The 57671-nt window shown below is 58.5% G+C and carries 47 protein-coding genes, 3 tRNA genes, 3 rRNA genes and 1 pseudogene (2 of these 54 only partly in view); 28 read left to right on the top strand and 26 right to left on the bottom strand.

The annotated features are described in order from the left end of the window. The 10 genes from panD to dksA all read right to left on the bottom strand — a co-directional run. Window positions 1–255, bottom strand: partial view of an aspartate 1-decarboxylase gene (panD, locus tag ACGJAX_RS01885; protein ID WP_008153310.1) — the 5' portion only. Its footprint begins 126 nt before the window's first position; only the first 255 of its 381 coding nucleotides appear in the window; the start codon lies at window positions 253–255; its stop codon lies beyond the left edge, outside the window. Between the two features lie 133 nt (window positions 256–388). Beyond that, a complete protein-coding gene (gene panC, locus ACGJAX_RS01880) occupies window positions 389–1249 on the bottom strand; it encodes a pantoate--beta-alanine ligase (protein ID WP_247254704.1) in 861 nt (286 codons plus the stop codon). Next, window positions 1246–2046 carry a 3-methyl-2-oxobutanoate hydroxymethyltransferase gene (gene panB, locus ACGJAX_RS01875; protein ID WP_247254705.1) on the bottom strand — a complete coding sequence of 267 codons (801 nt, stop codon included), beginning with the start codon at window positions 2044–2046 and terminating at the stop codon, window positions 1246–1248. Before panB ends, panC begins: the two co-directional genes overlap by 4 nt. Window positions 2047–2344: 298 nt before the next feature. Then, window positions 2345–2830, bottom strand: coding sequence for a 2-amino-4-hydroxy-6-hydroxymethyldihydropteridine diphosphokinase (gene folK / locus ACGJAX_RS01870; protein WP_090325203.1), 486 nt, complete (start codon window positions 2828–2830; stop codon window positions 2345–2347). A gap of 3 nt (window positions 2831–2833) precedes the next feature. Further along, on the bottom strand, window positions 2834–4234 hold the full coding sequence (locus tag ACGJAX_RS01865) for a polynucleotide adenylyltransferase PcnB (RefSeq protein WP_162493940.1): 1401 nt from the start codon (window positions 4232–4234) through the stop codon (window positions 2834–2836). Between the two features lie 709 nt (window positions 4235–4943). Continuing rightward, a complete protein-coding gene (locus tag ACGJAX_RS01860; RefSeq protein ID WP_090325198.1) occupies window positions 4944–6380 on the bottom strand; it encodes a sigma-54 dependent transcriptional regulator in 1437 nt (478 codons plus the stop codon). 22 nt (window positions 6381–6402) lie between these two features. Then, a complete protein-coding gene (locus tag ACGJAX_RS01855; protein WP_162493939.1) occupies window positions 6403–9357 on the bottom strand; it encodes a sensor histidine kinase in 2955 nt (984 codons plus the stop codon). Next, window positions 9341–9517, bottom strand: a complete 177-nt coding sequence (locus ACGJAX_RS01850) for a hypothetical protein (RefSeq protein WP_003176118.1) — start codon at window positions 9515–9517, stop codon at window positions 9341–9343. The genes ACGJAX_RS01855 and ACGJAX_RS01850 overlap by 17 nt, the downstream gene beginning before the upstream one ends. Before the next feature lie 77 nt (window positions 9518–9594). Beyond that, entirely contained in the window at window positions 9595–10491 is an 897-nt protein-coding gene (gluQRS, locus tag ACGJAX_RS01845) for a tRNA glutamyl-Q(34) synthetase GluQRS (protein WP_390957287.1), read from the bottom strand. A gap of 192 nt (window positions 10492–10683) precedes the next feature. After that, the gene (gene dksA, locus ACGJAX_RS01840) at window positions 10684–11127 is read right to left on the bottom strand and encodes an RNA polymerase-binding protein DksA (protein ID WP_390957286.1); all 444 of its coding nucleotides are present in this window, start codon (window positions 11125–11127) and stop codon (window positions 10684–10686) included. A gap of 334 nt (window positions 11128–11461) precedes the next feature. Here dksA and ACGJAX_RS01835 point away from each other — a divergent pair, with 334 nt between their 5' ends. Both ACGJAX_RS01835 and sfsA read left to right on the top strand, forming a co-directional pair. Further along, a complete protein-coding gene (locus ACGJAX_RS01835; protein ID WP_390957285.1) occupies window positions 11462–12634 on the top strand; it encodes a pyridoxal phosphate-dependent aminotransferase in 1173 nt (390 codons plus the stop codon). Continuing rightward, a complete protein-coding gene (sfsA, locus tag ACGJAX_RS01830; RefSeq protein ID WP_390957284.1) occupies window positions 12634–13353 on the top strand; it encodes a DNA/RNA nuclease SfsA in 720 nt (239 codons plus the stop codon). The genes ACGJAX_RS01835 and sfsA overlap by 1 nt, the downstream gene beginning before the upstream one ends. Here sfsA and ACGJAX_RS01825 read toward each other — a convergent pair. The 5 genes from ACGJAX_RS01825 to ACGJAX_RS01805 all read right to left on the bottom strand — a co-directional run bounded on the left by ACGJAX_RS01825 (window position 13343) and on the right by ACGJAX_RS01805 (window position 17323). Further along, complete coding sequence (locus ACGJAX_RS01825; RefSeq protein WP_390957283.1) at window positions 13343–13660, bottom strand: Rieske 2Fe-2S domain-containing protein; 318 nt, start codon at window positions 13658–13660, stop codon at window positions 13343–13345. The two genes, sfsA and ACGJAX_RS01825, sit on opposite strands and share 11 nt — an antisense overlap. A gap of 338 nt (window positions 13661–13998) precedes the next feature. Next, on the bottom strand, window positions 13999–14799 hold the full coding sequence (locus ACGJAX_RS01820; RefSeq protein WP_390957282.1) for a cyclic nucleotide-binding domain-containing protein: 801 nt from the start codon (window positions 14797–14799) through the stop codon (window positions 13999–14001). 15 nt (window positions 14800–14814) lie between these two features. Further along, entirely contained in the window at window positions 14815–15087 is a 273-nt protein-coding gene (locus ACGJAX_RS01815) for a TfoX/Sxy family protein (protein ID WP_003228231.1), read from the bottom strand. A gap of 243 nt (window positions 15088–15330) precedes the next feature. Further along, window positions 15331–15675, bottom strand: a complete 345-nt coding sequence (locus tag ACGJAX_RS01810) for a pentapeptide repeat-containing protein (RefSeq protein WP_090325191.1) — start codon at window positions 15673–15675, stop codon at window positions 15331–15333. 91 nt (window positions 15676–15766) lie between these two features. Beyond that, entirely contained in the window at window positions 15767–17323 is a 1557-nt protein-coding gene (locus ACGJAX_RS01805; RefSeq protein ID WP_390957281.1) for an AAA family ATPase, read from the bottom strand. 115 nt (window positions 17324–17438) lie between these two features. Between ACGJAX_RS01805 and mrcB the strand changes: the two genes are divergently transcribed. From mrcB to ACGJAX_RS01720, 17 genes are all read left to right on the top strand, one after another. Beyond that, entirely contained in the window at window positions 17439–19763 is a 2325-nt protein-coding gene (gene mrcB / locus ACGJAX_RS01800; protein ID WP_390957280.1) for a penicillin-binding protein 1B, read from the top strand. Between the two features lie 16 nt (window positions 19764–19779). Then, window positions 19780–20514, top strand: coding sequence for a tetratricopeptide repeat protein (locus ACGJAX_RS01795; RefSeq protein WP_390957279.1), 735 nt, complete (start codon window positions 19780–19782; stop codon window positions 20512–20514). Further along, window positions 20514–20849: a YqcC family protein gene (locus ACGJAX_RS01790; RefSeq protein WP_090325182.1), complete on the top strand. Its 336-nt coding sequence runs from the start codon at window positions 20514–20516 to the stop codon at window positions 20847–20849. The genes ACGJAX_RS01795 and ACGJAX_RS01790 overlap by 1 nt, the downstream gene beginning before the upstream one ends. A 458-nt stretch (window positions 20850–21307) precedes the next feature. Continuing rightward, window positions 21308–23032: an acetolactate synthase 3 large subunit gene (locus tag ACGJAX_RS01785; protein ID WP_090327543.1), complete on the top strand. Its 1725-nt coding sequence runs from the start codon at window positions 21308–21310 to the stop codon at window positions 23030–23032. Window positions 23033–23034: 2 nt separating this feature from the next. Then, window positions 23035–23526, top strand: coding sequence for an acetolactate synthase small subunit (gene ilvN, locus ACGJAX_RS01780; protein ID WP_003205610.1), 492 nt, complete (start codon window positions 23035–23037; stop codon window positions 23524–23526). A 48-nt stretch (window positions 23527–23574) separates the two neighbouring features. Then, complete coding sequence (ilvC, locus tag ACGJAX_RS01775) at window positions 23575–24591, top strand: ketol-acid reductoisomerase (protein ID WP_003228216.1); 1017 nt, start codon at window positions 23575–23577, stop codon at window positions 24589–24591. A 145-nt stretch (window positions 24592–24736) separates the two neighbouring features. After that, window positions 24737–25594: a CDP-diacylglycerol--serine O-phosphatidyltransferase gene (gene pssA / locus ACGJAX_RS01770; RefSeq protein ID WP_390957278.1), complete on the top strand. Its 858-nt coding sequence runs from the start codon at window positions 24737–24739 to the stop codon at window positions 25592–25594. A gap of 63 nt (window positions 25595–25657) precedes the next feature. Continuing rightward, window positions 25658–26671: a protein-methionine-sulfoxide reductase catalytic subunit MsrP gene (gene msrP, locus ACGJAX_RS01765; RefSeq protein ID WP_390957277.1), complete on the top strand. Its 1014-nt coding sequence runs from the start codon at window positions 25658–25660 to the stop codon at window positions 26669–26671. Then, window positions 26671–27291 (top strand): protein-methionine-sulfoxide reductase heme-binding subunit MsrQ, encoded by a 621-nt coding sequence (gene msrQ, locus ACGJAX_RS01760; RefSeq protein WP_390957276.1) that lies wholly within the window; start codon window positions 26671–26673, stop codon window positions 27289–27291. Before msrP ends, msrQ begins: the two co-directional genes overlap by 1 nt. 485 nt (window positions 27292–27776) lie before the next feature. Beyond that, window positions 27777–29313: ribosomal RNA gene (locus ACGJAX_RS01755) — 16S ribosomal RNA — on the top strand. An 80-nt stretch (window positions 29314–29393) separates the two neighbouring features. Then, window positions 29394–29470: transfer RNA gene (locus ACGJAX_RS01750), tRNA-Ile, on the top strand. Window positions 29471–29500: 30 nt separating this feature from the next. Continuing rightward, window positions 29501–29576 (top strand) — tRNA-Ala (locus ACGJAX_RS01745). Between the two features lie 245 nt (window positions 29577–29821). Next, window positions 29822–32710, top strand: a 23S ribosomal RNA gene (locus ACGJAX_RS01740). Window positions 32711–32847: 137 nt separating this feature from the next. Then, a 5S ribosomal RNA gene (rrf, locus tag ACGJAX_RS01735) occupies window positions 32848–32963 on the top strand. Together the 16S, 23S and 5S rRNA genes with 2 tRNA genes alongside form the textbook arrangement of a ribosomal RNA operon. A 150-nt stretch (window positions 32964–33113) precedes the next feature. Beyond that, window positions 33114–33773, top strand: coding sequence for a paraquat-inducible protein A (locus ACGJAX_RS01730; RefSeq protein ID WP_390957275.1), 660 nt, complete (start codon window positions 33114–33116; stop codon window positions 33771–33773). Next, entirely contained in the window at window positions 33760–34383 is a 624-nt protein-coding gene (locus ACGJAX_RS01725) for a paraquat-inducible protein A (protein WP_090325178.1), read from the top strand. The genes ACGJAX_RS01730 and ACGJAX_RS01725 overlap by 14 nt, the downstream gene beginning before the upstream one ends. Next, window positions 34376–36679 carry an intermembrane transport protein PqiB gene (locus ACGJAX_RS01720; RefSeq protein ID WP_247256303.1) on the top strand — a complete coding sequence of 768 codons (2304 nt, stop codon included), beginning with the start codon at window positions 34376–34378 and terminating at the stop codon, window positions 36677–36679. Before ACGJAX_RS01725 ends, ACGJAX_RS01720 begins: the two co-directional genes overlap by 8 nt. A gap of 161 nt (window positions 36680–36840) precedes the next feature. On the opposite strand, the gene mksF is transcribed toward ACGJAX_RS01720, so the two are convergent. From mksF to mksB, 3 genes are read right to left on the bottom strand one after another with little or no spacing between them, the layout of a single operon-like run. Next, complete coding sequence (gene mksF / locus ACGJAX_RS01715) at window positions 36841–39681, bottom strand: Mks condensin complex protein MksF (RefSeq protein ID WP_390957274.1); 2841 nt, start codon at window positions 39679–39681, stop codon at window positions 36841–36843. After that, entirely contained in the window at window positions 39678–40379 is a 702-nt protein-coding gene (mksE, locus tag ACGJAX_RS01710) for an Mks condensin complex protein MksE (protein WP_090325174.1), read from the bottom strand. The genes mksF and mksE overlap by 4 nt, the downstream gene beginning before the upstream one ends. Then, window positions 40369–41664 carry an Mks condensin complex protein MksB gene (gene mksB / locus ACGJAX_RS01705; protein WP_248916515.1) on the bottom strand — a complete coding sequence of 432 codons (1296 nt, stop codon included), beginning with the start codon at window positions 41662–41664 and terminating at the stop codon, window positions 40369–40371. Before mksB ends, mksE begins: the two co-directional genes overlap by 11 nt. Before the next feature lie 206 nt (window positions 41665–41870). Here mksB and ACGJAX_RS01700 point away from each other — a divergent pair, with 206 nt between their 5' ends. Both ACGJAX_RS01700 and rimI read left to right on the top strand, forming a co-directional pair. Beyond that, the gene (locus ACGJAX_RS01700; protein WP_390959786.1) at window positions 41871–42623 is read left to right on the top strand and encodes an energy transducer TonB; all 753 of its coding nucleotides are present in this window, start codon (window positions 41871–41873) and stop codon (window positions 42621–42623) included. Then, a complete protein-coding gene (gene rimI, locus ACGJAX_RS01695) occupies window positions 42616–43068 on the top strand; it encodes a ribosomal protein S18-alanine N-acetyltransferase (protein WP_007981794.1) in 453 nt (150 codons plus the stop codon). The genes ACGJAX_RS01700 and rimI overlap by 8 nt, the downstream gene beginning before the upstream one ends. A gap of 68 nt (window positions 43069–43136) precedes the next feature. On the opposite strand, the gene ACGJAX_RS01690 is transcribed toward rimI, so the two are convergent. After that, window positions 43137–43541: a serine kinase/phosphatase gene (locus tag ACGJAX_RS01690; protein ID WP_390957273.1), complete on the bottom strand. Its 405-nt coding sequence runs from the start codon at window positions 43539–43541 to the stop codon at window positions 43137–43139. A 168-nt stretch (window positions 43542–43709) separates the two neighbouring features. Between ACGJAX_RS01690 and can the strand changes: the two genes are divergently transcribed. After that, window positions 43710–44354, top strand: coding sequence for a carbonate dehydratase (gene can / locus ACGJAX_RS01685; RefSeq protein WP_090325166.1), 645 nt, complete (start codon window positions 43710–43712; stop codon window positions 44352–44354). 5 nt (window positions 44355–44359) lie between these two features. Here can and ACGJAX_RS01680 read toward each other — a convergent pair whose 3' ends face one another. The 4 genes from ACGJAX_RS01680 to ACGJAX_RS01665 form a co-directional block, all read right to left on the bottom strand. Next, window positions 44360–44884 carry an SET domain-containing protein-lysine N-methyltransferase gene (locus tag ACGJAX_RS01680; protein ID WP_390957272.1) on the bottom strand — a complete coding sequence of 175 codons (525 nt, stop codon included), beginning with the start codon at window positions 44882–44884 and terminating at the stop codon, window positions 44360–44362. 152 nt (window positions 44885–45036) lie between these two features. After that, window positions 45037–46209 carry a hypothetical protein gene (locus ACGJAX_RS01675; protein WP_247256308.1) on the bottom strand — a complete coding sequence of 391 codons (1173 nt, stop codon included), beginning with the start codon at window positions 46207–46209 and terminating at the stop codon, window positions 45037–45039. Window positions 46210–46337: 128 nt separating this feature from the next. Next, window positions 46338–47756, bottom strand: coding sequence for a short-chain fatty acid transporter (locus ACGJAX_RS01670; RefSeq protein WP_090325162.1), 1419 nt, complete (start codon window positions 47754–47756; stop codon window positions 46338–46340). A gap of 12 nt (window positions 47757–47768) precedes the next feature. After that, window positions 47769–47960 (bottom strand): hypothetical protein, encoded by a 192-nt coding sequence (locus ACGJAX_RS01665; RefSeq protein WP_390957271.1) that lies wholly within the window; start codon window positions 47958–47960, stop codon window positions 47769–47771. On the opposite strand from ACGJAX_RS01665, the gene ACGJAX_RS01660 reads away from it, so the two are divergent. The 5 genes and pseudogenes from ACGJAX_RS01660 to ddlA all read left to right on the top strand — a co-directional run bounded on the left by ACGJAX_RS01660 (window position 47959) and on the right by ddlA (window position 52609). Continuing rightward, window positions 47959–49272, top strand: a complete 1314-nt coding sequence (locus ACGJAX_RS01660; protein ID WP_247256310.1) for an MFS transporter — start codon at window positions 47959–47961, stop codon at window positions 49270–49272. The two genes, ACGJAX_RS01665 and ACGJAX_RS01660, sit on opposite strands and share 2 nt — an antisense overlap. A 130-nt stretch (window positions 49273–49402) precedes the next feature. Continuing rightward, window positions 49403–50131: pseudogene (locus ACGJAX_RS01655) on the top strand (PAS domain-containing protein); the annotation flags it as partial. A 9-nt stretch (window positions 50132–50140) separates the two neighbouring features. Beyond that, the gene (locus tag ACGJAX_RS01650) at window positions 50141–50719 is read left to right on the top strand and encodes a methyl-accepting chemotaxis protein (protein ID WP_390959784.1); all 579 of its coding nucleotides are present in this window, start codon (window positions 50141–50143) and stop codon (window positions 50717–50719) included. A gap of 148 nt (window positions 50720–50867) precedes the next feature. After that, entirely contained in the window at window positions 50868–51467 is a 600-nt protein-coding gene (locus ACGJAX_RS01645) for a flavin reductase (RefSeq protein ID WP_390957270.1), read from the top strand. 47 nt (window positions 51468–51514) lie between these two features. Continuing rightward, complete coding sequence (ddlA, locus tag ACGJAX_RS01640) at window positions 51515–52609, top strand: D-alanine--D-alanine ligase (RefSeq protein WP_390957269.1); 1095 nt, start codon at window positions 51515–51517, stop codon at window positions 52607–52609. A gap of 79 nt (window positions 52610–52688) precedes the next feature. Here the strand turns inward: ddlA and ggt are convergent, their stop codons facing one another. Next, window positions 52689–54521 (bottom strand): gamma-glutamyltransferase, encoded by a 1833-nt coding sequence (ggt, locus tag ACGJAX_RS01635; protein WP_390957268.1) that lies wholly within the window; start codon window positions 54519–54521, stop codon window positions 52689–52691. A 166-nt stretch (window positions 54522–54687) separates the two neighbouring features. Here ggt and ACGJAX_RS01630 point away from each other — a divergent pair, with 166 nt between their 5' ends. Further along, window positions 54688–55791, top strand: a complete 1104-nt coding sequence (locus ACGJAX_RS01630; RefSeq protein ID WP_390957267.1) for a DUF2817 domain-containing protein — start codon at window positions 54688–54690, stop codon at window positions 55789–55791. Window positions 55792–55968: 177 nt separating this feature from the next. Here ACGJAX_RS01630 and ACGJAX_RS01625 read toward each other — a convergent pair. Continuing rightward, window positions 55969–56045, bottom strand: a tRNA-Met gene (locus ACGJAX_RS01625). A gap of 116 nt (window positions 56046–56161) precedes the next feature. Continuing rightward, window positions 56162–57671: the 3' portion of a methyl-accepting chemotaxis protein gene (locus tag ACGJAX_RS01620; RefSeq protein ID WP_390957266.1), read on the bottom strand. 548 nt of this gene lie beyond the right edge of the window; the window shows 1510 of its 2058 coding nt (coding positions 549–2058); its start codon lies off the right edge, out of view; it ends in the stop codon at window positions 56162–56164.

The raw sequence follows: 57671 nt of genomic DNA, 5'->3' as shown, positions 1-57671 counted from the left end.
CACACGATCGCCGACCTTGGCCTTGTGCGCGGCGGCACCGTTGACCGAGATCATGCGCGACCCTTCTTCGCCACGAATGGCGTAGGTGGTGAAGCGCTCGCCGTTGTCGATGTTGTAAATCTGGATCTGTTCGTACTCACGAATGCCGGACAGGTCCAGCCATTCACCATCGATGGCGCAAGAGCCTTCGTAGTCGAGTACTGCGTGGGTGACTTCGGCGCGATGCAGCTTGGCTTTGAGCATGATGGCGTGCATGAGTGTTTCCCGGGTCGGATCGAACGGCGGGCAGTTTGCCTGATGGCGTTGGGGGCGGCAATACGGTGAGCAAAGTCACGGCCAGCCCTTGCAGGAGCCGAGCAAGCTCGGCTCCTGCAAGGTTTTGCAGTTCTTAAGCTGGCGTATCGAGATTCAGGTGCAGGTTATCGATCAACCGCGTCGTGCCCAGGAAGGCCGCCACCAGAATCACCAGGTCCCGATCCTCGGGCGTTGCCGGACGCAATGTCAGCGCATGGCGGATTTCCAGGTAATCCGGACGCAGGCCGGCGGCTTCGAGCTGCTGCAGTTTTGCCTGGATCAGGGCCGGGTAGTCGCGCTCACCCTGCTTGATCGACTCGGCGATCTCGCTCAGCGTGCGGTACACCACCGGCGCAACGGCCCGTTGTTCTTCACTGAGGAAACCGTTGCGCGACGACAGCGCCAGGCCGTCGGCCGCTCGAACGGTCGGCTCGCCAATGATCTGGATCGGCATGTTCAGGTCGTGGACCAGCGCACGAATCACCGCCAGTTGCTGGAAGTCTTTCTGGCCGAAGATCGCCAGGTCAGGCTGGACCATGTTGAACAGTTTGCTGACCACCGTCGCCACGCCCTCGAAATGCCCCGGACGGCTGGCGCCGCACAAGCCTTCGGACAGTTGCGGGACGCTGACACGGGTCTGGCCGGCCATGCCGTCGGGGTACATCTCCTCGACGGTAGGTGCAAACAGCAAATGACAACCGGCCTGGAGCAGTTTTTCCTGATCGGCCGCGAGGGTGCGCGGGTACTTGTCGAGGTCTTCGCCGGCGCCGAACTGCAATGGGTTGACGAAAATGCTCGCTACCACGAAATCTGCCCGTTGCGAGGCTTTGGTAATCAGTGCGATATGACCGCTGTGCAGGTTGCCCATGGTCGGCACAAAAGCGATGCGCTTGCCTTCGCTGCGGGCGCGAGCCACGGCGGCTCGCAGTTCGCGTACGGTTTTTACGGTGTTCATGCAGAGAATCCGTGTTCGATGCCAGGGAAGGTTGCGGCTTTGACTTCAGTGACGTAGGCACTCAAGGCTGCGTGGATGCTTTCCTGGCCAGCCATGAAATTCTTCACGAATTTGGGTACGCGGCCGGTCATGGACAGGCCCAGCATGTCGTGCAAGACCAGTACCTGACCGTCGGTACCATGGCCGGCGCCAATACCGATCACCGGAATTTTTACCGCCTGGGTGATTTCTTCCGCCAGTTCGCTGGGAACGCATTCGAGCAGCAGCATTGCCGCGCCAGCCTGTTCCAGCGAGATCGCATCGGCACGCATCTGCCGTGCCTGGTTTTCGTTGCGGCCCTGGACTTTGTAACCGCCGAGGATATTGACCGATTGCGGCGTCAGCCCCATGTGCGCGCATACCGGGATGCCGCGTTCGGCGAGCAGGCGAATCGAATCCGCCAGCCACAACGCGCCTTCGACCTTGATCATGTGCGCGCCAGCCTGCATCAGCAGCGCGCTGTTGGCCATGGCCTGTTCGGTGGTGGCATAGGCCATGAACGGCAGGTCGGCGAGGATTAGCGCATCGGTGTTACCGCGCTTGACCGCAGCCACGTGATAAGCCATTTCTGCGGTGGTGACCGGCAGGGTGCTGTCGTGGCCCTGCAAAACCATGCCGAGGGAGTCGCCCACCAGCAAAACTTCAACGCCAGCCTGATTGCAGGCGTGGGCGAAGGTCGCGTCATAGCAGGTCAGCATGGTGATTTTTTCACCTTTTTGCTTAAGACCTTGCAGCGTGGTCAGGGTGATGGCTGGCATGAAAAGTTCCTCATTCAGGCGCTGTGGAAACTACTGCGAGTAACGCGCGTGATTCTTCGTTAAATACAGGCGCACGTTCTTTTGTCGTGCTTGTAAGGCCTGGATTGCGCCCTTCAACGCCGTGTTGACGGCAACGGGACGCCTATAGTCGTGAGGAGAACTCGGGAAGTCAATTGGGTGTGTTACCGCATTGTTACGTCTGGGGTGTTACCGGGGTAACTGATGCGATTCAGCAAATTCTGTAGGACCGATACCAGACCAATGTGGGAACGGGCTCGCGCCCACTAGGGTATTTCGGTCAATTCGGGGACAGGCGTTCCAGGCCGACGAACGGGCAGGCGGCGAGCAATCCGCTGAGGTCGCGACCATCGGCCAAACGCAGATCGGCTGGCGCCAACTCCGCCAGCGGATACAGGACAAAGGCCCGTTCCTGCAGGTGATAGTGCGGCACCTTGAGGCGGGGTTCATCGATCAGTCGATCGCCGAACAGCACGATATCGAGATCCAGAGTGCGCGGTCCCCAGCGTTCAAGGCGCTCGCGGCCCTGTTCGTTCTCGATGGCTTGCAATGCATCCAGCAGATCCAGCGGCGCCAAATCAGTGTCGAGGGCGGCGACGGCGTTGGTGTAGCGCGGCTGGCCAGGGAGCAGCGAATCGCTTTGATAAAACCCCGAGACACCGACCAGCTCCGATTGCGGCAGCCGTGCCAGCGCAGCGACGGCGCTGCGCAACTGTTCGGCGGGGGCCGCCAGATTGCTGCCCATGCCGATGTAGATGCGTTCCATGGATTATTCGCCCGTGGTGCTCGAAGCGCCTGCAGCGCGCTTGCGTTTGGAGCCGCCACTGCGGCGACGCTTGCGCGGTGCGCCGGTGCCTTCGTCCTTGCCGCTGAGGTCACGGATCATGTCGCGACGTTCGCTTTCATTGGCGTCCTGATAATCCGTCCACCATTCGCCCAGGCCATCGGTCTGCTCGCCCGCGCTTTCGCGCAACAGCAGGAAGTCGTAACCGGCACGGAACCGCGGGTTGTCCAGCAGCAGGTCGGCGCGTTTGCCGCTGCGCCGTGGCAGGCGCTCCTGCATGTCCCAGATTTCGCGGATCGGCATGGTGAAGCGTTTTGGAATGGCGATGCGCTGGCATTGTTCGGCGATCAACTCGTGAGCCGCTTCCTGCATCGCCGGAATGGGCGGCATGCCACGTTCCTGCAGGCGCAGTACCCGTGCCGGCAACGCAGGCCAAAGCAGCGCTGCAAACAGGAAGGCCGGAGTTACCGGTTTGTTCTGCTTGATGCGCAGGTCGGTATTGATCAGCGCTTCGCTGATCAGGGTGTGGGTGTAGGTCGGGTTGTATTCGAGCGCTTCGGCACTGGCCGGGAACAGCGGGTCGAACAGTTGCAGGTCGACCAGCATCTCGAAGGTGTCCGCGGCATGACCGGAGAGGAACAGCTTGAGCACTTCTTCGAACAGGCGGGCTGAAGGGATTTCACGCAGCATCGGTGCCAGATCGCGAATTGGCAGCGCGCTGTGCTTTTCGATGCCGAAATTCAGCTTGGCGGCGAAACGCACGGCCCGCAGCATGCGCACCGGGTCTTCCTGGTAGCGTTGCTTCGGATCGCCGATCAGACGGATCAGGTGATTGCGGATGTCGTGCACGCCGTTGGCGTAGTCGAGGATGCGCTCGCTGACCGGATCGTAATACAGGGCGTTGATGGTGAAGTCGCGGCGTTGTGCGTCTTCTTCCAGGGTGCCATAGACGTTATCGCGCAGGATGCGCCCGCTCTCGTTGCGGGAGGACTGGTTACTGTCTTCCTCTTCATCGTTTTGCGGGTGATTGGCGCGGAAAGTCGCGACTTCGATGATTTCTCGGCCGAAGTGGATATGCACCAGTTTGAACCGGCGACCGATGATCCGCGCGTTGCGAAATTCGGCCCGTACCTGTTCGGGGGTGGCACTGGTGGCGACGTCGAAGTCTTTCGGCGTGATGCCGAGCAGCATGTCGCGCACACAACCGCCGACCAGGTACGCCTGGTAGCCGGCGCCCTGCAGGCGTTCGACGATATTCACCGCATAACGGCTGAATTGAGCCTTTTGCAGCGAGTGTTGGCCGCTGTTGAGCACTTCAGGCGTGCTGCGGATGTGTTGCGTACGACGCAGGGGAGTACGGAATGACTGGAACAGCTTCTTCAGCATGGGATGCACTGTTTGAAGGAATGTTCGGCCAAAAACAAAGAATGACCGCATGATGGGCGGGGATTCTAGCATTTAGTCGGGGGATGGTGTAGGAAGCTGCGAAAGCGCTTGAAGGAGATGTCGTAGTCTGGCTTGAAGCCAGAAACTACAAGGGGAGCCGAAGCTCCCCAAGAAGTAGTTGCATGCTCTGTTTTTGTTATTGGTTTCGGGCTTTTTGTTTTTGTTAAGTGCCCTCGCCATGAAGTCTTCCTTCATGACCCTCCCAATCGGGAGCCAAGAGCAAACGGATTGCTTTGGTCGCTGTGTTGCAGTGATCTTACGATCCAACCAGTACAGGCTCTGCCTTAAGACAGTTTTTTGTTGTTCTCGGCCTGGTCGTGGGGCAAGCCCCAAATACAACGCCTCTCCAAAAGAATCAGTTAGCTGCGCCTCTCGCCGTCTTGTTTTTATTGTGCGTGAGTCGATTCGTCTTATTTTTATTGTCTTGTGCATTGCTTGTTATTGTTCTTGTACCAAACATATAGCAGGGTGCGTGCCAACTTTTGCAAACCCCAGCAAAACAAGGGCTTGGCCGTACTGATGGGGTTTGTGGAGACCAAAAAAAGCCGGGGCTTCGTTACCGTAAGCCCCGGCTTCTGTTACGTGAAAAACCTGAGGTAACAGTTTTTTCACAAAATCATGTGTTACCTGCACATGAGACAGGTGGGGTTCAGCTTTCGCTGGCTACCCCGGTCTTGCGCCGTGGGATGCCCAGGCGCTGACGACGCTCCCACAGGCATTTGCGGCTGACCCCGAGTTTGCGGGCCAGCTCTGTTTCGGTCATGTGGTCCTGGTGTTCGAGGACGAAGTGCTGGAAGTAGTCTTCCAGGGACAGGTCTTCGGTCGGCTCGTGACTGTTGTTGGCCGCCGTGTTGCCTTGTTGCGGTGCCAGGCCGATGAATTCGTCGTCTTCGAGATCGCTCAACTCAATGTCGATGCCCAGCAGCTCGGCGGAAATCTCCGGGCTTTCGCACAGGATGACGGCGCGCTCGACGGCGTTTTCCAGCTCACGAACGTTGCCCGGCCACGAGTAGTGGCGAATGGCTTGCTCGGCATCCGGGGCAAACTTCAGGTCGGTGCGGTTGATCCGCGCGCTCTGCCGCGCCAGAAACGCATTGGCGATTTCGTTGACGTCGGCACCGCGCTCGCGCAGGGCCGGCAGTTTCAGGGCGATCACGTGGAGGCGGTAATACAGGTCTTCACGGAACTGACCGATCTTCGCCAGGCTCTTGAGATCGCGGTGAGTCGCGGCGATCAGGCGCACATCGACTTTCTGCGACTGTACCGAGCCCACCCGGCGAATTTCACCTTCCTGCAATACGCGCAGCAGGCGGGCCTGGGCTTCAAGCGGCAGTTCGCCGATTTCGTCGAGGAACAGGGTGCCGCCGTCCGCTGCTTCCACCAGGCCGGCACGCCCGGCGCTTGCACCGGTAAACGCGCCTTTTTCGTGGCCGAACAGTTCGGATTCGATCAGGCTTTCCGGAATGGCTGCACAGTTCACCGAGATCATCGGCGCCTTGGCGCGTTTGGACAGGTTGTGCAGGGCGCGCGCCACCAGCTCTTTACCGGTGCCGGACTCACCCTGGATCAGGACATTGGAATCGGTAGGCGCCACTTTGCGGATCTTGCCATACAGATCCTGCATCGGCGGGCACGAACCGATGATGCCTATTTCGCCGTTGCTGTTGTCGATACCCGGTTTCGCCGCGCCGTTGGCGACTTTGCCGGCAACCGGCTCACCGCTGGTCTGTGTCGATTGGCGGTCACGCAGGATACGCGCGACGGCCTGGAGCATTTCGTCGTGATCGAAAGGCTTGGCGATGTAGTCCACCGCGCCCATCTTCATCGAGTCGACCGCCGAGCGCAGGCTGGCGTAGCTGGTCATGATCAGCACCGGAGTGCCTTGGCCGAGTTTGATCAGTTCGGTGCCAGGAGCGCCTGGCAAGCGCAGGTCACTGACGATCAGGTCGAACGTGGGAATGGTGAAGCGTTCTTGTGCTTCCTGCACTGAACCGGCTTCGCTGACCTGGTACTGGTTACGTTCCAGCAGGCGGCGCAAGGCGGAGCGGATGATGGTTTCGTCTTCGACGATCAAAATGTGCGGCATTGATTCGATACTCTCGACGGTCTCAGTTCACAGCGGACGTCGCTTCGACATGACGCGGTAATGTCACCCGGATACGGGTGCCGCGTTGGCTCTGAACATCAGCCGGGCTGTCGATGGTGATTTGTCCATAATGCTCTTCAACGATGGAATAGACCAGTGCAAGGCCCAGACCGGTACCTTCACCAGGGTCCTTGGTGGTGAAGAAGGGTTCGAACAATCGGTCCATGATGCTCGATGGTATTCCGCTGCCTTCGTCTTCCACGATCAGGTCGACCGTGTGTTCGCCGGCTTCGCTTTTGACGCGCACCGCGCTGCCCGGGGGCGAGGCATCGCGTGCGTTTGAGAGCAGGTTGATCAATACCTGGGCCAGCCGCTGCGGGTCGCCTTCGACCCAGTGGTCCGGATCGCACAGGTTGTAGAACTGCACTTCGAAATTGCGTCGGTTCAGGGCCAGCAGGCCGATGGCGTCCTGGGCGACTTCGGCCAGACAGACGGGTTCGTCGCTGTGCTGATGGCTGCCGGCATGGGCGAAGCTCATCAACGACTGCACGATGCGCGACACGCGTTTGGTCTGTTCGAGGATCTGACCACTGATCTCCTTGAGTTCGCCGTCTTCCTCGCGCTCTTCGCGCAGATTCTGCGCCAGGCAGGCGATACCGGTGATCGGGTTGCCGATTTCATGGGCCACGCCAGCCGCGAGACGACCGATGCTGGCCAGACGCTCCGAATGCACCAGTTTGTCTTCGAGCATCTGGGTTTCGGTGAGGTCTTCCACCAGCAGCACCAGGCCGCTGTTACCGGGCGCGAGGGGCTCGTCGATCGCCGCTTTGTGCAGGTTCAGCCAGCGGGTTTGGCCGTCGAGGGCCAAATGCTGCTTGTGCAAGTGTTCGTCCGGCACGTTGATAAAACCTTGCAGCAATTCTCTCCATGGATCGGCAATGGTACCCAGGCGCGAACCGACCACACGTTGCGCGGCGATCCCGGTCAATTCCTCCATGGCTTTGTTCCACATGAGGATTTCCTGGTCCTTGGCCAGGGAGCACACGCCCATCGGCAATTCCTGCAGGGTCTGGCGGTGATAGCGACGCAGGGCGTCGAGCTCGGCGGCCAGGCCGGTCAGGCGGGAGTGGTAGTCCTCGAGACGGCTTTCGATGAAGTGGATGTCTTCGGTGACGTAGTTTTCACCGCCAGCCTTGTAAGGCAGGAACGTTTCGACCATGTCCTGGGCCACGCTCGGGCCCATCAGGCCCGAGAGGTTGGCTTCGATCCGGTCACGCAAGCGGCGCAAGGCATAAGGCCGTCGCTCGTCGAATGGCAGATAGAGGTCGCGCAGGGCTTGCTCGACCTCCTTCTGCGCGGCCTTGGCGCCCAAGGGCTTGGCCAGTTGCGTGGCGAATTCCTGGGGGGAGGCAGCGTGCAGTTCACGGCGTTGCGGGCGACGCACGTTGTCCACGGCGCAGGCCTCGGCAGCGCTGGCTTCTTCGGTGCTGGCGTTGGTGAACAGCGAGATGAGGGTGAACATCAGTACGTTGGCCGCCAGCGAGGCGATTGCGGCCATGTGCCAGCTGGTATCGTCCAGCACATAGATCATGTTCAGCAGCGGAATGTAGAAGCCCTGCAGGTTGCCGACCAGCGGCAACAGCATGGTCACCAGCCAGACCAGAATCCCCGCCAGCAACCCGGCGATGAAACCGCGGCGGTTGGCGGTCGGCCAGTACAGGACCGACAGTACGCCTGGCAGGAACTGCAAGGTGGCCACAAAGGCGACGATGCCAAGGTTGGCCAGGTCCTGTTCGGCGCCCAGCAGCAGGTAGAAGCCATAGCCGGCCATGATGATCGCGACGATCAGCGCCCGGCGCGTCCACTTCAGCCAGCGGTAGATATTGCCTTCGGCCGGTGGCTGATACAGCGGCAGTACCAGGTGGTTCAGCGCCATCCCTGATAGCGCCAGGGTGGTCACGATGATCAGGCCGCTGGCGGCAGACAACCCACCGACATACGCCAGCAACGCCAGGGCCTTGCTGTTGGCGGCGATGCCGATACCCAGCGTGAAGTATTCCGGGTTGGTGGTGGCACCGAGTTTCAGGCCCGCCCACAGAATCAGCGGTACGGCCAGGCTCATCAGCAACAGGAACAGCGGCAGCCCCCAACTGGCACTGACCAGCGAGCGCGGATTGAGGTTTTCGGTGAAGGTCATGTGGTACATGTGCGGCATCACGATCGCCGAAGCGAAGAACACCAGCAGCAGCGTACGCCATGGGCCTTCCTGCAGCGGTGTGTGCAGGGCCGCGAGGGCGGTCTGATTTTGCAGCAGCCACAGTTCGAGCTGTTGCGGGCCGTCGAATACGCCGTAAAGCGCATACAGGCCGACGCCACCGATGGCGATCAGCTTGATCACCGATTCGAAGGCAATCGCGAACACCAGGCCTTCATGTTTCTCGCGAGTGGCAATGTGCCGGGAGCCGAAGAAAATCGTGAACAGCGTGATCAGGGCGCAAAAGCTCAGTGCCACGCGATGCTGAACCGGTTCGCGGGTGAGGATACCGATGGAGTCGGCCACCGCCTGAATCTGCAACGCCAGCAATGGCAGCACGCCGATCAGCATGAAAATCGTGGTCAGCGCACCGGCCCAGGTGCTGCGGAAGCGAAACGCGAACAGGTCCGCCAGGGACGACAGCTGATAGGTGCGGGTGATCTTCAGGATCGGATACAGCAACACCGGCGCCAGCAGAAACGCCCCGGACACCCCGAGATAGCTGGACAGGAATCCATATCCGTACTGATAGGCCAGGCCCACGGTGCCGTAAAACGCCCAGGCACTGGCGTACACGCCCAGCGACAGGGTGTAGGTGAGCGGGTGGCGAATGATCGCCCGCGGGATCATGCCTCGTTCGCTGATCCAGGCCACGCCGAACAGCACCGCCAGGTACGCGGCGCTGATCAGGATCATCTGGGTCAGGCTAAAGCTCATCGGCATCTTTTTGGCTCTGCAGGATGAAGGTCACGACGATCAGAATCAGCCAGAGCAAATAAGGGCGGTACCAGGCGCCAGTGGCGTCGATCCACCAATCCATGATGGCCGGGGAAAACAGATAAATCCCCACTACCAGGAGCAGGACCAAGCGATAGATGTACATCCCGGCCTCTCTTTTTTATGCGCGTGCCCGAAAACGTGCGGCGATGGTAACGGATGGGGGCGCCACTGCAAGCAAGATCACTGTAGCTGTGCCTCGGGCAAGCTTAGTGTGCGCGGGATCAGCAGGGCATCCCAGTGGGTGATGCCCCAGTTCAGCACTTCCCGTGGCGTGGCATAAGCCAGTTCGTTGCCGGGGTTCTGCCCGAGTGCACGCAAGGCGCGTAGCAACAAGGGCGTGGCCTGATCGGTCGTGAGCGGTGGCGAGCGATAGGATTTGCCCAGTTTGTTGCCATCGGGCTGGGTGATCAGCGGGATGTGCAGGTAACGCGGTTGCCGCAGGCCAAGCAACTCCTGCAGATACAGCTGGCGCGGGGTGGAGTCGAGCAGGTCGGCGCCCCGCACGATATCAGTGATGCCTTGCCAGGCATCGTCCAGCACTACGGCCAGTTGATAAGCGTAAAGCCCGTCGCGGCGGCGGATCACGAAGTCACCGACGTCCCGGCCCAGGTGTTGGTGAAATGCTCCCTGCACCCGGTCGATGAAGTGGTAGTCCAGTTCAGGGACGCGTATCCGGATCGCCGCATCTTCAGTGCCATGCCCGGCATTACGACACAGTCCAGGATAAATGCCGTGATACGGTTCCAGTTGCTTGCGCGAGCAGGTGCAGGCGTAAGCCAGACCTTGATTGAACAGGCGATTGAGCACTTCGGCGTAGGCGTCGTGACGGTCGCTCTGGCGGACCATCTCGCCGTCCCACTCAAACCCGTAACTCTCCAGGGCCTTGAGGATCGCCGCCTGAGCCCCGGGCTCTTCACGGGGAGGATCGAGGTCTTCCATGCGCATCAGCCAGCGGCCCCCGACCGAGCGTGCATCGAGGTACGAGGCCAGCGCGGCGACCAGTGAACCGAAATGCAAATGGCCACTGGGCGTGGGGGCAAAGCGCCCGATGTAGGTGGGGGAGGTGATGACGGTCATATGGGCGATGTTATTTGGTCGGGAGAGGTGCATATCAAGCTGCAGGAGCGAGCTTGCTCGCGAAAAAACGTCTGCACACCGCGAGTCGTCAAGCGGCGCGCATTATCGTTGTCGTCCATTGCGAGCAAGCTCGCTCCTGTACAGAAACAAAAACGGAGCGTTCGCACGCTCCGTTTTTCGTTCAAGTCGCAATTACTTGCCGACTTGCTTTTCCTTGATTTCCGCCAGGGTCTTGCAGTCGACACACATGTCGGCGGTAGGGCGGGCTTCCAGTCGCTTGACGCCAATTTCGACGCCACATTTTTCGCACCAGCCGTATTCTTCGTCTTCGATCAACTGAAGCGTCTTGTCGATCTTCTTGATCAACTTGCGCTCACGATCGCGGGCTCGAAGTTCGAGAGCGAACTCTTCTTCCTGGCTGGCACGGTCTGCCGGGTCAGGGAAGTTGGCCGCTTCGTCCTTCATGTGGTCCACAGTCTTGTCGACACCTTCCATCAGCTCTTTTTTCCACTGATTCAGAACCTTGGTGAAGTGCTTGCGCATGGGCTCGCCCATGTACTCTTCGCCAGCTTTCTGAACATAGGGCTCGAAGCCGCTGATCGTCTGATTCGCTTGTTGCTTTGCTTGGGTGGACATGAAATAGACCGCCTCTACTCTTGTAATCCATCTGCGCAGGATTGCTCCATCACCGGCACCCGCCGGCCCTGCGGCTGCAAGCGGGCGAACTTACCAGATCAAATCAGGCCGCGCTACTCCCGGATGTCGAGCCTGCGGCCCGTGGGGCTTGCAAATACTGGCAAAGCGCTGTCTGGTGGCTCTGGAACGCTGCTCAATTAATGATTTTAGTCAAACCTGGGATACTCGTTTGAGTCGTTTTCGACCAAGGTTGTATGGGGTCTGACCGCTTTAGGTTCTCGCTCGTTCCTGCGCTTGGGTAGAATCGATTTTTTTCCCCGTTGAAGGAAGGCCAATGGCTCAGTCCTACAGTGCCCGCAGTCGCGCGATCGAACCTTTCCATGTCATGGCGTTGCTGGCGCGAGCCAATGAATTGCAAGCGGCCGGTCATGATGTGATTCACCTTGAAATCGGCGAGCCGGACTTCACCACCGCCGAGCCGATCATTCGCGCCGGCCAGGCCGCGCTGACAGCGGGCAAGACCCGTTATACCGCCGCGCGGGGCATTCCCGAATTGCGTGAGGCCATTTCAGGTTTTTACCAGCAGCGTTATGGCCTGAATATCGACTCGCGGCGGATTCTCATCACCCCCGGCGGCTCCGGCGCGCTGTTGCTGGCCAGCGCCCTGCTGGTCGATCCGGGCAAGCATTGGCTGCTGGCGGACCCGGGTTATCCGTGCAACCGGCATTTCCTGCGCCTGGTGGAAGGCGCCGCGCAGCTTGTCCCTGTAGGTCCTGAGGTGCGTTATCAACTGACTCCGGGCCTGGTCGAGCGGCATTGGGATCACGACAGCGTGGGGGCATTGGTCGCGTCGCCGGCCAACCCGACCGGGACGATCCTGACCCGCGACGAACTGGCCGCACTGTCGACTTCGATCAAGGAACGGCATGGTCATCTGGTGGTGGATGAGATTTACCATGGTCTGACGTATGGCACCGATGCAGCCAGTGTGCTGGAAGTCGACGATAGCGCCTTTGTGCTTAATAGTTTTTCGAAATATTTCGGCATGACCGGTTGGCGCCTTGGCTGGCTGGTGGCGCCTGATGCAGCGGTCGGCGAGTTGGAAAAACTTGCCCAGAATCTCTACATCAGCGCACCGAGCATGGCGCAACACGCTGCGCTGGCCTGCTTCGAGCCGGCAACCATCGCGATTCTGGAAGAGCGCCGTGCCGAATTCGGTCGTCGTCGGGATTTCCTGCTGCCTGCCTTGAGGGAATTAGGTTTCGGAATTGCCGTGGAGCCGGAAGGGGCCTTCTACTTGTACGCCGATATCAGCAAGTTCGGCGGTGATGCCTTCTCGTTCTGTCGACATTTCCTGGAGACCGAACATGTGGCGTTTACGCCGGGGCTGGATTTCGGTCGCTATCAAGCCGGGCATCATGTGCGCTTTGCCTATACCCAAAGCCTGGAACGCTTGCACGAAGCGGTCGAGCGGATCGGTCGCGGTTTGCGGAGCTGGCAAGGCTGATGCGTTTTCATCCGCCCCTCGAAGAAGGTCGACTGATTCGTCGATACAAGCGTTTTCTCGCCGATATCGAGACCGTTCGCGGCGAGTTGCTGACCATTCACTGTCCCAATACCGGTTCTATGCTCAATTGCCAGGTTGAAGGCGGTCAGGTCTGGTTCAGTCGCTCCAATGACCCCAGGCGCAAGTTGCCGGGCACATGGGAAATTGGCGAAACCCCGCACGGGCGTCAGTTTTGTGTGAATACAGCGCGGGCCAACGGGCTGATCGAAGAGGCGCTTCGCGCCGGAGTCATTGCTGAACTGGATGGCTTTACCGAGCTTAAGCGCGAAGTGGCCTACGGCCAGGAAAGCAGTCGGATCGACTTTCGCCTTGATTACCCAAGTGGGCCGGCTTACGTGGAAGTCAAAAGTGTCACCTTGGGCTTCGAGGGCTCATCGGTTGCAGCGTTTCCCGATGCGGTGACGCAGCGCGGGGCCAAGCATTTGCGCGAATTGGCTCATCTGGCTCGGGACGGAATCCGGGCGGTGCAGTTGTACTGCGTGAACCTGACCGGTATCGATGCCGTGCGCCCGGCCGAAGAGATCGATTCGGCTTACGCCGCGGCGTTGCGTGAGGCCGTGGCGTGTGGGGTCGAGGTGCTGGCTTACGGTGTGCGATTGACTCACGAGGAAATGGTGGTCGAGCGGCGTCTTGAGGTTTTGCTCGGCATTAAAGGCTGATCCAGATGCCTTGTGCGTTCTCGCGGCAATTCACGCGGGTCAGGGATTGTCCGGCGCAAGGGCCGGCCACGCATTCGCCGTCCTCGATCAGAAACAGGGCGCCGTGAGTGGCGCACTGGATCAAGCTGTTGCTGGGGTCGAGAAACTGGTCTGGGGTCCATTCCAGTCCAACACCACGGTGCGGGCAGCGATTGATATAGACGTAGACCTGACCGCTGCGGCGCACGGCAAAGAGCTTTTGGCCGTCGATTTCGAACCCGCGACTGCAGGCGTCGGCCAGTTCGGTGCCGGCACAAAGATATTTCATGTCCATCCTCGGTTTTCGTCGTTCGTGTGCAGATATGCCCAAGCCGACGTTCAAAAATGAAAGCAACGGGTCAAGCGATGCATGTCGGTGTCGGAAGCGGTGGCCCGATGCCTAGGATACCGGGTGGTTGCTGCTTTCTCCCAGGCAAAAAAAGACCCGGCATGAGCCGGGTCAAATAACCGTGATTAGCCTGATGAGGAGATAATCCGAGAGTCCGAACCAAGGGCTTTTCAGAATATCGACCAGTCTCGCGACCAGTTGCGGTAATAATATCGATTCTCATTATCAAGTCAACTGGTCATTTCTGATTGGTTTGAGTTCCGCCAATCATTTGAGCCTTAATTTGTCGTTTTCTGTGCAGTCAACTGTGTCACCTGCTTGTTAAGCAGGTCGATTCGTCGGGCCATGCTTTCGATCAGGCTCCCGGCGATTTTTGGATTGCTCTGGGCCAGGCTCATAAACTGATCCTTGGGGATGCGCATGATGGTGCTCGGCTCACTGCTGACAATGCTGGCGTTGCGTCTTTCGCCGGTGAATACCGCCATGGCACCGAAAATTTCATCTTTAGGCACATCGCCGACTTTCTGTCCGTCGACAAACGCCTCGGCATGCCCCTCAATGATGACAAAGACATGGTCCGCCTCGTCGCCTTGCCGGATAAGCACTTCGCCACCGGATACCCGTTGAAAGCCGTTGGTGCTGCGAAACTCCGGCTGTTTCAGGCGGGCTATGGCGTCTGACAGCAAGGCGGTCTGCCCCGCCATGTACTGCAAGAACAGTTCCGAGCGCTGAGGGTCGGCATAGATGTGCCGGAAAACCGCTGATCGCTGGTAGGGCGTCAGTGTCAGCGGGTTATCACTGCGCAAACGACAGCGCGGCAATTCCATATCCTGGCGCAGGCCGATCAGGTCGCCTTCGTGCAGATAGAACAGGGCGCGATTGTCGACGCATCCATGTAACAGCCCGTTTTGCAAAATGAACAGTTGATCGCCGGGTAATGCGGCGCCAAGGTCTTCGACAACGGAAAATGCCAACGATGGGCCGCAAGGGGCCAAGCCTTCGAGTAGTCGAGCGGGAATATTCTGCAGTCGGTTGATCAGTGCGTCGGCGTATGCCGGTTGTTCCCCAAGTAGGTACATGGCGAGCAGACTCGTTCAGTTCTTGTGGCGTGACGAGATAGCTTCCAGCTGTTTGTTCAAGGCGTCCTTGCGTTCGGCGGGAATGTCGTTCCAGTGTACGTCCATCAAGGCGCCTTCAATCGCGTACAACAACACCTTCGACGCACGGAATCCGCGCGTACGCACGGCCCGGTAAGCGTCCACCGCCCCCAGGCGACGCAAGTCCGAAGCGCTGTGGATGCCCACGGCATGCAGCCACTGCGCCGACGTCTTGCCAAGATTCTTCAGGTGTTGCAGTTCATCATTCATCAAGCCTCCTTGCGATGGCCGAATGGTGCGTGGGCAAGCTTCTGAGGAGTGTAGCCATCAGTAGGAAAAGCGTTATGGTTTGGTCGATTTCGACGTAAACGCTTCTAAGCGGCAGATATCTGCAAGGGCAGGAACTTCAGTGAGTCCAGCGGGAAAAGGGGCGGAACAGGCAGGAATTTCGGTTAATTAGTCCGCAGTCCAGCGCAAAGCGGGGGCGCCGGACTTGTCAGTTTACGCAGGCGATCAGCGAGTGCGGTAGCGCAGGCGAGTCCCGAAATTCATCGACATCAGAATCTCGTCAGCACTCAGCTCTGGCGGAAAGTAGGCGCCGGAGATCTGTGCATGAGCCAGGCTCGCACCTTCAAGCGAAGCGTTACGAAAGTCGATGCCGCGCAGGTCGGCGGAGCGGAAATAGGCATCGGTAAAGTCGACGCCGTCGGCGTTCAACTCACGCAGGTCGAGGCCACGGAAGTCACCACCCACCATATCGATAGGTCCATCCTTTGGGCGTTCTTTGTTGAAGCCGATGATGTCGTCTTTGTGCAGCAGGGCATAAAGCGGGGTGTCGAGAAGCTTCGGCTGGCTCATGGCATGTCACCTGTTGGTTTTATGACGCCAGTATAGTGCCACTATTTGGCAGCCGTGAAGCCTGTGATGGCTTCACGGCTGAATTACTTTCTTACAGCCCCGGCAGGCGTTGGCGAATCTGTGCGACAACGGTGTCCAGGGTCCCGCTTTCATTGGTCTGGATACGTTTGCTGCAGAGGATTTCCGCAGGAGTCAGTGCTTCGCGACTGGCTTGTTGGGCTTCGATCACGGCCAGAGTGGCGTCAGACGGGTCGTTTTTATCTGCCTGGCGCAGGGCCAGCCAGCTTTCGATCACGGCCTGTGGTGCGTTGCAGTCGAGAATCAGGAAAGGCGTGCCAGTGGCTTCGGCGACTTTCGCTGCGCTGTCGCGTTGAGCACGCTTGAGGTACGTGGCATCGATCACTACCGGAAAGCCTGCGTGCAGGATCACATTGGCGATTTCATGCAGGCGGTTATAGGTCGCTGCGCTTGCGTCGGCACTATAAATGCCGGCCTGCAGGTCGTTCGGTACGGTCTGTTCGCCGAACAGGCGTTTGCGTTCTACATCCGAACGCAAGCGAATCGCCCCCAGCGCTTCCACCAGGCGCATGGCCACATGGCTTTTGCCGACGGCGGAAACGCCGTGGGTGATGGCCATGAAGCGCGAAGGAATGGTGCTGTAGCTTTCCGCCAGGTTGGCGTAGTTACGGTACTGACGCAGGGTGGTAGCGCGCTGTACCGCAGTGGCGTCGGCCGGCATGCTGAACAGGGCAACCTTGGCGCGAACCAGTGCACGGTATGCTTTATAGAAGTTCAGCAGCTCCAGGCCCTGGTAGTCACCTGTCAGCTCCAGGTATTGGCTGATAAAACGCCGTGCCAGGCTCTTCAGGCCCCGGTCCTCAAGGTCCATCGCCAGGAAACCGGTGTCGGCATACACGTCAGTGAAGCGGAACGGTTCATTGAATTCGATGCAGTCAAAGATCACGACGTTGCCGTCGATCACGGTGGCGTTACCCAGGTGGATATCACCGTGGCATTCACGGATGAACCCGTCGGCCTTGCGCTGGGCAAACAGCGGCTTGAGGCGTTCGAAGCTGGTTTCAGCCCAGGCTTGCAAAGCTTCCAGTTGCAGGAGGTCGGTCTTGTCGCTGAGGAATGGGCGAATTTGTTCGAAGTTTTGCCGCACCGGTGCCATGACGCTGTCTGGTGTACCCGCTTCATGTTCGGCGGGGACCTTCGGTGAGCTGAGGTGGAACCCGGCGATTTGCGCAGCCATCGCGTCGATGTGTGCCGGTGTCAGCTCGCCATTGGCTTGCAGGGTGCTGAGCAACTGGCTTTGCGGGAACTGACGCATTTTCAGGGCGTATTCGATGACCGGGCCATCGCCACCCAGTTGCGGGGCCTCGGCGCTGCCGGTGATCGGCAGCACTTCAAGGTACAGATCATGGGTCAGGCGCTGGTTGAGGCGCAGCTCTTCGCCGCAGAAATGCTTGCGGGCCTCAAGGCTGGTGAAGTCGAGAAAGCCGAAATTCACCGGTTTCTTCACTTTATAGGCATAAGGGCCGGTGAGCAGTACCCAGGAAATGTGGGTCTCGATAAGCTGGAACCCCTCTACAGGATGCGGATAGAGGGCCGGGTTTTGCAGGGCGGCGATCAGGGACTGGCTCACAGGCGATCCTTCAGAGTCTGGAAAAATACAGGCCGTCATTATGGCGGCTGGCCAGCCTAACGCAATGTCGGAGGGCTCCTGTTGAGTATGAATAAAGTGCGTATAATCCGCCGCCATGACTCGTACCCGATCTCCCCGTACCCCTAAAAAACCACCCTCCAGAGGCCTGCGCCCCTGGCTGGGCTGGGCCCTTAAACTCAGCCTGGTCGGCCTTGTGGTCCTGGCCGGATTCGCGGTTTACCTCGATGCCATCGTGCAGGAGAAGTTCTCCGGCAAGCGCTGGACCATTCCGGCCAAGGTATACGCGCGTCCACTCGAGCTGTTCGTCGGACAAAAGCTGAGTCGGGATGACTTCCTCACCGAGCTCGATGCCTTGGGGTATCGTCGTGAAAGTGTGGCCAATGGCCCGGGCGCGGCCTCGGTCAACGGCAATACCGTCGATCTGAATACCCGCGGCTTCCAGTTCTATGAGGGCATGGAGCAGCCGCAACCGGTACGTGTGCGTTTTTCCGGCGATTACGTCGCCGAATTGTCATCGACCAACGGTGCGAAATTGTCGGTGGTGCGTCTTGAGCCATTGCTGATTGGCGGCTTGTACCCGAAAAACCTTGAAGACCGGATCCTGATCAAGATCGACCAGGTTCCACCGTACTTGCTCGACACCCTGGTGGCCGTTGAGGACCGGGACTACTATCACCACTTTGGTGTGTCGCCGAAGTCGATCGCTCGTGCGATCTGGGTCAACGGCTCTTCCGGGCGCATGCGCCAGGGCGGCAGTACCCTGACGCAACAATTGGTCAAGAACTTCTACCTGACCAACGAGCGCAGCCTGAGCCGAAAGCTGACTGAAGCCATGATGGCGATGCTGCTTGAGTTGCATTACGACAAGCGTGAAATCCTCGAAGCATACCTGAACGAGGTGTTCATCGGTCAGGACGGCCAGCGTGCCGTGCATGGCTTCGGTCTGGCGAGCCAGTTCTTCTTCAGTCAGCCGTTGTCAGAACTCAAATTGCACCAGGTGGCGTTGCTGGTGGGCATGGTCAAGGGGCCGTCGTCCTACAATCCGCGCCGCTACCCGGAACGTGCCCTTGAGCGTCGCAACCTGGTGCTCGATGTCCTGCAGGAGCAGGGCGTTGCCACGGCCGAACAAGTTGAAGCCGCGAAGAAGATGCCGTTGGGCGTGACCAAGCGTGGCAGCCTCGCGGACAGCTCATTCCCCGGTTTCCTTGATCTGGTCAAGCGTCAGCTGCGTGAAGACTATCGCGACGAAGACTTGACTGAAGAAGGTCTGCGCATCTTCACCAGCTTCGACCCGATCCTGCAGATGAAAGCCGAAGCATCGGTCAATGACACCTTCAAGCGCCTGGCCGGGCGCAAGGGTTCCGATGATGTGGAGGCGGCCATGGTCGTCACCAACCCTGAAACCGGCGAAGTCCAGGCCATGATTGGCAGTCGCCAGGCCAGTTTTGCCGGTTTCAACCGTGCTCTGGATGCGGTGCGCCCTGTCGGCTCGTTGATCAAGCCGGCGGTTTATCTGACGGCGCTGGAAAAACCGAGCCAGTACACCTTGACCAGTTGGCTGTCGGACGAATCCTTCTCGGTCAAAGGTGCGGACGGTCAGGTCTGGAAACCGCAGAACTATGATCGTCGTTCCCACGGTACGGTTTTCCTTTATCAGGGCCTGGCGCATTCCTACAACTTGTCGACCGCACGTCTCGGCTTGGCGGTGGGGGTGCCGAATGTACTGAAGACATTGGGGCGCCTGGGTATCAGTCGCGAATTCCCGGCATTCCCGTCGATGTTGCTGGGTGCAGGCGGCATGACGCCGATCGAAGTCGCGACCATGTACCAGACGCTGGCCAACGGAGGCTTCAATACGCCGATGCGCGGGATTCGCAGTGTTCTGACTGCCGAAGGCGAGCCGCTCAAGCGATATCCGTTCCAGATTCAGCAGCGTTTCGACCCGGGTTCCATTTACCTGATCCAGAGCGCCATGCAGCGTGTCATGCGTGAAGGCACCGGCAGCTCTGTCTACAACGTGTTGCCGAAAACCCTGACCCTCGCAGGCAAGACCGGCACCAGTAACGATTCGCGGGACAGTTGGTTTGCCGGTTTCAGCCAGGACTTGCTAGCAGTGGTGTGGTTGGGGCGCGATGACAACGGCAAGACGCCATTCACCGGTGCTACCGGTGCCTTGCAGGTCTGGACCAGCTTCATGCGCAAGGCCGATCCGCTGCCACTGGACATGCCGCAGCCGGATAACGTCGTACAAGCCTGGGTCGATTCGCGCACGGGACAAGGCTCTGATGCCAACTGCCCAGGCGCTGTACAGATGCCGTATATTCGCGGCAGCGAACCGCCTCCCGGCGCTGCTTGCGGTGGCGAAAGCCCCACTACCGGCGAAACGGTGATGGATTGGGTCAAGGGCTGGATGAATTAAGCAAAGAGGGTATCAAGTGAACAAGTGGTTGATTCCAGCGGTTGCCGCCGTGGCTTTGCTCAGCGGTTGCTCCACCGTACAACGTGGCTCGATTCCGGTAGAGGACTCTGGCACCGCCGTTTCCAACAGCGAGCGAATCTCGACCAATGGCGGTTTCCGTCAGACGACGGTGAAACGCCCTGTGCAAACCCGTCCTCAGGAAATTCCGCAAGGCGATACCGGTGTTGTCGTGATGGTGCCAGGTGGCGGTGCAACGACGTCAACGCCGATCAGCACTACACCGATTACGCCAGGCCCGATTACGCCGGGGCCGATTGATGCCGCGCCGGTTCAGTCCGCGCCGATCAATCAGGGCAGTTACAGCATGCCGCCGACGCCGAGCGGGATTCCTTCGGCCAGCTCCGGTGGTTTGTCTGCCGATGAGCAACTGGACGGTCCGGTTCTGGCCCTGTTGACGACTGCGCAGCAGCAACAGTCCAGCGGTGATCTCAATGGTGCCTCGTCGAGTCTTGAACGCGCCCAGCGTGTTGCGCCGCGGGAGCCGCAAGTGCTTTATCGTCTGGCGCAAGTGCGCATGGCTCAAGGTGACGCGCCGCAGGCTGAGCAATTTGCCCGTCGTGGCCTGACCTTCGCCAATGGTCGCCCGGCACTGCAGGCAAACCTGTGGGAACTGATCGCCCAGGCCCGTGAGAAACAAGGTGACTCCGCGGGTGCCGCACTGGCGCGTCAGAAGGCCAAGGTAGCGTCGTGATGGACGAGCGTTTTCTTAAAATCGCCGATCAGTTACTGCTGATCGAGCGTGAGTTGCGGATTCAGGGCTGGTGGGACGATGTGCCGCCATCCCAGGAAGCACTTTCCAGCGTCGAGCCGTTCTCGGTCGATACGCTGGATTTCGAGCAGTGGCTGCAATGGATCTTCCTGCCGCGCATGAAAATGATTCTGGAGCAGGGGCTGCCCTTGCCGAACGCTTCGGGGATTCAGGAGATGGCCGAAATGGTCTTCGCTTCCCGTAATGTCCAGGGCAAGGACCGGCAGTTGCAGGCATTGCTCAAAGAGTTCGATTTGCTGATCACCGCTTCTCGCTGATTCCGATCCCTTTTAGCAGTCGGGTTTGCTCTCGTTGAGGGCAAGCCTGGTTCCTGCATGTCGGCTGGCAGCCTCGGGTTGCGCAATTGAAACTAACGCACGTGCAGTTTCACGGTTTTTTCTTGCTTTCTCATGTGCTTAGTTCAATAAAGCACATAGACGACTTGACTTGCAGGGGACGAAACAGAAGAATCCAAAGTCCGCTGTAGAGGGACTGCCAGAAGCAGACCCACTCGGTAGATCATGAGGCGCACATCCGCGCCGACCTGTTACACCCGCAACGCGTTACCTCGCGCTGGGTGGGAAAGGCCCGCAACACTTGGGACGATCCCAATACTTGCTCAGTCAGTGCTGACGTAGTCGGCGACCACCGTCGCTCATGCTCTGCTGGGAAGTAAACCTATTAAGACCCGTCCCATATATGTGGGCGGTATTCTGGCGTTTTAGAGGTGAACAACGTGGAGCTTTTATCTGGCGGTGAAATGATCGTCCGCTTTTTGCGTGACGAGGGCGTCAAATATATCTATGGGTACCCGGGTGGTGCCGCACTGCATATCTACGATGCATTGTTTAAAGAACCTTCCGTTCAACATATCCTCGTGCGCCATGAGCAGGCAGCCACTCACATGGCTGATGGCTATGCGCGTGCCACCGGCAAGGCTGGCGTTGTACTGGTGACCTCCGGTCCTGGCGCAACCAACGTCATTACCGGTATTGCCACGGCATACATGGACTCCATTCCGATGGTGATTCTGACCGCTCAGGTGCCAAGCACCATGGTCGGCACCGATGCATTCCAGGAAACCGACATGATCGGTATCTCCCGGCCGATCGTGAAACACAGCTTCATGATCAAGCATCCATCGGAAATTCCGGAAGTCATGAAGAAGGCCTTCTACCTGGCGCAATCCGGTCGTCCGGGCCCGGTAGTGGTCGATATCCCTAAAGACATGACCAACCCGGCCGAGAAGTTCGAATACGTCTTCCCGAAAAAAGCCAAGCTGCGTTCCTACAGCCCGGCAGTGCGTGGTCATTCGGGCCAGATCCGCAAAGCCGTGGAAATGCTGTTGGCAGCCAAGCGGCCGATCATCTATGCCGGTGGTGGCGTCATCATGGGTAACGGCTCCGCGCCGTTGACTGAGCTGGCGCAACTGCTGAACGCACCGGTGACCAATACCTTGATGGGCCTGGGTGCCTATCCGGGTAACGACCGTCAGTTCCTCGGCATGCTCGGCATGCACGGCAGCTACACCGCCAACCTGGCGATGCACCATGCTGATGTGATCCTTGCCGTCGGCGCGCGTTTCGACGATCGCGTCATCAACGGCGCGTCGAAGTTTTGCCCGAACGCCAAGATCATTCACATCGACATCGACCCGGCTTCGATCTCCAAGACCATCAAGGCCGATGTTCCTATCGTTGGTCCGGTGGAAAGCGTACTGACCGAAATGGTCGCTACCTTCAAGGAAATCGGCGAGACCCCGAACAAGGAAGCGGTCGCTACCTGGTGGAAGCAGGTTGAAGAGTGGCGTGGTGATCGCGACATGTTCCCTTACAACAAGGGCGATGGCAGCATCATCAAGCCGCAGACTGTGATCGAAACCCTGAGCGAAGTGACCCATGGCGATGCCTATGTGTCCTCCGATGTGGGTCAGCATCAGATGTACGCGGCCCAGTACTACCGCTTCAACAAGCCGAATCGCTGGATCAACTCCGGCGGCCTGGGCACGATGGGCTTCGGTTTGCCTGCGGCGATGGGTGTGAAACTGAACTTCCCGGATGCTGATGTCGCCTGTGTGACCGGTGAAGGCAGCATCCAGATGAACATTCAGGAGCTCTCGACCTGTCTGCAGCATGGCCTGCCACTGAAGATCATCCTGCTGAACAATGGAGTGCTGGGCATGGTCCGCCAATGGCAGGACATGAGCTACGGCGCACGTCATTCGCATTCCTACATGGAATCGTTGCCGGACTTCGTCAAGTTGGCTGAAGCCTACGGTCACGTTGGAATGCGCATCACGGACTTGAAGGATTTGAAGCCGATGATGGAAGAAGCGTTTGCCATGAAGGATCGCCTGGTGTTCCTTGATATCAAGGTAGATGCCAACGAGCACGTCTACCCGATGCAGATCAAAGACGGCTCCATGCGCGATATGTGGCTGAGCAAGACGGAGCGTACTTAATCATGCGGCACATTATTTCCTTGCTTCTGGAAAACGAACCCGGCGCTTTGTCTCGCGTAGTCGGCCTGTTCTCGCAGCGCAACTACAACATCGAAAGCCTGACCGTGGCGCCAACCGAGGACCCGACCCTGTCGCGTCTGACGCTGACCACTGTCGGCCACGATGAGATCATCGAGCAGATCACCAAGAACCTGAACAAACTGATCGAAGTGGTAAAACTGGTCGACCTGTCGGAAAGTGCTCACATCGAGCGCGAACTGATGCTGGTCAAGGTCAAGGCCACCGGTGCCCAGCGTGCCGAGATCAAGCGCACTACCGATATTTACCGTGGACAGATCGTCGATGTCAGCGCCAGCGTGTATACCGTTCAATTGACCGGTACCAGCGACAAGCTCGACAGCTTCATTCAGTCCATCGGCACCGCCTCGATCCTGGAAACTGTACGCAGTGGCGTCACCGGGATTGCGCGCGGCGACAAAGTACTCAGCATCTAAACCAAATTAGCGAATGGCCTGAACGGCCTGGATATATAGGGGAAATTCATGAAAGTTTTCTACGATAAAGACTGCGACCTGTCGATCATCCAGGGCAAGAAAGTTGCCATTATCGGTTACGGTTCCCAAGGCCACGCTCAAGCGTGCAACCTGAAAGACTCCGGCGTTGACGTTACCGTTGGTCTGCGTAAAGGTTCGGCCACCGTTGCCAAAGCCGAAGCTCACGGCCTGAAAGTGACCGACGTTGCCTCCGCTGTTGCGGCGGCCGACCTGGTTATGATCCTGACCCCGGACGAGTTCCAGTCTTCCCTGTACAAGAACGAAATCGAGCCGAACATCAAGAAAGGCGCCACCCTGGCCTTCTCCCACGGCTTCGCGATCCACTACAACCAGGTTGTGCCACGTGCTGACCTCGACGTGATCATGATCGCGCCGAAGGCGCCGGGCCACACCGTACGTTCCGAGTTCGTGAAGGGCGGCGGTATCCCTGACCTGATCGCTATCTACCAGGACGCGTCGGGCAACGCCAAAAACGTTGCTCTGTCTTACGCTGCAGGCGTTGGTGGTGGTCGTACCGGCATCATCGAAACCACCTTCAAGGACGAGACCGAAACCGACCTGTTCGGCGAACAAGCCGTTCTGTGCGGCGGTACCGTTGAACTGGTCAAGGCTGGATTCGAAACGCTGGTTGAAGCTGGTTACGCGCCAGAAATGGCCTACTTCGAATGCCTCCACGAACTGAAGCTGATCGTTGACCTCATGTACGAAGGCGGTATCGCCAACATGAACTATTCGATCTCCAACAACGCCGAATACGGCGAGTACGTGACCGGCCCGGAAGTTATCAACGCCGAATCCCGTCAGGCCATGCGCAACGCCCTGAAACGTATTCAGGACGGCGAATACGCCAAGATGTTCATCAGCGAAGGTGCTACCGGCTATCCTTCGATGACCGCCAAGCGTCGCAACAACGCCGCTCACGGTATCGAAATCATCGGCGAGCAACTGCGCTCAATGATGCCGTGGATCGGTGCCAACAAAATCGTCGACAAAGCTAAAAACTAAGTCACGCCCTTGTACGAAAAACGCGGCCCAGGCCGCGTTTTTTCGTTTGGCGGGCCTGTTCTGGTATAAAGCTGCATCGTTTGCGATGCGAACCGTTACCGCAGACGTCTGTCGAAACTTTCCACCCCGTTGCAAGGTATTGTCCATGAGCGAACGTCCCGAAGAGCCAAACCAGGCTTCTGACGCCGAAAGCCTGCTGCCCATCGATGAGCATGTTGAAGAAGGGCATGACGCTGAAGGCCGTAAAGTCCGGCATCGTGGTATCTATCTTCTGCCGAATCTGTTCACCACTGCGAATCTGTTCGCAGGGTTTTACTCCATCATCAACTCCATGAGTGCCCAGAGCGCCCTGAGTGCGGGTGATTCGATTAGTGCGAGCAAATATTTTGCTTTTGCAGCCATCGCGATTTTCGTCGCCATGGTGCTCGACGGTCTCGACGGCCGTGTTGCGCGCATGACCAATACCCAGAGTGCCTTCGGGGCCGAGTACGACTCGCTATCGGACATGGTTGCCTTCGGTGTGGCGCCGGCTTTACTGGCATTTGGTTGGGCGCTGGGCGACATGGGCAAGGTCGGCTGGATGGTTGCCTTCATCTATGTAGCAGGCGCGGCGTTGCGTCTGGCGCGTTTCAATACCCAGGTCGGCACCGCCGATAAGCGCTATTTCATCGGTCTGGCCAGTCCGGCTGCCGCTGGCGTGGTGGCGGGGATTGTCTGGGCGTTCAGCGACTACGGTATCCAGGGCTCCAAGATGTCCTTCCTGGTGGCGTTAATGGTCGCGGCTGCGGGCATGCTGATGGTCAGCAATATCAAGTACAACAGCTTCAAGGAGCTGGACCTGAAGGGGCGGGTGCCTTTCGTGGCAATCCTGGCTGTGGTGTTGGTATTTGCCGTGGTGTTCAGTGATCCACCGCGCATCCTGCTGCTGGTTTTCCTCGCTTACGCCGCTTCCGGTCCGGTTCAGTACTTGTTACATCTTCGTCGGCGCAAAAGCGTCGAGTGATGTAATTTCCCTCATACTCCGCAGTCTGTTGGTGCATCTGTTCTCCAATGCTGCGGAGTAGCCATGCTGATCAAAATCTCCAAAGCGTCTGACTGCCATGAGTCGGACGTCACGCCTGAATCCCTTTATCTCTCTCGACGCCATGTATTGGGGGCTGCCGTTGGCGGTTTGGCCCTGAGCGGACTGCCTCGCTGGGCTGGTGCCGATGAGGCGGTGCGCTATGAAGATGTCGAACCTGGCAAGGCTCCTTCCTGGTTCAGCGAAAAACTACCTTCCATCCGTTGGGGGGCGGTCATCGTAAAGAATGAGGCGATCACGCCCTTCAAGGATGCCACCCATTACAACAACTTCTATGAGTTTGGTGCCGACAAAGGTGATCCGGCAGCCAATGCCGGCGCGTTAAAGACTGAGCCCTGGACTGTGGTGGTGGATGGTGAAGTGGGCAAGCCGGGGCGCTATGCACTGGAAGACTTGATGCGGCCTTACCAGTTGGAAGAACGAATCTACCGCCTTCGCTGTGTGGAAGCCTGGTCGATGGTCATTCCATGGATCGGCTTCCCCATCTCGGCGTTGCTCAAACAGGTAGAGCCAACATCAAAAGCCAAATTCATTCGCTTCGAAACTCTGCAGGATCCCAAGAGCATGCCAGGGCAGCGATCCGGATTTGCGTTGATCGAATGGCCCTATGTAGAAGGACTTCGCTTGGATGAGGCGATGAACCCGTTAGCGATTCTGGCGGTTGGGATGTACGGGCGTGAATTGCCGAGTCAGAACGGTGCGCCGTTGCGTCTGGTAGTGCCCTGGAAATACGGTTTCAAAAGCATCAAGTCGATTGTGCGGATCAGTCTGGTCGGTGAGCAGCCCAAGACGACCTGGCAGAGTATTGCTCCCGACGAATATGGCTTCTATGCGAACGTGAATCCTTCGGTTGACCATCCGCGCTGGACACAGGCTCGTGAGCGGCGCTTGCCGAGTGGTCTTTTCAAACCCAACGTGCGTGATACGCAAATGTTCAATGGCTACGCTGATGAAGTGGCGTCTCTATATAGCGGGCTCGATTTGAGGAAGAACTACTGATGCGGTATCCGCTTTGGCGTCTCGGCGTCTTTGTTGCCGCATTGGTGTGGCCCCTGTTCTGGTTGTATCAAGCCTGGACTGATGTGCTTGGCCCGGACCCGGGAAAAGTGCTGGTCGACCGTTTGGGCTTGGGGGCTCTTGTTCTTCTGCTCATTACATTAAGCATGACGCCTCTGCAGAAGTTCACCGGTTGGGCGGGATGGATTGCGGTCAGGCGACAACTGGGTTTGTGGTGTTTTGTTTATGTAGTCCTGCATTTGAGTGCTTATCTGGCATTCATCCTCGGATTTGATTGGTCGCAGTTGGGCGTCGAATTACGCAAGCGTCCATACATTATTGTCGGAGCGCTGGGATTTCTGTGCTTGTTGGTATTGGCAATGACTTCCAATCGATACACTCAGCGGCGTCTGGGGGCGCGCTGGAAGAAATTGCATCGCCTGGTTTATGCGGTTCTTATGTTTGGATTGCTTCATATGCTCTGGATAGTGCGCGCTGATCTGAAGGAGTGGGCTATTTATGCTGCAATGGGTGCGTTGCTATTAGTGTTGCGGCTACCGCCCGTAACCCGGCGAATCCCACGGTTTATGATAAAAAAGGCCTCTTCTGCCAAAAAAGCGTAATCAGTGCTTGACGGCAGATTCTGGAAGCCTATAATTCGCCCCACTTCCGGCGCAGTCGAAACGGAAAACTCCTTGATAAACAATGAGTTACGCAGTTTTCGGCAGCAGGTTGCTTCAGGTCATCGAAGTACGAAGGAAGTTGAAAAAGAGGTGTTGACAGCAGCGAGTAACGCTGTAGAATTCGCCTCCCGCTGACGAGAGATCGAAAGCGCAAGTGGTTGAAGTTGTTAAGGATTCCTTGAAAACTTCTGAAAATAATCACTTGACAGCAAATGAGGCTGCTGTAGAATGCGCGCCTCGGTTGAGACAAGGCTCTTAACCAACCGCTCTTTAACAACTGAATCAAGCAATTCGTGTGGGTGCTTGTGGAGTCAGACTGCTAGTCAACAGATTATCAGCATCACAAGTTACTCCGCGAGAAATCAAAGATGTAACCAACGATTGCTGAGCCAAGTTTAGGGTTTTCTCAAAACCCAAAGATGTTTGAACTGAAGAGTTTGATCATGGCTCAGATTGAACGCTGGCGGCAGGCCTAACACATGCAAGTCGAGCGGATGAAGAGAGCTTGCTCTCTGATTCAGCGGCGGACGGGTGAGTAATGCCTAGGAATCTGCCTGGTAGTGGGGGACAACGTTTCGAAAGGAACGCTAATACCGCATACGTCCTACGGGAGAAAGCAGGGGACCTTCGGGCCTTGCGCTATCAGATGAGCCTAGGTCGGATTAGCTAGTTGGTGAGGTAATGGCTCACCAAGGCGACGATCCGTAACTGGTCTGAGAGGATGATCAGTCACACTGGAACTGAGACACGGTCCAGACTCCTACGGGAGGCAGCAGTGGGGAATATTGGACAATGGGCGAAAGCCTGATCCAGCCATGCCGCGTGTGTGAAGAAGGTCTTCGGATTGTAAAGCACTTTAAGTTGGGAGGAAGGGTTGTAGATTAATACTCTGCAATTTTGACGTTACCGACAGAATAAGCACCGGCTAACTCTGTGCCAGCAGCCGCGGTAATACAGAGGGTGCAAGCGTTAATCGGAATTACTGGGCGTAAAGCGCGCGTAGGTGGTTTGTTAAGTTGGATGTGAAAGCCCCGGGCTCAACCTGGGAACTGCATTCAAAACTGACAAGCTAGAGTATGGTAGAGGGTGGTGGAATTTCCTGTGTAGCGGTGAAATGCGTAGATATAGGAAGGAACACCAGTGGCGAAGGCGACCACCTGGACTGATACTGACACTGAGGTGCGAAAGCGTGGGGAGCAAACAGGATTAGATACCCTGGTAGTCCACGCCGTAAACGATGTCAACTAGCCGTTGGGAGCCTTGAGCTCTTAGTGGCGCAGCTAACGCATTAAGTTGACCGCCTGGGGAGTACGGCCGCAAGGTTAAAACTCAAATGAATTGACGGGGGCCCGCACAAGCGGTGGAGCATGTGGTTTAATTCGAAGCAACGCGAAGAACCTTACCAGGCCTTGACATCCAATGAACTTTCCAGAGATGGATTGGTGCCTTCGGGAACATTGAGACAGGTGCTGCATGGCTGTCGTCAGCTCGTGTCGTGAGATGTTGGGTTAAGTCCCGTAACGAGCGCAACCCTTGTCCTTAGTTACCAGCACGTCATGGTGGGCACTCTAAGGAGACTGCCGGTGACAAACCGGAGGAAGGTGGGGATGACGTCAAGTCATCATGGCCCTTACGGCCTGGGCTACACACGTGCTACAATGGTCGGTACAGAGGGTTGCCAAGCCGCGAGGTGGAGCTAATCCCATAAAACCGATCGTAGTCCGGATCGCAGTCTGCAACTCGACTGCGTGAAGTCGGAATCGCTAGTAATCGCGAATCAGAATGTCGCGGTGAATACGTTCCCGGGCCTTGTACACACCGCCCGTCACACCATGGGAGTGGGTTGCACCAGAAGTAGCTAGTCTAACCTTCGGGAGGACGGTTACCACGGTGTGATTCATGACTGGGGTGAAGTCGTAACAAGGTAGCCGTAGGGGAACCTGCGGCTGGATCACCTCCTTAATCGACGACTCAGCTGCTCCATAAGTTCCCACACGAATTGCTTGATTCATTGAAGAAGACGATAGAAGCAGCCCGAAATTGGGTCTGTAGCTCAGTTGGTTAGAGCGCACCCCTGATAAGGGTGAGGTCGGCAGTTCGAATCTGCCCAGACCCACCAATTTTGTGTGGGAAACGCCTGTAGAAATACGGGGCCATAGCTCAGCTGGGAGAGCGCCTGCCTTGCACGCAGGAGGTCAGCGGTTCGATCCCGCTTGGCTCCACCACTACTGCTTCTGAAGTTTGAAAGCTTAGAAATGAGCATTCCATCGAGCCGATGGTGAATGTTGATTTCTAGTCTTTGACTAGATCGTTCTTTAAAAATTTGGGTATGTGATAGAAAGATAGACTGAACGTTACTTTCACTGGTAACGGATCAGGCTAAGGTAAAATTTGTGAGTTGCTCTTTGAGCAATGCGAATTTTCGGCGAATGTCGTCTTCACAGTATAACCAGATTGCTTGGGGTTATATGGTCAAGTGAAGAAGCGCATACGGTGGATGCCTTGGCAGTCAGAGGCGATGAAAGACGTGGTAGCCTGCGAAAAGCTTCGGGGAGTCGGCAAACAGACTTTGATCCGGAGATGTCTGAATGGGGGAACCCAGCCATCATAAGATGGTTATCTTAAGCTGAATACATAGGCTTAAGAGGCGAACCAGGGGAACTGAAACATCTAAGTACCCTGAGGAAAAGAAATCAACCGAGATTCCCTTAGTAGTGGCGAGCGAACGGGGACTAGCCCTTAAGTGGCTTTGAGATTAGCGGAACGCTCTGGAAAGTGCGGCCATAGTGGGTGATAGCCCTGTACGCGAAAATCTCTTAGTCATGAAATCGAGTAGGACGGAGCACGAGAAACTTTGTCTGAATATGGGGGGACCATCCTCCAAGGCTAAATACTACTGACTGACCGATAGTGAACTAGTACCGTGAGGGAAAGGCGAAAAGAACCCCGGAGAGGGGAGTGAAATAGATCCTGAAACCGTATGCGTACAAGCAGTGGGAGCAGACTTTGTTCTGTGACTGCGTACCTTTTGTATAATGGGTCAGCGACTTATTTTCAGTGGCGAGCTTAACCGAATAGGGGAGGCGTAGCGAAAGCGAGTCTTAATAGGGCGTCTAGTCGCTGGGAATAGACCCGAAACCGGGCGATCTATCCATGGGCAGGTTGAAGGTTAGGTAACACTGACTGGAGGACCGAACCGACTACCGTTGAAAAGTTAGCGGATGACCTGTGGATCGGAGTGAAAGGCTAATCAAGCTCGGAGATAGCTGGTTCTCCTCGAAAGCTATTTAGGTAGCGCCTCATGTATCACTGTAGGGGTAGAGCACTGTTTCGGCTAGGGGTCATCCCGACTTACCAAACCGATGCAAACTCCGAATACCTACAAGTGCCGAGCATGGGAGACACACGGCGGGTGCTAACGTCCGTCGTGAAAAGGGAAACAACCCAGACCGTCAGCTAAGGTCCCAAAGTTATGGTTAAGTGGGAAACGATGTGGGAAGGCTTAGACAGCTAGGAGGTTGGCTTAGAAGCAGCCACCCTTTAAAGAAAGCGTAATAGCTCACTAGTCGAGTCGGCCTGCGCGGAAGATGTAACGGGGCTCAAACCATACACCGAAGCTACGGGTATCACTTAGGTGATGCGGTAGAGGAGCGTTCTGTAAGCCTGTGAAGGTGAGTTGAGAAGCTTGCTGGAGGTATCAGAAGTGCGAATGCTGACATGAGTAACGACAATGGGTGTGAAAAACACCCACGCCGAAAGACCAAGGTTTCCTGCGCAACGTTAATCGACGCAGGGTTAGTCGGTCCCTAAGGCGAGGCTGAAAAGCGTAGTCGATGGAAAACAGGTTAATATTCCTGTACTTCTGGTTATTGCGATGGAGGGACGGAGAAGGCTAGGCCAGCTTGGCGTTGGTTGTCCAAGTTTAAGGTGGTAGGCTGGAATCTTAGGTAAATCCGGGATTCTAAGGCCGAGAGCTGATGACGAGTGTTCTTTTAGAACACGAAGTGGTTGATGCCATGCTTCCAAGAAAAGCTTCTAAGCTTCAGGTAACCAGGAACCGTACCCCAAACCGACACAGGTGGTTGGGTAGAGAATACCAAGGCGCTTGAGAGAACTCGGGTGAAGGAACTAGGCAAAATGGCACCGTAACTTCGGGAGAAGGTGCGCCGGTGAGGTGAAGCACTTGCTGCGTAAGCCCACGCCGGTCGAAGATACCAGGCCGCTGCGACTGTTTATTAAAAACACAGCACTCTGCAAACACGAAAGTGGACGTATAGGGTGTGACGCCTGCCCGGTGCCGGAAGGTTAATTGATGGGGTTAGCTAACGCGAAGCTCTTGATCGAAGCCCCGGTAAACGGCGGCCGTAACTATAACGGTCCTAAGGTAGCGAAATTCCTTGTCGGGTAAGTTCCGACCTGCACGAATGGCGTAACGATGGCGGCGCTGTCTCCACCCGAGACTCAGTGAAATTGAAATCGCTGTGAAGATGCAGTGTATCCGCGGCTAGACGGAAAGACCCCGTGAACCTTTACTATAGCTTTGCACTGGACTTTGAATTTGCTTGTGTAGGATAGGTGGGAGGCTTTGAAGCGTGGACGCCAGTTCGCGTGGAGCCATCCTTGAAATACCACCCTGGCAACTTTGAGGTTCTAACTCAGGTCCGTTATCCGGATCGAGGACAGTGTATGGTGGGTAGTTTGACTGGGGCGGTCTCCTCCTAAAGAGTAACGGAGGAGTACGAAGGTGCGCTCAGACCGGTCGGAAATCGGTCGTAGAGTATAAAGGCAAAAGCGCGCTTGACTGCGAGACAGACACGTCGAGCAGGTACGAAAGTAGGTCTTAGTGATCCGGTGGTTCTGTATGGAAGGGCCATCGCTCAACGGATAAAAGGTACTCCGGGGATAACAGGCTGATACCGCCCAAGAGTTCATATCGACGGCGGTGTTTGGCACCTCGATGTCGGCTCATCACATCCTGGGGCTGAAGCCGGTCCCAAGGGTATGGCTGTTCGCCATTTAAAGTGGTACGCGAGCTGGGTTTAGAACGTCGTGAGACAGTTCGGTCCCTATCTGCCGTGGACGTTTGAGATTTGAGAGGGGCTGCTCCTAGTACGAGAGGACCGGAGTGGACGAACCTCTGGTGTTCCGGTTGTCACGCCAGTGGCATTGCCGGGTAGCTATGTTCGGAATAGATAACCGCTGAAAGCATCTAAGCGGGAAACTAGCCTCAAGATGAGATCTCACTGGGACCTTGAGTCCCCTGAAGGGCCGTCGAAGACTACGACGTTGATAGGTTGGGTGTGTAAGCGCTGTGAGGCGTTGAGCTAACCAATACTAATTGCCCGTGAGGCTTGACCATATAACACCCAAGCAATTTGCGCTTAAAAGCCAGATTGCGGTGTGTGAAGACGCAATGAACCGAAAGTTCGCACAACACACAAACTATCGCATACCCAATTTGCTGAAGCGTCGAAAGACGGTTCGGTACCCGAATTTCTTGACGACCATAGAGCATTGGAACCACCTGATCCCATCCCGAACTCAGAAGTGAAACGATGCATCGCCGATGGTAGTGTGGGGTTTCCCCATGTGAGAGTAGGTCATCGTCAAGATTAAATTCCGAAACCCCTATCTGCGTATGCAGGTAGGGGTTTTGTTTTTTGCGCGCGGGAAAGCCCGAGTAGTTCGTCACACAAATTTGCACAGTTATTTTCGGTTCAGAACACTAGAATAGGTCCAACTTTTTCGGAGCCGAAGCCTTTATGTCAGATCCGCGTGACGCCCCCGTGCTGTCAGAATTGCCACTTGGCGATTTGGTGGCGTGTCATGAGTGCGATTTGCTGATGCGCAAGCCAAAGCTCGCCCATGGCGAGAAAGCGGTGTGCCCGCGCTGTGGATACGAACTCTACGCTCATCGATACAACGTTGTGCACCGCAGCCTCGCCTTGGTTATCGCAGCACTGTTGTTATATGTTCCGGCGAACTTTTTACCGATCATGCAGCTCAATCTACTTGGGCAGTCATCGCAAGATACTGTCTGGAGCGGCGTTGTCGGCCTGTTTAACACCGGTATGCAAGGCGTAGCCGTAATTGTGTTCCTGTGCAGCATGGGGATACCGCTGCTCAAGTTGCTCTGCCAGTTGACGGTATTGCTGAGCATCCATTTTGATGTCGGCCGCAGTTACGGTTTGCTGCTTTACCGTATTTATCACCACTTGAGAGATTGGGGGATGCTTGAGGTTTACCTCATGGGCGTGCTCGTCGCCATCGTAAAGCTGGCAGATATGGCAGCAATGACCATAGGTCTCGGGCTTGCCTGCTTCGTCGCTTTGCTGTTGGTTCAAGTCTGGCTGGAGGTTGTCATGTCGCCTCACCAGGTCTGGCAGGCTTTATCAGGAGAGGATGCCCATGCGGGCGATTGATGCAGGCATTCTGATTTGCGCTGAATGCCATGAATTGAACAAGCAGGAAGCTGGTGCCGATGAGCAGGTGTGTACTCGCTGTGGGGCGATGGTGCATGCCCGCCGTCCAAATAGCCTGATGCGCACCTGGGCGTTGCTGATTACCGCCGCCATTCTCTACATACCCGCCAATGTGCTGCCAATCATGACTGTGAGTTCGCTGGGCAAGGGCGACCCCAGCACTATCATGTCCGGCGTGATCCAGTTGGTTCAGCACGGCATGATTCCCATTGCCGCCGTGGTTTTTATCGCCAGCATCCTGGTACCTACGTTCAAATTGGTGGGCATTGCACTGCTGCTGTATTCCGTACAGCGTCGTCAGCCACTATCAGCCCGCCAACGCATATGGATGTACCGTTTCATCGAGTTCATCGGCCGCTGGTCAATGCTCGATATCTTTGTGATCGCCATTCTGGTGGCAGTCGTGAACTTTGGACGACTGGCCAGCGTCGAAGCCGATCTTGGCGCCATCGCTTTCGCCAGCGTGGTCATCTTGACCATGCTGGCTGCAGTTACTTTCGATCCCCGACTGATTTGGGATAACACGGAGTCGGACGACGACCATGACTGATTTGCCAACAGCAAAAACCCGACCGGCCTCGAACTGGTCGGCTATTTGGGTGCTACCCCTGATTGCCTTGATCATCGGCGGCTGGCTGGGCTGGCGTGCCTATACCGAGACAGGCATCGAGATCCAGGTACGCTTTGAAAGCGGCGAAGGCATTCAGGCCAACAAGACCGAAGTCGTCTACAAAGGCATGTCGGTCGGCAAAGTGAAAGCGCTCAAACTCGATGATGAAGGCGCCTCCAAAGGCGTAATCGCCACCGTCGAAATGAACAAGGACGTGGAGCAATACCTGCGTACCAGTACGCGCTTCTGGTTGGTCAAGCCGAGCGTAACCCTGGCCGGGATCACTGGCCTGGAGACCTTGGTATCGGGCAATTACGTCGCGATCAGCCCGGGTGAAGGTGAGCCCACCCGAAAATTCAAGGCACTGGCCCAAGAGCCACCCCTCTCCGATGCCCAGCCCGGCCTGCACCTGACGATCAAGGCTGATCGCCTGGGCTCTTTGAACCGTGGTAGCCCGGTGTTCTACAAACAGATCAAGGTTGGCCAGATCAAAAGCTACGAGCTGTCCGAAGATCAGAGCACCGTTGAACTCAAGGTCTTCATCGAGCCGACCTACGCCAAACTGGTGCGGAAGCACACGCGTTTCTGGAACGCCAGCGGCATCAGCATTGATGCCAACCTGTCGGGGGTGAAGGTGCGCAGCGAGTCCCTGGCCAGCATCGTCGCGGGCGGTATTGCGTTCGCCACGCCGGAAAACCGCAAGGACAGCCCACCCACCGATCCGAGTCTACCGTTCCGGCTATATGAAGACTTCGATGCCGCGGCGGCCGGAATCAAGGTCAAGGTCAAACTCAGTGACTTCGAAGGTTTGCAGGCCGGTCGTACGCCAGTGATGTACAAAGGCATCCAGGTCGGTACGCTCAAGGCGCTTAAGGTCGATCCAGACTTGTCCGCTGCCACTGCCGAATTGACGCTGGACCCGCTGGCCGAGGATTACCTGGTCGATGGCACCCAGTTCTGGGTCGTCAAGCCGTCGATCTCTCTCGCGGGCATCACTGGCCTTGAGGCGCTGGTCAAGGGTAACTACATTGCCGTGCGTCCCGGGGATAAAGGCGCAGCACCGCAACGCGAGTTCGTTGCACGGCCCAAGGCGCCGCCGCTGGACCTGCGTTCGCCGGGTCTGCATTTGGTGTTGTTCACCGAGAACCTCGGTTCGCTAGAGGTCGGCAGTCCGGTTCTGTACAAGCAGGTCAAGGTCGGCTCGGTACAGAGCTATCAGTTCTCGCGCAAAAAGAACCAACTGGTGATTGGCGTTCACATCGAGAAGGAATACGAAAACCTGGTCAACGCCTCGACCCGGTTCTGGAATGCCAGCGGCATTACCCTGACGGGGGGGCTGACCGGAGGGATTCAAGTCAAAAGTGAGTCGCTGCAAAGCCTGATGGCGGGCGGCATTGCCTTTGAAACGCCGCAGGCCAAGGCGCCATTGCAAAAGCGTATTCCGCGTTTCCGGCTGTTTGCCAGTCATGATGAGGCTACGCAAAAAGGTGAAGTGATCACGATCAAGGTCGACCGCGCCGACGGCTTGCGCGCCGGTACTCCGATCCGCTTCAAAGGGCTGGATGTCGGCAAGATTGAAAGCGTCGACCTCACGGATGACCTGCAATCGGTGCTTCTAAGCGCGCGGATCACGGAAGTGCCTGAGCGCATCGCCCGCGTCGGTAGCCAATTCTGGGTGGTCAAGCCTGAGCTGGGGTTGATCAAGACCTCCAACCTGGAAACCTTGGTGACCGGGCAATACATTGAGGTCCAGCCTGCGCCGAAGAACCTCGGTCCGCAGAAGAACTTCACGGCCCTGGCCAGCCCGCCGGAGAGCGCCAAGGTTGAAGCCGGATTAAGCCTGGTGCTTAGCGCGGCACGGCGTGGTTCGCTCAAAGCCGGTGTACCGGTAACGTACCGTGAAATCACCGTCGGCAAAGTGACCGGGTACGAGCTGGGTCAGACCGCAGACCGCGTGTTGATCCACATTCTGATCGAGCCGAAGTACGCGCCATTGGTTCGCAGCGGCACTCGCTTCTGGAACACCAGTGGTTTTGATTTTGATGTCGGACTGTTCAAGGGGGCGACACTACGCACCGAGTCGCTGGAGACCATGATTCAGGGTGGGGTTGCGTTTGCCACTCCGGATGGCGAGCGCATGGGCAGTCCGGCACGGGCAGAGCAGACGTTCCCGTTGTTCGACAAGTTCGAAGAGGAATGGCTGACCTGGGCGCCGAAAATTTCCCTGGGTAAATAATCCCTGGCGTATGGGGCGTCTATAGTGACACCTTCGTCGGTACGCCACCCGGAGCAAGCCCGCTCCTACAGAGGGCTCGGTTGCTCGCAAAGATAAAGCCCAAATGAAAAAGGCCGCGATCCTGGGGATCACGGCCTTTTTCATTGCCATCAATTCAAGCGTCAGACCGCATCCAGCTCCGGCTCGTCCGCTTCAACATTGACCGTCGCCTTCACCTGATCGTGACGGCGGATGTACTTCCAGTCCGCTTCGTCGATGTAGATGCCGGCCGGGCCGCTGCCGCCTTCCAGGTCGATAGCAACACTGGCGCAGACCTGCGGCTTCACACTCGCCAGGATCGGTACGAAACCCAGTTGCAGGCTGGTTTCCAGCAACGCTGCCTGGTTTTTCTCGTCGATGTCCGCTGCCTCATCGAGGTAGTACGGCAAGCGCACACGACCAGCCAGGTCGCGATCCATCAAGTGCAGCAACAGGTACATGTTGGTCAGCGCCTTGATGGTCATCGTGGTGCCGTTGGACGCGGCGCCGTCGATGTCGGTGTGGATCACTGGTTGACCGTTGACCTTGGTGATCTCGAACGCCAATTCAAACAAGTCCTTGAGGCCGAGCTGGTTATGGTTCGCCGCCACCAGGCGTGCCAGATACTCCTTGGCCTCTTCGTTCTTGTTGTCCTGTTCCGCGCTCTGGCTCAGATCGAACACCGACAGGGTCTCGCCTTCTTCGTACTGGCCGGCGCTGTGGATGATCTGGTCGATGTGCTTGAGCGCTTCCTTGTTCGGCGCCAGCACGATGCGGAAGCTCTGCAGGTTGGACACCTGACGCTTGTTGATCTCGCGGTTGAACAACGCCAACTGGTGCTCGAGGCTGTCGTAGTCGCTACGGATGTTACGCAGGGTCCGGGCGATGTCGGTGACGGCGGCACGACGCGCCTTGCCCAGGGTCAAGGCTTCGTCGGTGCGGTGCGCGTACGCGTTGATCAGCAGTTGCAGGCGGCGCTCCATATCGTCTTCGCTGTCGAACTTGGCCACGCCCTTGAGGCGCACCTGAGCGTACAGCGCTTCGATCTGGCCGTCGGCGCGCAGCAGACCTTGCCAACTGTCCTGATAATCGTTGAGCAGCGGCAACAGGTTATCCATGGAATCGTCGATCGGGTCCATGAAAGGCGTGCCGAAAGGCAGGTCCGCCGGCAGCAACTGACGGCGGCGCAGGGCGTCATCGAGCGTGCGTTGCTTGGCCTCCATGTCGGCGATCTGCCGGCCGACCAGTTGCAGCTTGGCCGAGAGTTGCTGAACACGTTCGGTAAAGGCATCGCTTGAACGCTTCAATTCATCCTGCGCGGCTTCCATCTGCGCCAGCTGCTCAAGCTTGTCGCCTTCCTCGGCGCTCAGGGTCTGGGCGCGACGGAAATCCTCCAGGGCTTTCTGCGCATCCAGCACTTGCTGGTACAGGGCTTCGGTCTGGGTCTTGCTCGCGGCGCGGTCAGCGGCCACGGCTTGCTGGGTTTTCAGTTGCTTGAGTTCTTTCTCCAGACGCTCCTTCTGGTCGCGCAATGCCGCGCGGTCAGCCAGCGCCTGCAGGGCGGGCGGTTCGATGTGCGATAGGTCGATGGACAGCCCGGGCACTTCGAAGCGTTCGCCCTTGAAGCCATCGAGGATCAGTTCCACCGATTTGACCCAGTCGCCATTGTCGTCCAGCGCAATGCCGTGCTCGCCCAGCGGCAGGCTGAACAGGGCACTGTTGAACAGACGCATCAGGCGCTCGACGTCCTGCTGCGAGAACTCTTCGCGCAAACGCGCGTAGCTGTTGTTGTCGGCGTGATCGAGTTGCTGCTTGACCGACTTCAGGCGTTTTTCCAGGTCGCGCAGACGTTCGTCGAGGTCTTCGGCGCTGAACTGGCGGGACTGAGCGAGTGCACCGGCCAGTTCATCGTGGGCGTCCTTGGCCGCGAGCAACTGCTGCTCCAGCACCTTGACGTCGTCGATCAGCGCAAAGCGATGCTTGAGCACCGACAGCTCGCCGAGCCAGCGCTGGATGCCGGTGATTTCCCGCTCCAGACGCATCAGTTCCTGAGTGCCACCGCGCTGATCGTTTTGCAGTTCGTCCTGCTCGCGACGGTAGTGTTCGGCCTGGATCGTCAGCTCTTCCTTGCGTGCGCCGGCGTAGTCGGACCAGGTGCCGAGCAGGGAGTCGAGCAATGGCGAAATCCGGTGCAGTTTGCCGCGCAGGATGTCGCGCTGTTTCACGCCATTGGCCAAGGCCTCGACCAATGGACCGGCGGCGACCAGCGAGTTGTAGTCCTGCTCCATGCGTCGTACATCGCGGAAGGCTTCTTCGCACGCCGCGATGTAGTCCACGCTACCGGAACGCAGGCTGTGTTCGAAGGCGTCGAGGAACAATTGCTTGAGCTTGGCCGCAGTGATTTCGCGCATGTGCAGCAGGTTGATGAACAGGGCGCGGAAGGTCTTCAGGCTCTGCTCACTGGTGGAGCGTAGCGGGATCAGCGTCAGGTCCAGCGGGATCGAGGTGTGTCCACCGACCAGCAGGCGACGCAGTTCATCCGGCTTGAGTTCGTAGGCCTTCAGGCCTTCGCGTTCAAGGTTGGTGAACAGCTCTTTCTGACGCAGGCAGGTGTCGTTTTTCTGGTAATGAGCCAGGTCCAGATTGCCGGCATAGGCAAAGAACTGGTGACCGAAACCGCCACCCGGACCGCGACCGACCACGCCGATCACGTGCGGACCGTGGGGCAGGTCGACTTCCACCAGGATGTAGCTGGTGTCGGAGGCGAAGTAGAAGCGCCGGGATTGTTCCAGGCTGTACTTGCCGAAACTCATGTCCGACATGCGTGCCAGGATCGGGAACTGCAGGGCGTTGATCGAGGCGGATTTGCCCAGGTTGTTCGCGCCGTAGACCGATAGTGGCTCTTCCAGCGGGAACAGGCCGAGGCTGTAACCGGCGGTGTTCAGTAGGGCAAAGCGGCGGATGCCGTAGCGTTCCTTGCTCATGCGTCGAGCTCCTGTTCTTCGGCAATGGCACGGGCCAGCGCGTCTTCTTCGCTTTCACCGTCGAACTCGCTGAGGTCCAAGGGATCATCGGTCTGCAGCAGCTTTTCATCGCTGTCTTCGTCGATCAGCACCGGCGCCGGCAGTGGCAGCACGCTGTGCAGGCTGGCTGCCAGATCGCGGTCCTGTTGAACCGACAGGCACACATCGAGGAAACGGTGCATCGGCGGCAGGAAGCGGTAGACGCCGTTTTCTTCCCCGGCGAAGCCGAGCTGGGTCATGCGGCGCATGATTTTTTCTTCCAGTTCGTCCTGGGTCTGCACTTCGGCCTGGATGAACAGGTCGCGATATTTCTCGAGCAGCGACGGCAGTTCATCACGGCCGAGGCTGCCGCCGTCGAGCACGGCGATCGGGTCGCGGCCCTGGTCGGCCAGGTGCTCGACGAGGATGAAGGTGAACAGCGCCAGGCGCTGGGCCGTCTTGTTCACCGCCGCCGCCGCGAGATCCGGCACGAAGTAGTAGAAACCACGGGTATCACAAACCAGTTCAAAGCCCAGCGCCTTGAACAGCGTGCGGTACTGGTCCTGAAAATTCGACAACTGCGCGTACAGCTCTGGATCGCGACGGCTGACGTGGTAGCCCTTGAACAGCTCGCGAAAGATCGGCGCCAGCTGAGACAGTTCGGATAGATCAAGTTGCATGGGGAGTACTGGCATAGAGGGTGCTCGCAGAATTCTCGGAGGCATCATCGCCGGCCGAGAGCAGGGCGAAGGAGCGCAGGCTGACCTGGTGCTCGTGTGTGAAGTAATCGCGGCGTTCCAGACGCTCGCGTTTGAAGCGTTTTTCCCGCGACAGGCGTGAGAACCAATACAGCAATTCGTCGGTGGCGCCGTCCGGTTCCTGCTCCAGCAGCCAGGTCATCAGGTCCGGCATCGGCAGGGCCTCTTCGCAGCGGTCGAGCATTTCCCGAACCGTGCGTGGCGCGCGCGGCGCATCGCCGCCCTTTTGGGTCTTGTGCGCCTTGGGGAAGCGGGCCGGTTTCGGCTCGAATCGGGCCAAGGCGTAAACGTAGGCCTCGACCTGACTGGCGCTACCAAGGAATGTACTTTGCGGCCGGGTGAACATCGGCATCGCGGCTTGTGGCACGGCGTCGATACCCTTGCGGCGAATCATCGACAGGGCCAGTGCCGCACCACGGGTCACGGCATTGTGACGGCGGGCTTCTTCACGCAATGGCAGCAGCAGTTCGCGGGCGTGACGCAGGGTCAACTGGGCGCTGGTCTGCATTTCGAGGATCCGCGCGTGGGTGCGCAGCAGCATGTCGTCGTCAACCAGATGGCCCAGGCGTTGCTGCTCGGTGAGCATCTTCAGCAGAACGTTTTCGACCTTGCGCACACCTTGTTCAAACGCGCCGTCGGCGTTGACCAACTGAATCATCGGCTCGACGTATTCGTCCCAGGTCGCCAGGACTTCAGCGTAACGCTGGCGCAGCGGGATCTGTCGGTCGCTGGTCTTGGCCCGCTCGGCAACAGCCACCAGGGCTTGTTCGTCGTTGGCGAGTTTTTTCAATACATCGCGTACGCGCATGTCGAGCAGGCGCAGTTGGCGCGCCAGATCGTTGCCGTCGCGGATGTCGAAGGCGTCCTGGATGTAGCCGGCCAGGCGTTCGAGATGTCGCAAATAGGCTTCGATCTCCAGGCACAGGCCCAGACGGTGTTCACGGCGCAGGTAAGCGAGGAAGTCGTGGATCTGCGCGTTGAGCTCGAAACGGTTCGGGCTTTTCGCCACGGGAACCAGAATGTCGAGGCGAATCCACACGTCCAGCAGGCTGGTGATGTCCTGCGGCGTACTGTCGAGTTGCTGGGCGGCCAACTGTGAACGCAGTTCGTTGAGGCTCAGTGTGCCTTGGTCGAAGTGCTCGCACAGTGGCTCCAGAAGTGCCCAGTGTTCAGCGAGGGCGCGCAAGACGCGCTTGGGTTCGATCATCGGAATGGCCGGCTGGTTGGCGATTAAAAGCCGGGATTGTACTGCATCGGGGCCGATGCGATTCACTCTCGGGACGGACTGTCGCTTTTCTAACGATCAACTGCGGGCGATCTTGAGCGAAGGGCGGTAGAATCACCGCACTTTAGTTATCCACAAGTGGCCGACCTTTGCTTATCGAGTCCCGCCGCCGCGCCTATTTGAACGCCATGCAAGTGGTCAATTGGTTGCCGCGCACCGAATTGCCCTTTGCTGCGCCGTCGCGGCCCGAGCTGCTGGATCTGCAGCTGCCCGAGCCGTTGCCCGTCGCCACGGCGGGGCCGGCACCTGCGGCCCAAGCGCCTGTGGAACCGCAGGTCAAACCGGCCGAGCGGGTGAAAATCGAAGTGCCACGGCCATCGTTGGCAAGCACGCGCACCGGGGCCAAACCGGTGGAAGAGGTCGAACAAGCACCGGTCGTCGCCAAAGTCGCACCCGTTCCCCCGCCACGATTTGCCCTCCAATTGCTACGGGCCGGGCGTTGCCTGCTGCTGGTGGAGTTACCCACAGGCGAAGCCTTCCAGACCCGCGATCCCGCTTACCTGTTGCTCAAGGACATGCTTCGCGCCGCCGGCTTGCCGGACAGCCCGCAGATCGTCGGCGAGCCGGTGCGCTGGCCGCTGCTGGCCCGAGGCACCATGGATCAAGGCCCGGAAGCGGCGCGTGACTTCGTGCAGGGCTTCATCTCGGCCCGCCTGGAAGAGGCGCCGTGCGTCTGTCTATGGCTGATCGGTCTGCCTGCCGTGCGTTTTGCCGGTGAGGCCAACGCCGAATCCTTCAATCGCGAACTCCAGGTCGAAGGCCTGGGCTCGGTCTGGGCCTTGCCTGGCCTGGAATTATTAATGGAAGAGCCACAGCGTAAGGCTGATGTCTGGCAAGCCATGCGTCGGCTGATGGCGCGCTGGAAAGAATCAAATGAGTGACGCTGTATCGTTCCGCCCGATGACCGAGGCGGACCTCGAAGCCGTACTGAAAATCGAATACGCGGCCTACAGCCATCCCTGGACACGCGGGATTTTTCTCGATGGCCTGGGCAAATACCAGATCTGGCTGATGTTCGAAGGGCAGCAGCAGGTGGGCCATGGTGTGGTGCAGATCATCCTGGATGAGGCGCATCTGTTGAACATCACCGTCAAACCGGAAAACCAGGGCCGTGGCCTGGGTTTGACGCTGCTGGAGCATTTGATGTCGATTGCCTACAAGGCCGATGCCCGGGAATGTTTCCTGGAAGTGCGCGACAGCAACACCGCGGCGTTCAAGCTGTATGAGCGCTACGGCTTCAATGAGATTGGACGGCGCCGGGATTACTACCCGGCGGTGGGCGGACGGGAAGATGCGGTGGTCATGGCCTGTACGCTGGTAGATTGAGCATCTTTGTTACAAATTAAGCGCCGATTGCTGTGCAGGAGCCGCCAAAGGCTCCTGTCCAGGATCGATCAACGCTTGCGGTCCAGCGGATCGCGCCGCGCCAATTCCTCTTCATCCAGTCCATTGCCTCCACCGATGTCGTCTTCACCGACAATGCTCAAGTCCCAATCAGCCTGGTCACCGTTACCCGCTTCATGGGCATCCCGGGCACCGTCTTCCCGGATCAGGGTTTCCGGGCTCATGTCATCATCCGTGGGCTCATGGTCAGCGGTCGATGCACCGGTCATGCCGGCTTCGCGCACACGCCGTCGGGGCATCAGTTGCGCTCGCTCGCTGTCCGGCAACTCGTCACCGATCCTGGCATCGGGCTCTTCGTCGTCGAAATCCAGCTCATGCACCGAACCCATGCGGTCTTCGTTATCATCGATGGGTTCTGGTTGCACCGCATCATACGGACGTCGTGAATCAGTCATGGCAATTCCTCATACTGTGGGTCTTACTAGGGTGGACCCACTGGGTTACTGAGAATTCCACCGGCTTGGAGCGCCTTTTCAGTGCATCGGGTGGCATCTGCATAAAGCGCGTGACCCCGACGGGCGGTTGTCTGTCAAAGCTGCGCATCATTCTCGAGGCTTCAATGCATGAACGAATTACAAGATCTGATCGATAACAACGAGCGTTGGGCTGACGCGATCACCAAAGAAGATCCTGACTTCTTCGCCAAGCTGGCTCGCCAACAGACTCCCGAGTACCTGTGGATCGGCTGTTCCGATGCCAGGGTGCCGGCCAACGAGATCGTCGGCATGCTGCCGGGCGACTTGTTCGTCCACCGTAACGTGGCCAACGTCGTGCTGCACACCGACCTCAACTGCCTGTCGGTGATTCAGTACGCGGTGGACGTACTCAAGGTAAAACACATTCTGGTGACCGGCCACTATGGTTGCGGTGGCGTGCGGGCCTCGATGCAGGATCGCCAGTTCGGCCTGATCGATGGCTGGCTGCGTTCGATTCGCGATCTCTACTACGAGAAGCGCGAAGAACTCGCCAAACTGGCCACCGAAGAGGAGCAGGTCGACCGTCTCTGCGAACTCAACGTGATTCAGCAAGTGGCCAATGTCGCCCATACCAGCATCGTGCAAAACGCCTGGCACCGCGGGCAGAACCTGTCGGTCCACGGTTGCATCTACGGCATCAAGGACGGTCGCTGGAAAAGCCTGAACACCACCATCAGTGGCTTCGAGCAATTGCCGCCGCAGTACCGCCTGCGTCCGGTCGAAGCGCAGTAACGCCCTCAATCGAACAGGTGCCGACGCCAGCGCTGTAAAAATGCCTGGCCGTCGGCGTTTGGCGATTCATCGTAGCCGGTGATCCAGCCGCGACATTTGTACGAACCGCACCGACAGGCGAACTGATGCAACAGTTTGTCTTCGGTGGCGGCGTAGTCAATCGTCAGCCAGTCACCTTTCTGTATGTCCTTCAGCGCCCAAAGCCACAGCTCACTCATGTCGAGAAAGACATTCGGGTCGCAAGAGTGTTGCAGCAATCCACAGAAGCGTGGGTCGAAGACATGCACGCCGGGAGCGAGTTGCCGGGTATGCCTGCAGCGATAGGGCAGGAGTTGTCCCGATGTCCGGCACATTCGACTGATACGCGGAAATTCGCGCAAGGCAGCAATGGCGACCGCTGTGCCTCTTTCGTCGGCGATGACCTCGAAGTCGGCCCGGGAGGGGAATCCTAGGCGAATCGGCAGATGCGCAAATGGATAGACACCGGCTGGCGGTGCGGCGAGAGGACTGCGAGGGGCATTGGCTTTCATAACGATCCTTGTTGGCTGGTGCTGCGACTTCCTCTAACTGACGATCCTGTCAGCACTGCAGCACAGGGTTACACCCCAAGCCTCTCGCAGATGAGTGGGCGGGTCTACTGTCATAACTGACAGCAAGGCTCGCCGTTCATCGGTTGATCGGTTTATAACGCCGGAGCGGGAATTGCGGTCTCGGGTGCAGGTGCCTTGAGTTGTTTGAGCTGGACCTGAATCGCTGCGGACGCGCATTTGCCCGCGGCTTGTTGAGGCGTCAGATTGCGGATCGAGGTGTAGAACAACTCACAGGTTTTATCTTTCTGGGCCACTTGCCAGGTTTGCGTGCAACTCCTGAGCTCAATGTCGGCATTGCTGTCAGTCTCGCGGCCCATCGCGGCCTGCCAGCATGCGGCACTCAGGTCCTGCCCCATGACTTTCAGTCCCGCGGCATCGGCTTTGGCCTTGGCATCGCTGCCAGTGTAGTTAGCCGGATCGGCGGCATACCAAATGTAGCTCGGGTGGTTGGCACCCAGCACGGGTACTTTGAGGCCTTCGTTCGGGCTGATACTCACCAGTCCCAGGACGTTCACCGTCGGCCCGTACTGCTGTTTGATCCAGTTACGCACAGGCGTACCAAACGCGACCATCGGTACGGCATCGCCGCTGGCCTTACGGCTGAAGTTCTTGACCATGGTGGTCTGGTAATCCTTGAAATAATCGTAGACACCTTCCAGGTCCTTGCCGGCGTTGGATGGCGCGGCAATCGGCGCGATGTCGATGATCGTCTGGTAACTCGGCGTTTGCTCGGCCGGGACGCCATTGATGGTCAGCAGCGAGGCCCAGCGATCTGTCGTGGCCGACTTGAGGTAATCCTGGGCCTGGGTCAATGAGTAATCCGGTGGGAAGTGCAACAGTTCGACGGTTTTGCGGTTCTCCAGCGCCATGCCCAGCGGCAGGAAGAAATACCAGTCATAGGCCCATTTGCCGTCGGCATTCAGTTTGCTGGCGCCGGTGTAAGCCAGATCGCCGGCGTCGAGCAGCGCCGTCAAGGGTTTTTGATAGTCGGCGGGTACGCCGCTGATGACAGTGAAGAGCTGACCATTATCGCTTTTGACCAGAACCTTCGCCTCGCTGTAGCCATCGCGCTGCACGCTTTGGGTCAGGTAGTGTTCGACCGTTTGTTCAAGTGTCCAGTTGCGAAAGCAAATCACGTTGCAGTTGTTGGGGTATGCAAAAAGACGCGTGAGGCGCTCGGTGCTACCCAGGTTCAGGGTCACATCGGCGTGGGCGGCGGCGCTCAGGGTGAGCGCCGCGAGAGACAGTCCTGCAAGTTTGAACATGCTCAGATCCTTTTCAGCGTATGGACCCGTTGGCGGGTACTACATACTGAAACGGCTGAAGACACATTTCAAATGTGGGCGCTTCACCTCCTCCCACAAAAGCTCCAGGGTGTTCGAAAGATGCCGGGCTACGGCATTACCGGCGGCGTATACGCCAGCGTCGTCCCCAGCGCCCAGAGCAATAGCAGCACCAGAGGCGTGTGCACCAGCAGTTGCACGAATGAAAAGCCGATCAGGTCCCGCGCCTTCAGCCCCAACACGCCCAGCAGCGGCAGCATGTAGAACGGGTTGATCAGGTTGGGCAGGGCTTCGGCGGCGTTGTAGATCTGCACGGCCCAACCCAGGTGGTACTTCAGATCCGTGGCCACTTGCATCACATACGGCGCCTCGATGATCCACTTGCCGCCACCGGACGGAATGAAAAAGCCGAGGATTGCCGAGTACACACCCATCAGCAGCGCATAGGTGTCGTGGGAAGCGATGCTGACGAAGAAAGTCGAGATGTGGTGGGCCAGGGTCTGGGCATCGGCACCTTTGACCGTGGTCATCAACGCGGCGATCGAGCCGTAGAGTGGAAACTGGATCAGCACGCCGGTGGTGGTCGGGACCGCACGGGCCACGGCGTCGAGGAAGCTGCGCGGGCGCCAGTGCAGCAGCGCACCGAGCATGATGAACAGGAAGTTATAGGTGTTGAGGCCGGAGATCGCGCTGATCGCCGGTTTGGTCGAAAACTCGTGGAACAGCCATCCGGCGGCCAGCAGCACCAGCAAAATGATCAGCAGCGGGCTGTGCTCCAGCCATTCGCCGGGACGGGTGCGCGGTTGCAGCGGCGGTAGATTGAAGCTCGGGTCGACACCGCAGTCCTTGGCGTCCCGTGCCGAGTTGGGGCCGGGGGCGGTCGCGTAGGCGATGATGATCGAGACGACGACCAGCGCCAACAGCATCGCACCCGACTGCCAGAGAAAGATGGTCTGGGTGAAAGGAATGACCCCGGTGATCGACAGAATCGACGGTGGCAGGCTGGCCGGGTTGGCCTGCAATTGTGCCGCAGACGACGACAGGCCCAGGGCCCACACCGCGCCAAGGCCAAGATACGCCGCGGCGCCGGCGGCGCGGTAGTCCATTTTCAGGTCGGTTCGGCGGGCGAGGGCGCGCACCAGCAAGCCGCCGAACACCAGCGACAGGCCCCAGTTCAGCAGCGATGCAACCATGGAAATCAGCGCCACCCAAGCCACGGCGGAGCGACCGTTTTTCGGGATCTTCGCCAGACGGTCAATCAGCTTGACTGCCGGTGGCGAGCTGGCGACCACATAACCGCCGATCACCACGAAAGCCATTTGCATGGTGAACGGGATCAGGCTCCAGAAACCGTCACCGAATGCCATCGCTGCATCGGTGGGTTTGGCGCCCATGGCCATGGTGGCGAGGGCAACGATTATCACGGCCAGCGCGGCAAACACCCAGGAATCGGGGAACCAGCGTTCGGCAAAGCTTGAGCAGCGCAGGGCAAAGCGGGCGGAGCGGCTATCTTCGATATCAGCGGCCACGGGGGAGTACCTCTAATTTTTATGTTTGTTGTAGTCTTTGGGACGGTAGAAGCCCCTCTGGACAGACAACAACATTAATTCACCGGGAAGTTTTTTGCGGGGCTGTTTTGTGGCTATGGGACTTTGGTCTAACGGGTTGTCCGCCAGCGCGTTTGCGTAGACCATGGGCGCCTTGGTTTTTGCCTGCACCAGAGTTCTTTTCATGACTGCCAACACCGTTTCGCGCCCGGCGCCGTTCAACCGCTCGGACTACAAGACCCTGGGGCTCGCGGCCCTCGGCGGGGCGCTGGAAATCTACGATTTCATCATCTTCGTATTTTTTGCGCTGACCCTGAGCCAGCTGTTTTTCCCGCCGGAAATGCCCGAGTGGCTGCGATTGCTGCAAAGCTTCGGCATCTTCGTCACCGGTTATCTGGCGCGGCCACTGGGCGGGATCCTGATGGCACATTTCGCCGACCGTTTGGGCCGCAAGAAAGTCTTCAGCCTGAGCATCCTGATGATGGCGCTGCCCTGTCTGCTGATCGGCATCATGCCGACCTACGCACAAATCGGTTATTTCGCTCCGCTGTTGCTGTTGCTGCTGCGAGTGCTTCAAGGGGCGGCCGTGGGCGGTGAAGTGCCGAGCGCCTGGGTGTTCGTCGCCGAACATGCACCCGTGGGGCATCGGGGCTACGCTTTGGGCTTTTTGCAGGCGGGACTGACTTTCGGTTATCTGCTCGGTGCCTTGACGGCCACGTTCCTGGCGCAGGCTTTCACCCCGACTGAAATCCTCGATTACGCCTGGCGTTACCCGTTTCTGCTGGGCGGTGTGTTTGGCGTGATCGGCGTCTGGCTACGCCGCTGGCTCAGTGAAACGCCGGTGTTCATGGCCATGCAGGCACGGCGCGAGGAAGCCGTTGAGTTGCCGCTGCGCAGTGTCCTGCGTGAGCATCGCCTGGCCATGCTGCCGGCGATGATCCTCACCTGTGTGTTGACGTCGGCGGTGGTGGTGTTCGTGGTCATCACGCCGACAATGATGCAGAAAACCTTCGGCATGACCGCCAGTCACACCTTCGCCTTGAGCGCATTGGGCATCGTTTTTCTGAACATTGGCTGTGTGCTCGCCGGGTTGCTGGTCGACCGCATCGGCGCCTGGCGTACGGTGATGCTGTATAGCCTGCTGCTGCCGTTGGGTATCGGTGTGCTTTACGCCTGTCTGATCAGCGGCGGCGACTGGGTCGGTCTGGCCTACGCGGTGGCGGGGCTCGGTTGCGGGGTGGTCGGTGCGGTGCCCTCGGTGATGGTGAGCCTGTTCCCGGCGCGGGTTCGTGTGTCGGGCATCTCGTTTACCTACAACATTGCCTACGCCGCCTGGGCGAGTATCACACCGCTGTTGTTGATCGGTCTGATGCCCTGGAGTCCCTGGATCTGCGTGATTTTCTGCGCGGTAATGGGTGCGGTGGGCGTGGGAAGCGCGGCGTACTTTGGCACGAGGATGCCAAAAATCGCCGGTTGTTCGGCCGCTGGCGCTACGTGAATCAACAAGGCGACAGGGGCGCTTGAACTATTTTTGTAGGACAAAGCTGAAACACTCTTCAGAAAAGATCTGCAAGGCCGATGGCTAGGCTGTAAATCGCTTTCTACCCCAGTCCATCGGTGCATCCCCCATGTTCAATAAACGCTTGAAGCAGGAGCTATCGGCTCTTCGCGAAGAACTCTCCAGCCTTCAGCAAGTGAAGGAAAGCCTGGAAAGCGAGATGCTGGTGTTGACCCTCGATACGGATGGGCGGGTTCAATCAGTCAATCAGAATTTCCTCAACGAAATGCACTACAAGAGCAACGAGCTGATTGGCCGGCATATCGAAGAAATCGTTCCCGATCATGTGAGAAATGACGAATTCCAGCTGCGGTTCAAGAACGCGATGAATCGCGGCGAGCACTTTGCCGGCGCGGTGCGCCTGTTGCGGGGTACTGGCGAGGAGGCGTGGTTGCGTTCGATCCTGCAGCCCGTGCGTTCGGCGGATGGCCGGATCAAGCATTTTTCGATTTTCTCCAGCGACCTGACCCGCACCATTGAGGCCTCCCGTGAACATGAAAACCTGATCGGGGCGCTGGTGCGTTCGACGGCGGTAATCGAGTTCGACCTCAATGGCAATGTGTTGACCGCCAACGACCGTTTCCTCGCCGGGATGGGTTACAGCCTGGCGCAGATTAAAGGCAAACATCACCGCATCTTTTGCCTGCCGGAAGAGCACAACAGCGCTGAGTATCAGAACTTCTGGCGTCGCCTGAACGCGGGTGAGTACGTGGCTGAACGCTTCAAGCGCATCGATAGCCACGGTCGTACGGTTTGGCTGGAGGCTTCTTACAATCCGGTAGTCGATGCCAATAACCGGCTCTACAAAGTGGTGAAGTTCGCCACGGTGATCACCGATCAGGTCAATCAGGAGCAAGCCGTCGCCGAAGCCGCGAACATTGCCTACAGCACCTCGCAGCAAACCGATCAAAGCGCCCAGCGAGGCAGCGCCGTGGTCACTCAGGCGGTGGATGTGATGCGTGATCTGGCCAAGCATATGCAAACCGCCGGCGATGGCATCGAAGCGCTCAATGAGCAGTCACTGGTGATTGGCACCATCGTCAAAACCATCAGCGGCATTGCCGAACAAACCAACCTGTTGGCGCTCAACGCCGCCATCGAAGCGGCACGCGCCGGTGAACAGGGCCGGGGGTTTGCCGTGGTGGCCGATGAAGTCCGGCAACTGGCTTCGCGCACCAGCCAGGCCACCGACGAAATTGTCGTTGTGGTGCGGCAGAACCAGGACATGGCGCGCAACGCCGTGGCCCTGATGACCGACGGCAAGCTCCAGGCGGAGCAGGGGCTGGCGCTGGCGGCGGAAGCCGGCACCGTGATCGTCGAGATCCAGGATGGCGCGCAGAAAGTGGTGAATGCTGTCGGGCAGTTCGCCAATCAGTTGGCGTCTTGATGTCCTGCTCCTGAAGAAATCGCCTGCACTGGTTCCTGCAAGGTATTACACGCAGGCGCTGGCGCAGGTGGCGATCTTTTCGCCCGCTCGATCCCTGTTTTGCAAGATGTCGTTACAATCGGCTCCTTCCCCCAAGGAGCAGGCATCCATGAGCGTTTCTCACCGTCGTCCGATCCCTTTGTCCAAGGCCTATCGTCTACTCAATCACGGGCCGACCGTTCTGGTCAGCGCGGCTCATGACGGTCAGCGCAATATCATGGCGGCTGCCTGGGCCATGCCGCTGGATTTCGAACCGCCGAAAATCGCCGTGGTGCTGGACAAGTCCACCTGGACCCGGCAACTGCTGGAAGCCTCGGGCACCTTCGTGTTGAACGTTCCCTGCGCAGCGCAGGCCGATATTGTACAAACCGTCGGTTCGACGTCTGGCCTGGCGCTCACCCGGGAGCAGGGGCGCGACAAATTCCAGACCTATGACTTGCCGACGTTCGACGCCGAGCTGATCGACGCACCGATGCTCAAAGGCTGCGTTGCCTGGCTCGAATGCCGGTTGTTGCCGGAACCCGACAACCATCAGCAGTACGATCTGTTCCTCGCCGAAGTGATTGCCGCTCAGGCTGACGAGCGTGTATTCAGTGACGGGCGTTGGCACTTTGAAGGCCAGGATGCGTTGCGTACCCTGCACCACGTCGCCGGCGGGCACTTTCTGACCATCGGCAACCCTGTGGATGGCAAAACCTTGCAGCCATGAAGTGACTGCTACCCTAGCCATAAGCACATTCACAAAGAGGCCAGGCAATGAGCAAGTTGCGTGTGGGGATTATTTTTGGGGGGCGTTCGGCAGAGCACGAAGTGTCGTTGCAATCGGCGAAGAACATCGTCGATGCGCTGGATCGTTCGCGCTTCGAGCCGGTGTTGATCGGTATCGACAAGCAAGGCCACTGGCACCTCAATGACCCGTCGAATTTCCTGCTGAACCAGGAAAACCCGGCGCTGATCGCTCTCAATCAGTCCAATCGCGAATTGGCGGTCGTGCCGGGCAAGGCGAGCCAGCAACTGGTCGAAACCTCCAGCCAGGAGCTGTTGGGCCATGTCGATGTGATCTTCCCGATTGTCCACGGCACCCTCGGTGAGGACGGCTGCCTGCAAGGGCTCTTGCGCATGGCCGACCTGCCGTTTGTTGGCTCCGATGTGCTCGGATCGGCGGTTTGCATGGACAAGGACATCAGCAAGCGTTTGCTGCGCGATGCCGGGCTGGCGGTCACGCCGTTCGTGACCCTGACCCGTACCACTGCGGCGCGCAACGGCTTTGCCGAGATGGCGGGAAAGCTTGGTCTGCCGCTGTTCGTCAAGCCGGCAAACCAGGGCTCTTCCGTGGGCGTGAGCAAAGTCAACGACGAAGCTGAATACACCGCGGCAATCGAACTGGCATTGGGCTTCGATGAGAAAGTGTTGGTCGAATCTGCCGTCAGCGGCCGCGAGATCGAATGCGCGGTGCTCGGTAACGAAGACGCCATCGCCAGCGGTTGTGGCGAAATCGTGGTGCACAGCGGGTTTTATTCCTACGACAGCAAATACATCGATGACAAGGCCGCTGAAGTGGTGGTGCCGGCCCAGATCAGTCATGAGGCCAGCGAACGTATTCGTGCCATGGCCGTCGAGGCGTTCCATGTCCTGGGCTGTTCCGGTCTGGCGCGGGTCGATGTATTTCTGACCGACAGCGGTGAAGTGCTGATCAACGAAATCAATTCGCTACCCGGATTCACCCGCATCAGCATGTACCCGAAACTGTGGCAGGCCGCTGGCATGACCTACAGTGAACTGGTCACGCGATTGATCGAGCTGGCGCTGGAGAAACACCGGATTCGGCAGACGCTGAAAATCAGTCGATAAGCGGGTGCGCTGGCCTGATCTCAAACTGCAAAAAAGGGCCTACCCCCTCGGTAGGCCCTTTCTCATCTCTGCGTAAGACTCAATCCCCCAGCGCTTCTCCCTCACGCCGAGGGTCGGCTCCACCGGTCAGCGATACTTTGCCTTGGGCATCCTTTGTTCGAACAATCGCCTGGGTGCCGCTGGTCATGTCGATTTCATTCACTTCATGCCCTTTGGCTTTCAACGCCTGAATCAGCGCCGGGCTGAACTGCCCGCGTTCCAGCTCGGTCGGGCCATTGCGACTGCCGAAATTGGGCAGGTTGATGGTTTGCTGCGCATCGAGGTTCCAGTCGAGCAGGCCGATGGTGGACTTGGCGACGTACTCGATGATTTGCGAACCGCCGGGTGAGCCGATTGTGGCGAGGAATTCACCGCTCTGGCGGTCGAAGATCAAGGTCGGGGCCATGGACGAACGTGGGCGCTTGCCGGGTTCGACGCGGTTGGCGACTTTTTGCCCATGCTCATCGGGGATGAAGGAAAAGTCCGTCATTTCGTTGTTGAGCAGGAATCCCTGCACCATCAGGTGCGAGCCAAACGCAGACTCGATGGTGGTGGTCATGGACACTGCGCCGCCCTCGTCGTCGATCGCTACCACCTGTGAGGTGGAAATACGCAACGGCGACCGGTCCGGCGCATAGGCAATCTGAATGCCCGGAGGCGTGCCCGGTTCAGCCGTGCCCATGCTGCGTTCACCGATCAGTGCGGCGCGGCTGGCCAGGTAAGCCGGGTCTACCAGGCCTTTCACCGGTACCGGCACGAAGTCCGTATCCGCCACGTACTGCGCGCGATCGGCATAGGCCAGGCGCTCGGCTTCGGATATCAGGTGCACGGCTTGCGGAGACGGTTCGCTGCCCGCAGGCGCGTCGGTTTTCACCGGTTTCAGCGGTGCCAGGGCGTAGCGGTTATTGCGTGTCTCCAAGGCTTGAAGCGTGCCGAGAATCTGCGCCACGGCGATCCCGCCCGACGACGGTGGCGGCATGCCGCAGACCTGCCAGCGCTTGTAATCGGTGCACAGTGGCGCGCGCTCCTTGGCCGTATAGCCCTTGAGGTCGCTCAGTGAAAGGCTGCCGGGGTTGGCGTGGCCCTGAACCTTGTCCACGATTTCCTGCGCGACGGCGCCCTGGTACAACGCATCCGGCCCTTCGTTGGCGATGCGTTGCAGCACGGCGGCCAATGCCGGGTTTTTCAGGCGGGTGCCAACGGCTTTCGGGCGGCCATCGGCATTCAGGAAATAGGCGACCATGTCGGGCGAACTGCGCAGCGACGAATCCGACGCGATCAACTGATACAGGCGTGGCGAAATGACGAAGCCTTGCTCCGCCAGCTTGATCGCCGGTTCGAACAGCTGTGCCCAGGGCAGGCGGCCGTGTTTTTTGTGGGCCAGTTCCAGGGCGCGCAATACGCCTGGCGTCCCTACCGAGCGACCACCAATCTGCGCCTGGGTGAAAGGCATGGGTGTGCCGTCGGCTTGCAGGAAAAGCCTTTCCGTGGCACCGGCCGGTGCCGTTTCGCGGCCGTCATATGTGCGCACGTTCTTGCCGTCCCACAGCATGATCAAAGCGCCGCCACCAATGCCCGACGATTGCGGCTCGACCAGCGTCAACACCGCTTGCATTGCAATCGCCGCATCGATGGCCGAACCGCCACGACGCAGCATTTCCCGCCCGGCCTCGGCCGCCAGCGGGTTGGCGGCGGCTGCCATGTGCTTCGAGGCGTGCCGGGTTTGCAGGTCGGTGCGATAGCCGGAAGCGCTTTCCGGCGCGACCGGTAGCGTCGAGACAGATGGCGCGTTGCAGGCGGTCAGGGCTAAAGCCACAGTGATCATCGACAACGCTGACAGGCGCATGCGCTTCAAGTGGAAGGCTGAGAACATGCGGGGCACTCCGTCCGTGGGATAAAGGATTCGTGGACTTTATCGGCCACCGCCCGGTGACGCAAACCATGTCCCACGGCCAGGACGCTTTTTTCCTTCATCAATGGATGGAATTTCTGTAGGGTCGATGCCATCAGGCAGGCCAGAAGATCAACAAGAGGCAGACATGCAGACCGAGTTCCCGACCCAGCCAAGCTACCGCACCCAGCGCGAACAATTCCTCGCGGCGGCCACCGCCGCCGGGGCGACGCTGACCGAGTATCCACACCCGCTCACAGGACCCTTCGGCGAGGCCTTGAGCACCGATGTGGCTGTCCTGGGTGATCCGGGCGCCAAACGTCTGCTGATCGCGCTCAGCGGCACTCATGGGGTTGAAGGCTTCTATGGCTCGGGGTGTCAGATCAAGTGGCTGCAGGAGCTGGGCAAGCGTTCGTTGCCGGCCGATGTCGCCGTGGTAATGATCCACCTGATCAACCCCTGGGGGACGGCGTGGCTGCGTCGGGTCAACGAAGACAACATCGACCTCAACCGCAATCACCTGAACTTCGAGCGGCCCCTGCCGGACAATCAGGCGTATGAGGGTTTGCACGAAATCTACGCCTGCACCCAGTTGCAAGGTCCCGAGCGTGAGCGCACGGACGCCTTGCTGGATGCGCAGATTCGCCAACACGGCTGGCCGGCGGTCATGTCGATTGTCGAAGGCGGGCAGCATGCGCATCCCGATGGCTTGTTCTATGGCGGCCTGGCGCCGAGCTGGTCGAATCGCACCTTGCACCAGATCATCCAGAAGCATGTAGCCCATGCCAATGTCGCCATGTGTTTCGACTTGCACACAGGTGCCGGCGAATACGGCCATCCGATGCTGCTGACGATCACCGAAGCGGCCTATCCGGCGCTGGTCGATGCACAGGCGATTTATGGTCCGTGGCTCTACACCTTGCACACCGGTGCCGACACCCTGAGCGAAACCGGTGTTGCGGCCACCGCGACTGGCTACACCTCCCAGGCATTGATCAATGCGCTGCCGCAGGTGCGGCTGATGCCATTCGTCATTGAGTGCGGAACGTATCCGGGAGCACAGGTGCATCGCCATCTGCGTGATGACCACTGGCTGCATCTGCACGGCAATCCGAGCGACGCGGTGGGGCGCGAGATCAAGTTGAATCTGCTGGAGCAGTTCTATCCGGCTGATAGCGACTGGCAGGCGATGGTCTGGTTGCGGACCTGGCAGATCTGGGAGCGGGCTTTGTCGGCGTTGCCAACGATCTGAGGTTGAGGCTGTTTTATGTAGGAGCGAGCCTGCTCGCGATGAATCCAGAGACGCTGCGGGGTATCAGGCTCGCCGCGTCATCGTTGACGATCATCGCGAACAAGCTCGCTCCTACAGCAGGCATAAAAGGCAGGCATAAAAAAACGGCCTACCTTTCGGTAAGCCGTTTTTAGTACTTGGTGGCTACACAGGGACTTGAACCCCGGACCCCAGCATTATGAATGCTATGCTCTAACCAACTGAGCTATGTAGCCAAGTGGCGCGCATTATTCACCGGTAACGGGGATGCGTCAAGCATAAATCTAAAATATTTCTCTACACTTTCAACCGCTTATCCTCCTGACCCGAAAAAACGGGTCAGGGCAGGGCATCATTTGAGCTGAAATCTGCCGGTATTGGCGCTCAAAGCCTTGCTGCCCTGGCTCAAGGTGTCTGCCGCAAGGTTCACCGCCCGCGCGCCTTCGAGCAAGCGGACCGCCGCCTGATCGACTTGCTGGATGTTGCCGCTGACCTCATCGGCGGTGCTCGCTTGCTCGTCGACCGCCGTGGCGATCTGCGCCAGGGTGTCGGTGACGCCCTGGACGGCGCTGGCAATCTCCCCCAATCGATGACCGAGGCTGGTGACGGCTTGCGCATCGGTCTGAGCCTGCCCGCAGGCCGCTTCCATCAGGCTGACGGCTTCGTTCACGGTGCTGCGCAGGCTGTCGACGGTGCCGGCGATTTGCGCAGTCGAGGACTGGGTGCGCTGTGACAGGCTGCGCACTTCATCGGCCACCACCGCGAAGCCGCGGCCCTGTTCACCGGCGCGAGCTGCTTCGATGGCGGCATTGAGCGCGAGCAGGTTGGTCTGTTCGGCGACGCCGCGAATGGTATCGACCACCAGTTGAATCTGCTGCCCCTGCTCACTGACCCGTCCCAGCGCCGCTGCCGTGTCATTCAGGCGTTGATTGAGTTGTTGGATGCTGGCCGTTGTGCGCTGACTGTCACGGCTGCTGTCGGCGGCGATACGCTGAGTCTGCTGAGCGCTGCCGGACGCTCGTTCGCAGCTGTCGGACACGCCTTGGGAGGTCGCGGCCAGTTGTGTCGCCGCCGCCGCAATCTGACTGATTTGCAGTTGTTGGGCTTCAACCTCGCCCAAGGCGTCGGCGGAGTGATGATTGAGGGTTTGCACCGCATTGCTCAGTTGCAGGGTTTCGTGGTCGACCCCCAGCAGGCTGGCGCGCAATTGCACCACCGCGACGTTGAGGGCGGTGCTGATGGCTGCCAGTTCGTCGCGGCCTTGTACTGGCACCTGCAAGCTCAGATTGCCATCGCGCAAGGCTTCGGCCAGCAAGGTGATACCGCTGGCGCTACGGCGGATCGACGCTTGCAAGCAGATGAACAGGTACAGCGCGGCCAGCAGCAGGCAGCCAAATATGCTCGCCGCCAAAATGAACTGGCGTATGGCAGAACCCTGGTAGTCATCCAGACGCTGATCCAGTGAAACCAACGATTGCTGGCGCAACGCGGCAAGGTCGGAGAGCAGGGCGTCGAGGCTGCGTTCGAACTCCTCGGGCTTGAGGGTGATACTGCCGCCGAACACGCCGTCATCCAGGACTTTCAGGCCGGCGTCGAGGTGCTTGAGGCTGTTATGGTATTGCCCGGCCCAGCCTTGCAGCGCGCTGGGCAACCGCGCCTCAAGTAAACCTGCCGTTTTGACCAGTTGTTCCCGGGCATCGCCGATGCGGCTGCGCAAGTCGCGCAGTTGCAGACGACTTTGCAACGTGAATTGCCCCGACACCACCGAAGCCTGACCGACACTGGCCAGGCGGCCGACGCGTTCGATCAGGTCGGGCGCGTGCTGGGTGGAGATCTGAGTCAGCAGGTAGGTTTCCAGCCAG

Source organism: Pseudomonas moorei, assembly GCF_042846945.1.
Classification (GTDB): Bacteria; Pseudomonadota; Gammaproteobacteria; order Pseudomonadales; family Pseudomonadaceae; genus Aquipseudomonas; species Aquipseudomonas moorei.
The sequence above is the reverse complement of the archived record's forward strand: the minus strand, read 5'-3'. Positions and strand labels throughout refer to the sequence as shown.

Bases quoted from the DNA above. Each gene is read 5' to 3' on its own strand.
- ACGJAX_RS01730 (WP_390957275.1), top strand. From the start codon at position 33,114: ATGTCAGATCCGCGTGACGCCCCCGTGCTGTCAGAATTGCCACTTGGC.
- mksE (WP_090325174.1), bottom strand. From the start codon at position 40,379: ATGCAACTTGATCTATCCGAACTGTCTCAGCTGGCGCCGATCTTTCGC.
- ilvC (WP_003228216.1), top strand. From the start codon at position 23,575: ATGAAAGTTTTCTACGATAAAGACTGCGACCTGTCGATCATCCAGGGC.
- gluQRS (WP_390957287.1), bottom strand. From the start codon at position 10,491: ATGACCGTCATCACCTCCCCCACCTACATCGGGCGCTTTGCCCCCACG.
- ACGJAX_RS01855 (WP_162493939.1), bottom strand. From the start codon at position 9,357: ATGCCGATGAGCTTTAGCCTGACCCAGATGATCCTGATCAGCGCCGCG.
- ddlA (WP_390957269.1), top strand. From the start codon at position 51,515: ATGAGCAAGTTGCGTGTGGGGATTATTTTTGGGGGGCGTTCGGCAGAG.
- ACGJAX_RS01810 (WP_090325191.1), bottom strand. From the start codon at position 15,675: ATGAGCCAGCCGAAGCTTCTCGACACCCCGCTTTATGCCCTGCTGCAC.
- ACGJAX_RS01665 (WP_390957271.1), bottom strand. From the start codon at position 47,960: ATGAAAAGAACTCTGGTGCAGGCAAAAACCAAGGCGCCCATGGTCTAC.
- ACGJAX_RS01835 (WP_390957285.1), top strand. From the start codon at position 11,462: ATGGCTCAGTCCTACAGTGCCCGCAGTCGCGCGATCGAACCTTTCCAT.
- can (WP_090325166.1), top strand. From the start codon at position 43,710: ATGAACGAATTACAAGATCTGATCGATAACAACGAGCGTTGGGCTGAC.
- panC (WP_247254704.1), bottom strand. From the start codon at position 1,249: ATGAACACCGTAAAAACCGTACGCGAACTGCGAGCCGCCGTGGCTCGC.
- ACGJAX_RS01790 (WP_090325182.1), top strand. From the start codon at position 20,514: ATGGACGAGCGTTTTCTTAAAATCGCCGATCAGTTACTGCTGATCGAG.
- panB (WP_247254705.1), bottom strand. From the start codon at position 2,046: ATGCCAGCCATCACCCTGACCACGCTGCAAGGTCTTAAGCAAAAAGGT.
- ilvN (WP_003205610.1), top strand. From the start codon at position 23,035: ATGCGGCACATTATTTCCTTGCTTCTGGAAAACGAACCCGGCGCTTTG.
- ACGJAX_RS01675 (WP_247256308.1), bottom strand. From the start codon at position 46,209: ATGTTCAAACTTGCAGGACTGTCTCTCGCGGCGCTCACCCTGAGCGCC.
- ACGJAX_RS01660 (WP_247256310.1), top strand. From the start codon at position 47,959: ATGACTGCCAACACCGTTTCGCGCCCGGCGCCGTTCAACCGCTCGGAC.
- ACGJAX_RS01690 (WP_390957273.1), bottom strand. From the start codon at position 43,541: ATGACTGATTCACGACGTCCGTATGATGCGGTGCAACCAGAACCCATC.
- msrQ (WP_390957276.1), top strand. From the start codon at position 26,671: ATGCGGTATCCGCTTTGGCGTCTCGGCGTCTTTGTTGCCGCATTGGTG.
- ACGJAX_RS01630 (WP_390957267.1), top strand. From the start codon at position 54,688: ATGCAGACCGAGTTCCCGACCCAGCCAAGCTACCGCACCCAGCGCGAA.
- mksF (WP_390957274.1), bottom strand. From the start codon at position 39,681: ATGAGCAAGGAACGCTACGGCATCCGCCGCTTTGCCCTACTGAACACC.
- sfsA (WP_390957284.1), top strand. From the start codon at position 12,634: ATGCGTTTTCATCCGCCCCTCGAAGAAGGTCGACTGATTCGTCGATAC.
- ACGJAX_RS01700 (WP_390959786.1), top strand. From the start codon at position 41,871: ATGCAAGTGGTCAATTGGTTGCCGCGCACCGAATTGCCCTTTGCTGCG.
- ACGJAX_RS01725 (WP_090325178.1), top strand. From the start codon at position 33,760: ATGCGGGCGATTGATGCAGGCATTCTGATTTGCGCTGAATGCCATGAA.
- ACGJAX_RS01865 (WP_162493940.1), bottom strand. From the start codon at position 4,234: ATGCTGAAGAAGCTGTTCCAGTCATTCCGTACTCCCCTGCGTCGTACG.
- folK (WP_090325203.1), bottom strand. From the start codon at position 2,830: ATGGAACGCATCTACATCGGCATGGGCAGCAATCTGGCGGCCCCCGCC.
- mrcB (WP_390957280.1), top strand. From the start codon at position 17,439: ATGACTCGTACCCGATCTCCCCGTACCCCTAAAAAACCACCCTCCAGA.
- ACGJAX_RS01645 (WP_390957270.1), top strand. From the start codon at position 50,868: ATGAGCGTTTCTCACCGTCGTCCGATCCCTTTGTCCAAGGCCTATCGT.
- pssA (WP_390957278.1), top strand. From the start codon at position 24,737: ATGAGCGAACGTCCCGAAGAGCCAAACCAGGCTTCTGACGCCGAAAGC.
- ACGJAX_RS01820 (WP_390957282.1), bottom strand. From the start codon at position 14,799: ATGTACCTACTTGGGGAACAACCGGCATACGCCGACGCACTGATCAAC.
- ACGJAX_RS01815 (WP_003228231.1), bottom strand. From the start codon at position 15,087: ATGAATGATGAACTGCAACACCTGAAGAATCTTGGCAAGACGTCGGCG.
- ggt (WP_390957268.1), bottom strand. From the start codon at position 54,521: ATGTTCTCAGCCTTCCACTTGAAGCGCATGCGCCTGTCAGCGTTGTCG.
- ACGJAX_RS01860 (WP_090325198.1), bottom strand. From the start codon at position 6,380: ATGCCGCACATTTTGATCGTCGAAGACGAAACCATCATCCGCTCCGCC.
- ACGJAX_RS01825 (WP_390957283.1), bottom strand. From the start codon at position 13,660: ATGAAATATCTTTGTGCCGGCACCGAACTGGCCGACGCCTGCAGTCGC.
- dksA (WP_390957286.1), bottom strand. From the start codon at position 11,127: ATGTCCACCCAAGCAAAGCAACAAGCGAATCAGACGATCAGCGGCTTC.
- mksB (WP_248916515.1), bottom strand. From the start codon at position 41,664: ATGATCGAACCCAAGCGCGTCTTGCGCGCCCTCGCTGAACACTGGGCA.
- rimI (WP_007981794.1), top strand. From the start codon at position 42,616: ATGAGTGACGCTGTATCGTTCCGCCCGATGACCGAGGCGGACCTCGAA.
- ACGJAX_RS01680 (WP_390957272.1), bottom strand. From the start codon at position 44,884: ATGAAAGCCAATGCCCCTCGCAGTCCTCTCGCCGCACCGCCAGCCGGT.
- msrP (WP_390957277.1), top strand. From the start codon at position 25,658: ATGCTGATCAAAATCTCCAAAGCGTCTGACTGCCATGAGTCGGACGTC.
- ACGJAX_RS01720 (WP_247256303.1), top strand. From the start codon at position 34,376: ATGACTGATTTGCCAACAGCAAAAACCCGACCGGCCTCGAACTGGTCG.
- ACGJAX_RS01850 (WP_003176118.1), bottom strand. From the start codon at position 9,517: ATGTACATCTATCGCTTGGTCCTGCTCCTGGTAGTGGGGATTTATCTG.